Origin of the sequence: Eikenella sp. NML070372, assembly GCF_001648415.1 — a bacterium.
Taxonomy (GTDB): Bacteria; Pseudomonadota; Gammaproteobacteria; order Burkholderiales; family Neisseriaceae; genus Eikenella; species Eikenella exigua.
Window position 1 is genome coordinate 56,959 of record NZ_LXSN01000010.1, and the last position, 49,346, is coordinate 106,304.

Here is a 49,346-nt window from a genome sequence, read left to right on the forward strand (position 1 = left end):
CGAGTACGCGGTTTTCGGCGGTATTTTGGGCACGGTCGCGGTTTTTGCGCACAGCCTGCTCGCGCAAATTCTTCAAAGCAATTTCCATTAAATCGCGCACGATGCTGTCCACATCGCGCCCCACATAGCCCACTTCGGTGAACTTGGTGGCCTCGATTTTGATAAACGGCGCATTGGCCAGCCGTGCCAAACGGCGGGCAATTTCGGTTTTGCCCACACCGGTGGGGCCGATCATCAGGATATTTTTCGGCACGATTTCGCTTTGCAGCGGCTCGGCCACCTGGCTCCTGCGGTAGCGGTTGCGCAAGGCCACGGCCACAGCCTTTTTGGCCTGCTGTTGGCCGATGATGTGTTTGTCCAGCTCATGGACGATTTCTTGCGGGGTCATCACGGAAGTGCTCATAAAACGGCTCCCAAATAGCTTGCAAATATAGGGCGGATTAACCTATCTTTCACTTATAGCATTGTCTCAACTTGTAGCGAAAGGCAATCTAATCCGTCATCACGAATAGCAGGCAAATGGCACCGCCAAGGCGAAAATCAAGGGCAGCCGGCTGGTTTGCCCGAAGGTTTGGATTTCAGGTAGCCTGCTGGCGAGGCATCCATCAGGGAAAAGGCTACCTGAAAAACGGCGCAACCCTGCGCCCAAAGCAAGCCGCTTGCGGCATACCGTCCGCCCGATACCACGGTAAAACGGTATTTTTTCAACAAATACTTGCGCCCGCATAGCAAATTACCCTAAAATCCGCTGTTTTCTTATCGATCAAATTTCCCGAAGGAAGAAGGAATAATAATATGGTAGTTATCCGTTTTTCGCGCGGCGGCTCCAAGCATTCTCCGTTTTTCAACATCGTGGTAGCCGATTCACGCAACCGTCGTGACGGCCGCTTTATCGAGCGCGTTGGCTTCTACAACCCCGTAGCCAACGAAAAACAGGAGCGCGTGCGCCTGAACACCGAACGCCTGAACTACTGGGTAAGCCAAGGCGCGCAAGTAAGCGACGCCGTTGCCCGCTTGGTAAAAGAGCAGCAGAAAGCCGCTTAATTCTGGAATACCAGCCATGAGCCGCAGCCAAGACAACTGGGTAGCCATGGGCTATGTGAAAGGCGCTTTCGGTATCAAAGGCTGGGTAAAAGTAGCCGCCGATACCGAATATGCCGACAGCCTGCTGGACTACTCTGTATGGCAGCTGAGCAAAGATGGCGTTTCCAGCAGTTATACACTGGAAAACGGTCAGATGGCCGGCGATGAATTGCAGGTAAAATTCGCCGAAATAAGCGACCGCGATGCCGCACAGCTGTTGCGCGGCTACACCATCGAAATCAAACGCAGCGATTTTGAGCCCGCTCAAGAAGGCGAATACTACTGGGCAGACTTGGTCGGCTTGACGGTACACAACCGGCAACACGAACTCATCGGCACAGTAAGCAGCCTGATGGAAACCGGTGCACACGATATTTTGGTGGTAGATGGTGAGCATGGCCGCAAACTGATTCCGTTTGTCGATCACTACATCGACAGTGTGGATTTGGAACAAGGCAGCATCATTGCCGATTGGGGCTTGGATTACTGATGTATATCCAAGCCGTTACCCTGTTTGGCGAGATGTTCCGCAGCATCACCGACTACGGCGTAACCGGCCGCGCCCTGCAACGCGGCTTATGGCATTTCAACAGCATCAACCCGCGCCAGTTTGCCGACAACAAATTGGGCTACATCGATGACAGACCTTTTGGCGGCGGCCCCGGCATGATTATGATGGCCGAACCGCTACAATCGGCAATCGATGCCGCCAAAGCGCAGCATAACGGTAAAGTGATTTACCTCAGCCCGCAAGGCAGCCAATTGACGCATCAAAAAGCAGCCGAACTGGCTAAACTGGATGGTTTGATTTTGGTATGCGGTCGCTACGAAGGCATAGACGAGCGCCTGTTAAGCAGCGCCATTGATGAAGAAATCAGCATTGGCGACTTTGTGGTATCCGGTGGCGAATTGCCGGCTATGATGCTGATGGATGCGGCATTGAGGCTAATCCCTGGCGTGCTGGGCGATGCCGATTCGGCCGAACAGGATTCTTTTGCCAACGGCCTCTTAGACTGCCCACACTACACCCGCCCGATAGAATTTCATGGCATGGCCGTGCCCGCTGTATTGCGCAGTGGCAACCACGCCCTGATTGCGGAATGGCGCTTAGAACAAGCGTTGCGCCGCACCCTGCAGCGCCGACCAGACCTTTTGACCGGCCGCGCATTAACCCCAGAGGAATCTAGGCTCCTGCAAAAAATTCAGCAGGAGGAACGAGATATCCCATCATAAACTTAAGGACTATAGCAATGAACTTGATTCAACAGCTCGAACAGGAAGAAATCGCCCGTTTGAACAAAACCATCCCCGAATTCGCTCCCGGCGACACCGTATCCGTTTCTGTGCGCGTAACCGAGGGTAACCGTACCCGTCTGCAAGCCTACGAAGGCGTGGTAATTTCCCGCCGCAACCGTGGCCTGAACAGCAACTTCATCGTGCGCAAAATCTCTAGCGGTGAAGGCGTAGAACGTACTTTCCAGCTGTATTCTCCCAACGTGGAAAAAATCGAAGTGAAACGCCGCGGCCACGTTCGCCGTGCCAAACTGTACTACCTGCGCGGCCTCACCGGTAAAGCTGCCCGCATCAAAGAAAAACTGTCTGGCCGCAAACTGGAGGATTAATCTTTGCTGTTATCGAAAACCTGCCCTCTGCGGCAGGTTTTTGTTTGTGGATTGATTCCCGAGCCGCTTTATCTCATATATGGGAAACCATAGAAGAACACCTGAGCACAAAGCCAAATATCGAGCAAATAAAGGCTACCTGAAATTCTAGCTTCGTAGAGACCCACAAACTTACTCTTGATAAAATTCATTACATTCTATTTTATCAAAATACACCACGCCTATTTTCAGGTAGCCTCTATCCCACCCGCCACCTTCCACCAACACCGCTATGTCTGCCTTTATCCGCCTGCGCCTGCACATCCTCGCCCTGCTCGCCTTGGCTGCCGTTATAGCCGGGCAGTTCGGCAGCTTATTCTGGCCGGCCGAACTATTCAGCCATTTCCTGCCCCACTACGCTGCTATCTTCATTCTCGCCACAATTTGGCCGCGCCCGAAGTGGCGTGCGCTGTGGCTCGTGTGTGCTGCCGCATCGCTGCTGTGGTTGGCTCAGCCCTTCGCCCTGCCCGATGCCCCGTCCGGCGGCACGCGGCTGGTTTGGTACAACGTCCACCTCGACAATCCCGACGCCGAAGCGGAAAGCGCCGCCCTCTTGGCCGAACAGGCCGACCTGCTCGCGCTGGGCGAAATCAACCTCGACAACCCCAGCTGGCAAAGCCTGCGCCAAGCCTATCCGCACGGCTGCCAACACCGCGAACACAGCCCCTTCGCCCTCGCACTGTGGAGCAAACAGCCGCTGGCCGCCTGCGAAGTGCGCATAATTGGCGACTACCCCTATATCCGCGCCCAAACTGCCGACGGCACCGCCCTCTACGCCCTGCACCCTCCACCACCCATCAGCAGCGAACTGGCCGGGGCGCGGCAGCACTACCTGGCCGAAACCGCCCGTGCCCTTGCCGCCGAACCGCGCGCGCTGGCCGTGGGCGACTTCAACAGCAGCCCGTTTTCCCCGCTGTTCCGCCGCTTCCTGCAAGAAAGCGGCAGCCACCCCGCCACCCGCTACTTCACGCCCACTTGGAAACCGTTCTTCCTCAATATCGACCACGCCTTAGCCAAAGGCCTAAACGTTTCCGCCCGCACCCTGCCCTGGCAACACTCCGACCACCGGCCACTCTTGGCGGAATACACCGGCCAATGAAGCAGAAACATAAAAGGCTACCTGAAACTCGCCACTCTGTTTTCAGGTAGCCTTTCCCAATCTGTAGGCTGGATACTCGTAACCGACAAAATGGTTACGCCAAAACCGTCGGATTCAGAAATCCAACCTACGGCTTGCTATTCCCACAAAAATACACGATGAACAAGGCAAAGGATGCAGGCTACCTAAAAAATAATTCGTCTCGGAAACCCACATCATCCCTCAAGGCTAGCCGAAACTGCCATTTCGTTTTCAGGTAGCCTTTCCCGCCCAGCCTTACCGCACATTGTGTGATAAAATAACGCGTTTTAATCGATTGGGCTTTAAATCTCCATGAGCAGCACCCACGACCACTGGTTTGCCAAAGAAACCATCCCCGTCAGCCTCGAAGAGGAAATGCGCAAAAGCTATCTCGATTACGCCATGTCTGTAATCGTCGGCCGCGCGCTGCCCGATGTGCGCGACGGCCTGAAACCCGTGCACCGCCGCGTGCTCTACGCCATGCACGAGTTGAAAAACAATTGGAACTCGTCTTATAAAAAATCCGCCCGTATCGTGGGCGACGTTATCGGTAAATACCACCCGCACGGCGATTCCGCAGTGTACGACACCATCGTGCGCATGGCGCAGCCCTTCTCCATGCGCTATATGCTGGTAGACGGCCAGGGCAACTTCGGCTCGGTAGACGGCGACGGCGCGGCAGCCATGCGTTACACCGAAATCCGCATGGCGAAAATCGCCCACGAAATGCTGGCCGATATTGAAGAAGACACCGTAAACTTCGGCCCGAACTACGACGGCAGCGAACAAGAGCCGTGGGTGATGCCCACCCGCTTCCCCGCCCTGCTGACCAACGGATCGGCCGGTATTGCCGTGGGCATGGCCACCAACATCCCGCCGCACAATTTGGGCGACACGGTGGATGCCTGCCTGCAACTTTTGGCCGACCCCGACACCTCTATCGACGCGCTCATCGACACCATCAAAGCCCCCGACTTCCCCACCGGCGCCACCATTTACGGCCTCGCCGGCGTGCGCGAAGGCTACCGCACCGGCCGCGGCCGCGTGGTGATGCGCGGCAAAACCCATATCGAGCCCATCGGCAAACACGGCGAGCGCGAAGCCATCATCATCGATGAAATCCCCTATCAGGTAAACAAAGCCAAGCTGGTGGAAAAAATCGGCGAGCTGGTGCGCGAGAAAACGCTGGAAGGCATTTCCGATTTGCGCGACGAATCTGACAAATCCGGTATGCGCGTGGTGATCGAACTGAAGCGCAACGAAAACGCCGAAGTCGTGCTCAATCAGCTCTACAAACTCACCCAGCTGCAAGACAGCTTCGGCATCAATATGGTGGCCCTGGTCGACGGCCAACCGCGCCTGTTGAATTTGAAGCAGATTCTGGCCGAATTCCTGCGCCACCGCCGCGAAGTGGTTACCCGCCGCACCTTATTCCGCCTGAAAAAAGCGCGGCACGAAGGCCACATCGCCGAAGGCAAAGCCGTGGCGCTTTCCAATATCGATCCGATGATTCAGCTCATCAAAGAATCCGCCGATGCAGCCGAAGCCAAAGCCAGACTGCTGGCGCGGCCGTGGCAGTCCGGCCTGGTGGGCGACATGCTCAGCCGCACCGATTTGGATTTGAACATGGCGCGCCCAGAAGGGCTACCTGAAAACCTCGGCCTGCGCGAAGACGGCTATTATTTGAGCGACTTGCAAGCCGACGCCATCTTGCGCATGAGCCTGCGCAACCTCACCGGCCTCGACCAAGACACCATCCTCGCCGACTACAAAACCATCATGGCGCAGATTATCGATTTCCTGGATATTTTGGCCAAGCCCGAGCGCATCACCCAAATCATCCACGACGAGCTCATCGAACTCAAAACCAACTTCGGCGACCCGCGCCGCAGCGAAATCAACCCGTTCGGCGGCGACATCGCCGACGAAGACCTGATTCCGCCGCGCGAAATGGTGGTTACCCTCACCCACGGCGGCTACATCAAAACCCAGCCCACCACCGACTACCAAGCCCAGCGGCGCGGCGGTCGTGGCAAGCAGGCCGCCACCACCAAAGACGAAGACTTCATCGAAACCCTGTTTGTGGCCAACACCCACGACTACCTGATGTGCTTTACCAACCACGGCCGCTGCCACTGGATTAAGGTGTACAAACTGCCCGAAGGCGGGCGCAACTCGCGCGGCCGCCCGATCAACAACGTTATCCAGCTGGACGAAAACGAAAAAGTCTCCGCCATCCTGCCCGTGCGCGACTTCCCCGAAGACGAATACGTTTTCTTCGCCACCGCCATGGGCATAGTGAAAAAAGTGCAACTTTCCGCGTTTAAAAACGTGAGCAAAGTCGGCATCAAAGCCATCGCCCTCAAAGAAGGCGACAGCTTGGTGGGTGTGGCACGCACCTCCGGCCGCAACGACATCATGCTCTTCTCCAACCTCGGCAAAGCCATCCGCTTCAATGAATATTGGGAGCGCAGCAGCGACGACGAAGAAACCGGCGACGACAACGACACCGAAATTTCAGATAGCCAGGAAGACGGCAGCGCCGAAAGCGCCCCCATCAGCGGCAAACACGGCGTACGCCCCAGCGGCCGCGGCAGCGGCGGCCTGCGCGGCATGAGACTGCCCGAAAACGGCCGCATCGTCAGCCTCATCACCTTCGCCCCCGAGTGCGAGCAGAGCGAACTGCAAGTGCTCACCGCCACTGCCAACGGCTACGGCAAACGCACCCCGATTGCCAGCTACAGCCGCAAAAACAAAGGCGGCCAAGGCAACATCGCCATCAACACCGGCGAGCGCAACGGCGATTTGGTCGCTGCAACTTTGGTCGGTGAAACCGACGACCTGATGCTGATTACCAGCGGAGGCGTCCTCATCCGCACCAAAGTCGAGCAAATCCGCGAAACCGGCCGCGCCGCCGCCGGCGTGAAGCTGATTAACCTGGACGAAGGCGAAACCCTCGTCAGCCTCGAGCGCGTAGCCGAAGAAGAGGAAGACGAAGCACAAACCGCCGAAACCCAAACCTCAGCCGAAAGCCCGAGCCAAGAACAAGACGAGGCTTAAGCGCCCGCCAAGAAAAGGCTACCTGAAAGCAAAGCGCCAACGAAATTAAAACCGGCTCTGTACTATTTTCAGGTAGCCTTTTGTTTACCCTTATCTGCCCTAAACCATAATCCCGCCAATAGGCAGGCAACCAAGCGGCAAGCCGTAGGCAGCATACCTATACGGCAAGGCCAAGCCCATGCTGCACCCTGCCTATTGGGAACAACCAGAAAGGCTACCTGAAACCATGCGTGCCGTTATCCAAAAAGTCAGCCATGCCCACATCGCCGCCGCCGATGCGCCCGATACACCGTTCAGCCAAATTCCCCACGGCCTGTGCGTGCTGCTTGGCGTAGGCGGCGAAGACAGCGAGGCCGATGCCCGCTATATCACCGATAAAATCGCCCACCTGCGCATCTTTGAAGACGAAGCCGGCAAGCTCAATCTGTCGGTGAAAGACACCGGCGGCGAAGTGCTGCTGGTATCGCAATTCACCCTCTATGGCGATGCCCGCAACGGCCGCCGCCCCTCCTTCACCCAAGCCGCCCGCCCCGAACAGGCCGAAGCGCTGTATCAGCAAGTGGCCGCCCTCTTACGCGGCCACGGCGTGAACGTGGCCGAAGGCCGCTTCCGCACCCACATGCTGGTCAGCCTGTGCAACGACGGGCCGGTAACCATTTTGCTGGATTCGCAAAAAACGTTTTAAAGGCTACCTGAAACCAAAGTGGCAAAAAATTCAAACTCTGCCAATAAAAAACCTGCCCCCAAAGGGCAGGTTTTGCATGAAGCGGTTTTACTGCAAGCTACTGCGCCACGCCTTCGGCCGGCGGCAGTTCGCGCATATCGCGCCAGCCGTCGTTGGTTTTTACCAGCGTGGCCTGCTCCACCCGCTTCAGCGGCAGGCGGTTCTGCCAGGCTTCGCTGCCCTGGCGCACCAGTCGTTTTGCCCAGCCGTCCATCGTGATGCTGCCCTCATACACCACGCGGGATACGGTGAGGCCAGCGGCATTGGTGGCCGGCTCGGTGTAGTACTGCACTTTATCCACATGCTCATGCCCCAGGCAGAACAGCGGCCCATTTAAGCCGGCGCGGGTATGTTTGCGCCCGTTTTCGGTGAGCGCGAACACCAGCGCCACATCGTCATCGCCCTCTTTCAGGCGCTCATATAATCCGGCACTCTCCAAAGCTCGCATCTGCTTGACGGCTGCTTCATTGATGCGTTTATCTTCCGCATCACGGCGCGGCAGCACAATACGCTCCGAGCCCAACAGCGGCGCAGCTCCGTTGGCATCCAAAGCCAACGGCAAGCACACTTCGTTTGCTGCCGCATAACGCGCCAGCACATCCCGAAACTGCCCCTTGCCTGCTTCCTGCGCGCCGCAACCGGCCAGCAAACCGGCAGCCAAGGCCGCCCATATCCAATGTTTCATAAATTCTCCAAAATCAAATATATCCTGGCACAACCCATGCCATGCCATGACAAAAAAACATCCTACCCGTACAATGGCGGGCGTTTCAATCGGCAAGGATTATACACAATAATGACCACCCTCTACGGCATCCTCAACTGCGCCACCGTGAAAAAAGCCCGCGCCTGGCTAGACGAAAAACAAGTGCCCCACGCCTTCGTTAATTTCAAAACCGAAGCCCCTGCGCCCGAACAGCTCGCCCGCTGGCTCGATGCCGTCGGCGCCGACGTTCTCATCAACCGCAAAGGCACCACCTGGCGCAAACTCGGCCAGGCCGAACAAGCTGCCGCCGACAACCGCGAAGGCGCCATCGCCCTGATGCAGGCACAGCCCTCCGTGATCAAACGCCCCGTGCTCGAACACCAAGGCCGCGTCCACATCGGCTTTTCCCCCGAACGTTATTCCGAAATCTTCGCCTGAACCATGAACCAAACCATCTTTATCGCCGACCTCCACCTCTCCGAGCACAGCCCCGAGCTCACCGAACTCTTCCTGCACCAGCTGCACCAATGGCAAAGCACGGCCGATGCCCTCTACATCCTCGGCGACCTGTTCGACGCTTGGGTGGGCGACGACGACCGCACCCCCTTCACCGACCACATCGCCGCCGAATTAAAAGCATTCGCCCAACACAAACCCGTGTATTTCATCCCCGGCAACCGCGATTTCCTGCTCGGCCAAGACTTCGCTAGCCGCAGCGGCATGACCCTGCTGCCCGAGCAGCATCCTATTATCCTCTACGGCCGCCCCTACCTGCTCACCCACGGCGACGAACTCTGCACCGCCGACCTGCCCTATATGCAGTTCCGCGCCCAATCGCGCCAGCCCCAATGGCAGGCTGCCATCCTCGCTAAGCCCCTGGCCGAACGCCGCCTATTGGCGCAGCAAATCCGCCAGATGAGCGAACGTGGCAAAGCCGAAAACGGCAAAAGCGCCGTTTCCGATGTAACCGAAGAAGCAGTATCCGCCCTGATGGCGCAACACCCCGGCGCTGATCTTATCCACGGCCACACTCACCGCCCGGCCACCCACCGGCACACCCTGCCCAACGGCCAAAGTTTCACTCGCTTTGTACTGCAAGACTGGTATGGCAAAGAAGGCGGTTGCCTTGTCGTATCACCCGAAGGTGTGAGCGCACAGCATTTGGCCTTAGATTAGCCAAACCCGCGCAGGAATATTTTCAGGTAGCCTTTCCACCGCTTGGGAAGGCTACCTGAAAATTTAACAGGCTACCTGAAACCCCTATCCGCAATGCCGCAGATTGTTTCAGGTAGCCTGTGTTAATACTGCTGATAGGGATAGGGGTAAAGCCCAACCTGACAAAATTTCAGCCCGCCGTACACCTGCCCACCACAAAATCCTCCAGCCCCATGGCAACCTCGCTTAAATTTCTGTTGCACGGGTTGGAAAAACCCCGCCGCCCGTTTACAATGGCACACTTTCATTTTTCTTTTTGGAGTCTTGCCCCATGTTGCATTTCCCACTCGCCGCCGCGGCCCAGCCCGACCTGATGAGCACCGTGCAGAGTTTCCTCCCGCTGATTTTCCTCTTCGCCATGCTCTACTTCATGATTCTCCGGCCGAAACAGCGTGACGAGAAGCGCCGCCGCGAGATGCTCAGCGAACTGAAAAAAGGCGACAAAGTGATGACCGGCGCCGGCATGCTCGGCAAAGTTTCCAAAATTGGCGAAGAAATCATCGGCCTAGAAGTTGCCCCCGACACCGTGGTCGATTTCCACCGCGACGCCATCATCAAAAAGCTCGACAACTAACCTTTTCCTACGGCGCAGCAGCCGCATTCCGGCCATGCTGCCCGTTTTCCGTTTCTGAAAGCCCGTTATGAACCGTTATCCGCTTTGGAAATACCTGCTGATTGGGCTGGTTATCGTTGTATCCGCCATCTACGCCCTGCCCAACCTCTACGGCGAAACCCCGGCCGTGCAGGTTTCCACCAACCGCCAGTCGATCCACATCGATCAAACCACCGAACAAGCCGTGGAAGAGGCGCTGAAGGCAGCCAACATCCAGCACAACGGCATGTTTATTGCCGACGGCAGCCTGCGCGTGCGCCTGCCCAATGAAGAGTTGCAGAGCAAAGCCCGCGACGTTATCGAGCAGAAATTGGGCGACAACTACATCATCGCCCTCAACCTGATTGCCAACACCCCCGACTGGATGACCAAGCTTGGCGCCAACCCGATGTTCCTCGGTCTCGACCTGCGCGGCGGTGTGCACTTCACCATGCGCGTGGACATGCACGCAGCAGTGGACAAAACCTTCGACCGTATCTCCGGCGATTTCCGCCGCCAGCTGCGCAAAGATAAAATCCGCACCGGCAATATGCGCCGCAGCGGCGATACGCTGATTGTGCCTTTCCAAGATGCAGCTACCCTGCAGGCCGCCCTGCCCAAACTGAAAGAAACTGCTCCGGATGCGGAATTGAGGGCTGACGGCAACAACTTGGTGGTGAGCCTGCCCGAGGCCACCCAAACGCAAATCCGCGATGCCGCCGTGAAGCAGAACATCAACACCCTGCACAACCGCGTGAACGAATTGGGCGTGGCCGAACCGATTATCCAGCAAGCCGGCCCCGACCGCATCGTGGTGCAGCTGCCCGGCGTGCAAGACACCGCCAAAGCCAAAGACATCATCGGCCGCACCGCCACGCTGGAAGTGCGCATGGTGGCCGACGACCCCGCGCTGCTGCAACAGGCGGAAGCCGGCACCGTACCGGCCGGCTATGAATTGCTGCCCACCGCCGAAGGCGGCCAGCTGTTGGTGAGCAAGCAGGTGGAATTCACCGGCGACAACATCAACGATGCCCAAGCCGGCTTCACCCACGACAACCGCCCGTCGGTAAACCTGAAGCTCGATAACGCCGGCACCAGCATCTTCGCCGACCTGACCCGCAACAACGTCGGCCGCCGCACCGCCATGATCCTTATCGACCAGGGCAAAGCCGAAATCGTTACCGCGCCGACCATCAACGAGCCGATTCCCGGCGGCAATGTGCAGATTTCAGGTAGCATGAACGTGGCCGAAGCCAACGACACCGCACTCCTGCTGCGCGCCGGCTCGCTGGCCGCGCCGATGGAAATCATCGAAGAGCGCACCATCGGCCCGTCTATGGGTAAGGAAAACATCCAAAAAGGCTTCCACTCCACGCTGTGGGGCTTCCTGGTTGTGGCTGCCTTTATGGTGGTGTACTACCGCCTGTTCGGCGTTTTCTCCGTGCTGGCACTCACCGCCAACCTGTTGTTCCTGATTGCGATTTTGTCTCTCTTGCAAGCCACGCTCACCCTGCCCGGCATTGCGGCCATTGCGCTCACGCTCGGCATGGCCATCGATTCCAACGTGCTGATCAACGAGCGTATCCGCGAAGAGCTGCGCGACGGCATGAGCCCGCAGCAGGCCATCAGCGAAGGCTACCGCCACGCTTGGGACACCATCGTCGATTCCAACATCACCTCGCTGATTGCCGGTATTGCCCTCTTGGTGTTCGGTTCCGGCGCGGTGCGCGGTTTTGCCGTGGTGCATTGTATTGGCATCCTCACTTCCATGTTCTCATCCGTGGTGGTTTCCCGTACCTTCGTCAACCTATGGTATGGCCGCCGCCGCAAACTGAATAATTTGTCCATCGGCATTACCCTGCCTACCGCCAAGGAGCACTAAGATGGATTTCTTCCACCGTTTGAAACACGATATCCCGTTCATGAGCTACGGCAAAATCACCACCCTGATTTCGCTGATTACGTTCATCGCCGCCGTGGTCTTCCTCGTCACCAAAGGGCTCAACTACTCGGTTGAGTTCACCGGCGGCACCGTTATCGAAGTGCAATACGCCAAAGAAGGCGCCGACCCGAACCAAGTGCGCACCCGCCTGAACGAGCTCAAAATGGGCGAAGCCCAAGTGCAAAACCTGGGCACCAACAAGCAGCTGATGATCCGCCTGCCCAACCGCCAAGACATGACCTCTGCCCAGCTCTCCAACAACGTATTGGAACTGCTGCGCAAAGACCATGCCGATGCCAGCCTGCGCAAGGTTGAATTCATCGGCCCGCAGGTGGGCGAAGAGCTGGTTACCCACGGCCTGTTGGCCTTGGGCATGGTGGTGGTCGGCATCATCATCTACCTCTCCGTGCGCTTCGAATGGCGCTTCGCCGTATCCGCCATCATCGCCAATATGCACGACGTGGTGGTGATTCTCGGCTGCTTTGCCCTGTTTCAATGGGAGTTTTCGCTCACCGTGCTGGCCGGCATCCTGGCCGTTCTCGGCTATTCGGTGAACGAATCGGTGGTGGTGTTCGACCGTATCCGCGAAAATATCCACAAACCCGCCATGCGCGGCAAAACCATCCCGCAGATTATCAATAACGCCATTACCGCCACCATGAGCCGTACCATCATCACCCACGGTTCCACCGAAGCCATGGTGGTATCCATGCTGGTATTCGGCGGTGCCGCCCTGCACGGCTTTGCCATCGCGCTCACTATCGGCATCGTGTTCGGCATCTATTCCTCTGTACTGGTAGCCAGCCCGCTACTCCTCTTCTTTGGCCTCACTCGCGAAAACATCCACAAACCGCAGAAGCAGAGAGAAGAAGCTGTAGTGTAAGCAGCTGCTCATATCCACAACAGGCATCAAAACGGCATAGGCTACCTGAAGCCCCAGTAGATTTCCAGGTAGCCTTTGCTACAAATAGCATCTGGTAGCGACAGCATATGGCTCATCCAAAGCAGCAAACCACTAGAGATACCGCAATAACGCCAACGCAATACTAAAGGCTACCTGAGAATACAACGCAGCGTAGTTTCTGCGAAACTAAAAATTCAGGTAGCCTTTGAAAATGCAGCCAATATCTTGCTGCTTATCTGAATTGCGAAGCCGTTACCGCCTCCTGCACACATTTTGCTTCAGTGCCCAACCAGCCGGCCGCCAAACCACAGCCATTTTGCTCCAGCCAAAAGTAACCGCCGCCGGCCACCACGGCTATCACTAAACGGATACCCAAGTTCGAGCCGAAGGTATCCACCACAAACATCATCAGTGCAGCCCAAGCCCAAACTAAGCCCCACTGCAACGCCCATACTGTATCTGCATTAGGCATCTGCCACTGCATAAACCCGTTTGCTGCAATGGCAATAACGGTAAAGAAAAAGCCTTCCAGCAAAACGCTTGGCTCACGCTCGCCCATCCAAAGACACCAAAATCCCAATATAAACGCCATCAACATTTTTGTTTTCCCTTTCCAGCGGTGTTGCTTCCAAAAGTAATATTTATCGGTTCCCCCAACAATCCGCCATGCAGGCAAACCATCGGATTGAGTTATCTGTTTATTTTACCCTTATATACAAATTCCTGACAATTCCTAAATTCCATTATCCATCGGCTTACAAACCTAGTTGTACCATTGCGTGCAAACACACCAATCCCACTGCCGACACTTGCTGAAAATGCGGCTAAATGCTTCATTTTGATACACAACAAACAGCAATCCTTAACCCATTTCATCTATAATACAACCACCCACCATTGAGACCGCACACCATGAGCATCTACGCCCTTAAACCCAAATTCCAAAACCTGCTGCGCCCGCTGGTGCGGTGGTTGTATCAGAAAGGGGGAACGGCCAATCAGGTAACCGTGTTTGCCTGTGCGATATCGATTGCGCTCGGGCTGCTGCTGGCTTGCTTGGCGTACCTTCCCGCGTTATTTTGGCTTATGCCCGTGTGGCTGTTTCTGCGCATGGCGTTAAACGCGGTGGACGGCATGCTGGCACGCGAGTTTGGCCAACAATCAGCCTTGGGCGGCTACCTGAACGAGATTACCGATGTCGCCGCCGATGCCGCACTGTATCTGCCTTTTGCCTTTATCGCCCCTTTCGGTGGCGTGCAGATTGCCCTGTTTATTTGGCTTGCAGCTATGACAGAATTTTGCGGTGTGCTGGGGCAGGTGCACGGCAACGGGCGGCGTCACGACGGCTCGTTCGGCAAGAGCGACCGTGCGTTCTTTATCGGCGCACTGGCGGTATGGTATGCGGCAGTAGGCAGTTTTCATATCGCTTTCTACGCCCTGATGTGGCTGGCCTGCGCGGCACTGGTTTACACCTGCTATAAGCGCATTATCAACGGATTAAAGGCTACCTGAAAAAACCGATCATGAAAAAAGTATTCAATGCTTGGACTGTGGCTTCCTACTGATTATCGCCATCTACACTTATCGCTTCGCCGGGAAAACCGGTTGGCACAGCAAAGGGCTGTGGTTGGGCGCTGCCATCTGCGTGGGCTTGGTCTTCTTAGATGCCTATTTGGAAGCCGTGCGGGAAAGCGGGCAATACAGCCAATTTGAACGCTGCGTTACCAAAATATGGGTTTGGTTTGCCGTGGCTTTTTTCAGCATCGCCGCACTCACCTTTGCCGGGGCAACCGTTTGGTTGCTGGTGATGGCCGTGCAGTCCATCCCGCGTTCGATTCCGGCCGCCGTGCTGATGTTTATGCTATCCTTCGCACCCGCCTTGTTTGTGATTGTGATGCTGAAACATATTCAAAGGAATTTGGATTATTGATTTTTCAGGTAGCCTCCCAACAAAATTAATATCGGTCAACATTTATCCCCACACATCAACCCCTATGCAAAAATCCTTCCCCATCATCCCCCTCCTGCTTACCATTTTCATTGCCGCACTCATCATCTGGTCGGGCATCAATCCGTCCGACCGTGCCGTTTGGTATGCCGAAATCATCCCCGTGTCCGCTGTATTTATCGCGCTCATTGCCACTTATCGCCACTTCCGTTTCAGCAATCTGGCCTATGTGTTCATGAGCTTCTGGCTGATTATGCACGCCATCGGCGCACACTACACCTTCGCCGACGTGCCCTTCGATTGGGCCAACCGCCTGCTCGCTCCGCTTTTGGGCGAAGGGCGAAATCATTTCGACCGCATCGGCCACTACATCATCGGCTTCTATGCCTACCCGATGGCCGAATGGCTGCTGCGCCGCAAGCTTTGCCGTGTGCCGATTGCCTTGTTCTTTTCCCTGTTCTTCATCATGAGCGTAGCCGCGGCTTACGAAATCATCGAATGGCAGTATGCCGTGATTGACGGCGGCCAGGCCGGCATAGAAGTACTCGGCTCGCAAGGCGATATTTGGGACGCGCAAAAAGACATGCTCTCCGACACGTTGGGCGCGCTCACTTCCTTATTCATTTTCCTGTTTACCCGCCCAGATAAACGTTTGGGCAGCCAATCTTAACTGTTAAAGGCTACCTGAAAACGCATCAAACTGATTTTCAGGTAGCCTCTTTAAAATGTATTTCACCAAGGAGTACACATATGCAGGAACAGCAAAAACACTTCGCCACCCAAGACGGCACCGAACTTTTCTACCGCTACCGCCCCGCCGCCGACAGTTCGGCCGATAAAGCCATCGTCCTGTTCCACCGCGGCCACGAGCATTCCGGCCGGATGATGTTTGTTACCGACGAACTCGGTTTCGACGATTTTGCCTATTTCGCATGGGACGCGCGCGGCCATGGCCACAGCCCAGGCGAACGCGGCGACAGCCCCAGTATCGGCACTTCCGTTGCCGATGTAGACGATTTTATCCGCCACATCCAAAGCGAATACGGCATCAAGCCCGAAAACATCTGCGTGATCGCGCAAAGCGTCGGCGCGGTATTGGTGTCCACTTGGCTGCACGACTACGCGCCGAAAATCCGTTGCGCCGTATTGGCATCGCCCGCATTCAAAGTCAAACTCTACGTCCCTTTTGCCCGCACCGGCCTGAAAATCATGCAGAAATTGCGCGGCAATTTCTTTGTAAACAGCTACGTCAAAGCGCACTACCTGACCCACAACCAAGAACGCCAAACCAGCTACGACAACGATTCGCTGATTACCCGCGCCATTTCCGTGCGCATTCTGCTCGGTTTGTACGAAGCCGCCGAACGCGTCGTCGCCGACGCGCAAGCGATTACCACGCCCGTGCAGCTTTTGATTTCCGGCAGCGACTGGGTGGTTTGGCACAAACCGCAACACGATTTCTACAACCGCTTGGGCAGCCGCATCAAAGAACGCCATATCCTGCCCGGCTTCTATCACGACACATTGGGCGAACAAAACCGCGAAATCGCCTTTGTCGAAATGCGCCGCTTTATCCGCGAACGTTTCGACAATCCACCCCTGACGGTCGATCTGACTCAAGAACACCTGCACGGCGACAGCCGCCGTGAAGCCGACGAGCTGGCCACTCCTTTGCCTGTCTGGTCGCCGCGCGGCGCATTCTGGGCGGCTTACCGCACTTCCCTCGACCTCGGCGCGCGCTGGAGCGAAGGTTTGAAAATCGGCAAGGAAACCGGCTACGACTCCGGCAGCACACTCGATTATGTGTACCGCAACCAGCCGCAGGGCAGCAATGCCTTTGGTGTGGCGGTGGACAAACACTATCTCAACGCCATCGGCTGGCGCGGTATCCGCCAACGCAAAATCAATATCGGCAAAGCGATTCAGACGGCATCCGCCAAGCTGCGCGAAGCGGGCAAACCGGTACACGTTCTCGATATTGCCTCGGGGCACGGCCGTTATGTGCTCGACGCGCTGACTGCCGACACGCTGCCCGACTCCGTGCGCCTGCGCGATTACAGCCCGATTAACGTCGAAGCCGGCCGCAAGCTGATTGCCGAACGCGGCCTGCAAGACATGGTTACCTTCGACGAAGTCAATGCCTACGACCGTGCCAATTATCAGGATTTGCAGCCCCGTCCTACGCTGGGCATCGTCTCCGGCCTGCACGAATTGTTTGCCGACAACGATTTGATTTTGAACTCGCTCTACGGCTTCGGCGATGCGATTGAAACGGGCGGCTACCTGATTTACACCGGACAGCCGTGGCATCCGCAGCTCGAAATGATTGCGCGCGCGCTGACCAGCCACAAAGCGGGCAGCCCCAACTGGGTAATGCGCCGCCGCAGCCAACAGGAAATGGATCAGCTGGTTGAGAAAGCTGGTTTTGAAAAAGTCCGCCAATGGATAGACGAATACGGTATTTTCACCGTGAGCCTGGCGGTGAAAAAATAAAATAAGAAAAGGCCGCCTGAAAATCAGACGGCCTTTTATCGAGAAATCTTAGTTACCGGCATTTACAGGTGAGCAGTTTTTCACCACGAAACGGCCGCCAGGAGCGGTTAAGCCCACCACGTCGGAAGTGGTGTGGGTGTTTTTGTCGATATAACCGGCAGACAGAGAGTAACCGCGACGGTTGCTGAAGGTAGTACCGGTGCTGTCGGACTGTCTTCTGTTATAAGTCAGGTTCACCTGCGTACCGGCGGCATTCACCGCAGCGCTTACCGGCTTGCCTTGGCGGTTGAACTCATACAGCACGTTCAACTGTTTACCGTTATCGCAAGAATAAGAAACCATGCCGGCGGGCGCAGCCACAGCACTCAGGGAAACGGCAGCCAAAGCAGCCGCGGTAACAACAGATAACAATTTCATAATCGTATGACTCCTATTGAGCATCAAGAAATTTTTCAGGTAGCCTCAAGCTGCCTGTTCTGCTCTAAAGCAAATAATCTGCCAAACAGCGGGAGGTATTGTAGTCTTCCGGCAAGAATATTCAACCAATGCAATAATAAAATTATATCATACCTCTAAGTATGACAAATTAACTTAATTTCTGCTGCATTGTTGGCATGCCTTGTATTGAAAGCGGATTTCATCTGATTTACATTGAATATTTACAATCCTCTCCATGAAACCCACCCTGAAAACCTCACTGTTCAAGCTTGTTTTGGTCGGCGTGCTGTTCTACACCAGCTATGGCTTGTCCAACCATTACGCGGCATCGCTAGCCTATGTGCCGGAAATCGCTTTTGCATGGGAACATGGCATTCCGTTTTGGGCGTGGACGATTGTGCCGTATTGGTCGTTGAATCTGATGTACGCAGCAGCATTTTTCCTTTGCCGAGATGCGTATGCACAAAACCGCTACGTCGCACGGCTGGTGGCGGTGCAAATCATTGCCACCACTTGCTTCATGCTGTTTCCGCTGCATTTCAGCTGGCCGAAGCTGCCTACCGACGGGTTGTCGGGTTGGCTGCTTGACTCGTTGGTAGCATTTGATTTGCCGTACAACCAAGCGCCATCGCTGCATATTGCATTGGCGGTGATCGTTGGTGCGTTTTATTCGCGCTTCCCCAAAATCCGGTTGCCGCTTTTGCTGTGGCAAAGCCTGATTGCCTTGTCGGTGCTGACGACTTACCAACACCATTTTATCGACGTGCCAACCGGCGCGCTGCTGGGCTGGCTGGTGTTGTGGGCCATACCGCAACGCGGCGTATCGCCTTTCAAGAGACGAGATTTGTTTGTAGTACAGCCAGCTGAGCAAACAGGCTACCTGAAAACGGCATCTTGCAAAGTAAGGCTGAGTTCCGATAAAGCTAAAACTTCCCCTGAAACACGTTCCCGTGAAATCAAAATCGCCATGCTGTATCTGGCGGGCGCGGTATTGTCGGCTCTGCCCGCTTTATTCGGCGGCGCGTGGTTGTGGACTTTGTGGGTTAGTGTGTCGTTATCGGTGGTCGCTTTCGCCTATCTGACCGGCAACGCGGCGGTGCTCCAAAAACAGGCAGACGGCAAGCTGTCGGCGGCGGCAACGGTTTTGCTGCTGCCTTATCTGGCTGGCGTGCGGTTGAACATGGCGTACTGGCTACGCGGCAAAGCGAAGGCGGCGCGCGTGCGTGATGATGTGTTGATTGGCAGCGTATTAGGGGTTTCAGACGACCTCCCCGCTGTATTGGATGTGTGCGCCGAATATCCCCGCCCTCGTTATCGCGGCGCATACCGCGCTCTGCCATTATTAGATATGGTTGCACCATCTGAAAACGATTTGATGCAGGCGGTTTCGCTACTGGAAGAATTGCGTCGGCAACACGGTAAGGTTCTGACCTGTTGCGCGCTGGGCTACGGACGCAGCGCGGCGGTGGTGCTTACTTGGCTGCTGGGTTACGGCGGCTGTCGGGATTTGGCGCAGGCAACGGCGGAGCTGAAACAGGCTCGCCCGCAGATGGTGTTGCCGCCGGAAACGGCAAAGGCAGTAGAAGCGGCGGCAGGCTACCTGAAAAACTTCTGCGCAGATCAAAAGGAAACCCCATGAACACGACACCAGCAACTGACAGCCTGATTACCACCCACCTACTCGCCACCGCCCGCTATACCGCTGTGTTCAATGCCTTGCTGCTGGCTTTATCGGCACAACAGGGCAGTGCGTGGTCAGCGGTGCAGCTTGTCTTGGCTGCGGCGCTGTTGTACTACCACACCCGCATCGAATTCGACCGCCGCGTATTCCAAGATTTTGCCAACGGCCGCTACACGCCCGAAGCCCTCGACCAAGCCTTGCGGCAAACCGGCTTGCGCCGCATTTCAGACGACCCCTCCATGCCACAGCGTGTATCGGGCGCACTCGCCTTGTGGCGCAAAAGTTTGTATCTAACCGCTGCACAATCAGCAATTTTCCTGATCCAACTTCTCTAATGCCATTGATGCCATGAAAAATTTCATTAAAAAACAACTTGCCTGGCTCACCGACCAAGCATTGTGCCTGTCGGTATCCTTCCTCACCGGCGTCCAACCCAAAAGCTCGCGTGAATTGGCGTTCAACCCACACCAGAAAGTGTATTACGCCAATCACGGCAGCCACGGCGATTTCTTGTTGGTGTGGATTTCCCTGCCGCGCCGCTGGCGGCTTTCGACGCGCCCCATTGCCGGCTCGGATTACTGGCTGACCAACAAACTCAAACGCTTCATCATCCAAAACGTCTTCAACGCGCTCTTGATTCCGCGCCACAGCGACAATCCGCAGTTGATTACCGAGCAGATGAACCACGCGCTTCAAGCGGGCAATTCGCTGATTATCTTCCCAGAAGGCACACGCAATACGGACGAAAACAAAATCTTGCTCCCATTCAAATCAGGTATTTACCATCTGGCCAAAAGCAAACCGGATACCGAATTTGTGCCGGTATGGATAGACAACATCAACCGCGTCCTGCCCAAAGGCAAAGTGCTGCCCGTGCCGCTGTTGTGCGAAGTCCACATCGGCGAACCGCTGACCCTACGCGAAGATGAAGACAAAGAAGCCTTCCTCGCCCGCAGCCGTGAAGCCCTGCTGGCTTTGAAACCGTCTGAAAACGAGTGTAACGAGTTTCGCCAAAACAAAGGAGAAACATCATGAGCTTTGCCAACACATCCAGCCAAATCATTACCGAACAAACCGCCGCCCATCTCACCCCGCAGGCAGGCTATATCTTTGCCGGCGTATTTGTCGTATTGATTTTTGCCAGCGTCATCGGGCAGTGGCTCAAACGCAAAAACGGCGTGGGCAATGCCACCATCGCCAACCTCAACGCCCGTATCTACGCCTGGTGGCTGATGACACTGGTGCTGCTGGCCGCCTTCTGGTTCGGTAAAGCCGGTACGGCGGTGTTGTTTTTCCTGATTTCGTTTGCCGCCCTGCGCGAATTCATGACTCTCGTTTATCGCCGCCGCAGCGATTATTACAGCATGGTAACCTGCTTCTACCTGCTGCTGCCGGTGCAATATTATTTTGTTTATGACGGCTGGTACGGCATGTTCAGCATTTTCATCCCCGTGTACGGCTTTTTGGTGTTGCCGATTATCGCCAGCCTGAGCGGCCAAACCGCCCATTTCCTCGAACGCGCCGCCAAAACACAATGGATGGCGATGATCTGCATCTTCTGCCTCTCCCACGTGCCCGCCCTGATGTTCCTCAACTTAGACGGCTTCGATAGCAGCAGCAATATCCTGTTGCTGATTTTCCTGATCGGCGTGGTACAGGCTTCAGACGTGTTGCAATACGTTTGGGGCAAGCTGGTGGGCGGTGCCAAAATCATGCCCTCGCTTTCTCCGTCTAAAACCATATCCGGCACGGTGGGCGGCATTTTGTCTGCCACCGCGCTTGCCGCATTGATGTCGCCGATTACCCCGTTTAGCCACGGCCAGGCTGCCGCCATCGGGTTCACTATCTGCCTAATGGGTTTCTTCGGTGGGCTGGTGATGTCGGCCATCAAGCGCGACTACGGCGTCAAAGACTGGGGCAATATGATACGCGGCCACGGCGGTATGCTCGACCGTGTGGATTCCATCTGCTTTGCCGCGCCGGTGTTCTTCCATATTGTGCGATATTACTGGAACGGCTGAGGAAAAGGCTACCTGAAACCCCATGCTGAATTTTCAGATAGGCTCTCTTATCCATAGAGCAGACTTCTGAAGCCACATGGTTAGACTGTCTCCGTGGTTTTGTCGGATACGGGTACCAGCCTACGGCTGCTTTTCGAAAAGCCAATCCAGCATAGTGTGGATAGTGAATTCAAGTATTGTTTAAAGCACGTTAATTTACACGAGACAAAATACAAAGCCTTACCAATTGTTTGTTATCATATTTCTTATCAAACAAAAAAAGCAATTTAGCATACTTACATTGAATAAAAAGTGGGAACACTATGTGATTACAGCCATTGTGGTTTTGTTTATGTCAGGCTTTATGTCTTTTGCCATGAACGCCTTTTTTAACGGAATAGGCACAAGCTTTGGGCAACGTTGGTTCGTATCGTGGTCTGTGACCTATACTCTGGCCGTTCCCGCGGCTTTTCTTATCCCCGAGTAGCGGTGAAGTTTGCGTTTAGTCTGATTAAGTTTGAAAAATAACCACCAGCTGATTTAGACTCAGGCTACCTGAAAACATAAACAATATATGGGAATAACTAAAGGCTACCTGAAACGTTCCAGTAGTTTTTCTCCAAGTGCGCAACCCATGCTTACTCTTTATGCTGCAAGGCGGCTTTCACAAACGAAGTGAACAGCGGATGCCCTTTGCGCGGAGTGGAAGTGAATTCGGGGTGGAACTGGCTGGCGAAGAACCAAGGGTGCGCGCCCTGCGGCAACTCGATGGTCTCCACCAAACGTTCACGCCCGCCGGATACGCCGCTGATGACCAGCCCGGCCTTTTCCAGCGCCAGTACGAAATGGTTGTTTACTTCATAGCGGTGGCGGTGGCGTTCTTTGATACTGGTGCTGCCGTAGATGGCGGCGGCCAGGCTGCCGGCGGTGAGCTCCACTTCCTGCGCGCCCAAGCGCATGGTACCGCCCAAATCGGCGTGTTCATCGCGTTTTTCCACGGCGCCATCGGCGGTTTGCCATTCATCAATCAGCGCCACCACGGGATAGGGCGTTTTCAAATCAAATTCGGTGGAGTTGGCCCCTTCCATGCCGGCCATGTGGCGGGCAAACTCGATGAGTGCAATCTGCATACCGAGGCAGATACCCAAATAGGGCACTTTGTTTTCGCGGGCATAGCGGGCGGCGGCGATTTTGCCTTCCACGCCACGCACGCCGAAGCCGCCGGGCACAAGGATGGCATCGAAATTTTTCAGGCAGTCCGTGCCTTCGGTTTCGATGTTTTCGCTGTCGATATAGGTGATGCATACCTTGGTTTCGGTGTGGATGCCGGCGTGTTTTAGGGCTTCGCTGAGCGATTTGTAGGATTCGGTCAGATCCACATATTTGCCCACCATGGCGATGTGTACGGTGTGCTTCGGATGCTCGATGGCATGCACGATTTTGCGCCATTCGGTTAGGTCGGCCTGCTGGATATTGAGCTGGAGCTGCTCGCAGATGGCATCGTCGATGCCCTGGCCGTGCAGCATTTCGGGGATTTTGTAGATGCTGTCGGCATCGTAGCAGCCGATTACGGCACGCTCTTCCACGTTGCAGAACAAGGCGATTTTGCGCCGCTCTTCTTCGGGCAGCGGCCTGTCCATGCGGCAAATGAGCACGTCGGGCTGGATGCCGATTTCGCGCAATTCTTTCACCGAATGCTGAGTGGGCTTGGTTTTGATTTCGCCGGCAGCGGCGATGTAGGGAACGTAGCTTAAGTGTACAAACAGCGTGTTAGCGCGGCCGAGCTGGCTGCGCATCTGGCGGATGGCTTCCAAAAACGGCAGCGATTCGATGTCGCCCACCGTGCCGCCGATTTCCACGATGGCCACGTCTTTATTGGCCGCACCTTCGTGGATGCGGCGTTTGATTTCGTCGGTGATATGCGGAATCACCTGCACCGTACCGCCCAAGTAGTCGCCGCGCCGCTCTTTGGCAATCACGTTTTCATACACCTGCCCGGCGCTGAAGCTGTTGGCGCGGGTGAGCTTGGCGTCGATGAAACGTTCGTAGTGACCGAGGTCGAGGTCGGTTTCCGCGCCGTCTTCGGTCACGAACACCTCGCCGTGCTGGAAAGGGCTCATCGTGCCGGGATCCACGTTGATATACGGGTCCAGCTTGAGCATGGTTACATTCAGCCCGCGCGATTCGAGAATGGCGGCAATAGAAGCGGCGGCGATACCTTTCCCTAAGGAAGATACCACGCCGCCGGTTACGAAAATAAATTTGGTCATAATGCAATGCCCGATTTGGAAAGTGTAATTTTACCCCGTTTCTCGCAAAAGCAAAAGCGCGGGGATTTTCGGTTTTCAGGTAGCCTTTACTCGGGCAGGCTACCTGAAAACCGCACACCAACAAAGTGCAAAGCCTGATCCGCCGCCCTTTCAAAGCCCTGAATGCTATGCGATAATACGCCCGAATTTCAACTAAAAAATTTCCGCACCATGCAAGGCAATATTTTCGTTATTTCCGCCGCCTCCGGCACAGGCAAAACCACGCTGATCGCCCGGCTGCTGCAGCACCATTCCGACATCCGCGTGTCCGTTTCCCACACCACCCGCGCCCCGCGCCGCGGCGAGGAAAACGGCAAACACTACCACTTCGTCAGCGTACCCGAATTCGAGCGCATGATAGAAGAAGGCCGATTCGTGGAGTACGCCAAAGTGTACGGCAACTACTACGGCACCAGCACCCAAAGCCTGGAAAGCCTCACCCGCCAAGGCACCGACGTTATCCTCGAAATCGACACCCAAGGCGCGGAGCAAATCCGCCGCCAGCTGCCGCAGGCCTACAGCATCTTCATCGCCCCGCCCTCCTTAGGCACTTTGGAACAGCGCCTGCGCCAGCGCGCCGCCGATGCCCCGCAGGTGATTGCTGTGCGGCTGGCCGAAGCGCGCAACGAAATCGAACAGGCACGCCTGTTCGACTACCTAGTGATCAACGACGACCTCACTGCCGCCGAAGCTGCCCTGCTGCACATTATCAAATCCCAGCGTTTTCATTTGGAAAACCAAACGCCCTTCCTCACCAAACTGCTTGGCGGTAGCGAAAACGCCTGAGCCAATTCCGAATTAATCTTTTCAGGCAGCTTCACCCTGCCAATAGGCCGCCTGAAAACATTTACCCCATTTAATTCACAACATATTTAAGGAACACATCATGGCACGTATTACTGTAGAAGATTGCATCAGCCGTATCCCCAACCACTTCAACCTCACCCTGGCCGCCGCCTACCGCGCCCGCCAGCTGGCCAACGGCTCCATGCCGCTGGTGGACGACATCCGCAACAACAAACCAACTGTAACCGCCCTGCGCGAAATCGCTGCCGGCCAAATCGGCGAAGAAATTCTTTCCCGCAGCAAGTAACCATGATTGCCCCCAGCGCCGATTATGCCGCCCCCGTTGCTGCCTGGCGTGAACACCTGTTTGCCCAAACAGGCTACCTGAAAAAAATGGAACGCTGGGCCTTGCTCGAAGCCGCCTGCGTTTACATTTACGACACCGCCGCCAAGCAGGGGCAGCCCGAGCGGCTCGAACGCGCCTTCCGCCTCACCGCCGCACTGGCCGAAGAAAAACAGCGCGTGCACGCCCTGTGCGCGGTGCTGGTACAAATTGCCATGGAAGACCTCGGCACACAGGCCGACCCTGCCTTTTTGCAGCCCGCATTCGGCGAAGTGTGCATCGAAATCATCGCCCACATCCACACCAGCCCAGAAGCCGGCCAAGAAGCCCAGCTCACCCAGTGCCGCCGGCAAATCAACGAGGTTTACCACCTCATCATCGAACGCAGCCGCCAATCCCTACTGCACGCCGCAGGCTACCTGAAAACCGAAGAACAAAGCCTGCTCAACCGCGCCTGCGATTTCGGCATCCGCGCCCACCAAAACCAATTCCGCAATAGTGGCGTGCCCTACATTACCCACCCTATGGCCGTGACTCAACAGCTGGCCGAATGGCACATCGATGCCCAAGGCCTGTGCGCTGGTGTGCTGCACGACGTGCTCGAAGACACTGGTACGAGCAAAGAAGAGCTTGCCGCCGAATTCGGCCAAGCCATCGCCGACATGGTGGACGGCCTTTCCAAGCTGGAAAAGCTCGAATACGACAGCCAGGCCGAGCATCAGGCCGAGAGCTTCCGCAAGCTCATCATGGCGATGACCAAAGACATCCGTGTCATCATCATCAAACTCTCCGACCGTCTGCACAATATGCGCACGCTCGATGCCAAAAAGCCCGACAGCCGCCGCCGCATCGCCCATGAAACGCTGGAAATCTACGCCCAGCTCGCCAACCGCATAGGCCTCAACCAAGCCTACCGCGAACTGCAAGATCTCTCCTTCAAATATCTGCTGCCCAACCGCTACGCCGTGCTCGAACGCGCCCGCCAAGCCAGCCGTCGCAACCGCCGCGACGTGGTGGGCAAAGTATTGAGCGCCTTCAGCCAGCGGCTGGTAAGTGCCAATATCGAAGCCAAAATCCGTGGCCGTGAAAAAAACCTCTACAGCATCTACAAGAAAATGCAGGACAAAAAACTGCATTTTTCCGAAGTGATGGATATTTACGGTTTCCGCGTCATCGTAAACAACATCCCCGCCTGCTACGCTGCCCTCGGCGCGCTGCACAGCCTCTATAAACCCAAGCCTGGCCATATCAAAGACTACATCGCCATCCCCAAGGCCAATGGTTACCAAAGCCTGCATACCACCCTGGTCGGCCCATTCGGCCTGCCCATCGAAGTGCAAATTCGAACCCGCGATATGGACAAAGTGGCCGAAGAAGGCGTGGCCAGCCACCTGCTCTACAAGAATCCCGAAACCGACCCTGCCGCCCAACGTACCCACCAATGGTTGCAAAATATTCTCGACTTCCAAGCCCAAGGCGACAGCGCCATCGAATTCCTTGAACACGTTAAAGTGGATTTGTTCCCGCGTGAAGTGTATGTGTTTACCCCAAAGGGCAAAATCCTCGTGCTGCCTGAAGGCGCTACAACCGTGGATTTCGCCTATGCCGTGCACACCGACATCGGCCACCGCTGCATTGCCGCCCGCGTCAACAACAACATGGTTTCCCTGCGCACCCGCCTGCGCACTGGCGACAGCGTGGAAATCATCACTTCCAACACCGCCCGTCCCAATCCGGCCTGGCTCAACTTCGTGATTTCCGGCCGCGCCCGCAGCGCCATCCGCAACAAACTCAAAAACATCGACCGCGGCGATGCCGTGCGCTTGGGCGAACAGCTGCTGCAACGCGCCCTCACCGCCTTGCTGCCCCAAGAGCTCCTACTCTCCGAAGATCTCAAGCAAAGCTATCTCGACGATCTCAGCCGCAAAAACACCAGCTTCGAAGACATCCTCTACGACGTGGGCATGGGCAGGCTCGCCCCCGTATCCGTAGCCATGCACATTGCCGAAATCGCCGGCCGCCAGCCCGAAAACAACGGCGTGAAAATCGCCCCTATCAGCGTGGGCAGCAGCGACAGCGGCCGTGTCCAACTTGCTTCCTGCTGCCACCCCATCCCCGGCGACAGTATCAAAGCCCTGCTCGTGAGAGACCACGGCCTCATCATCCACCGCGATACCTGCCCCAATACCCTCAAAGCCCCACCCGAGCAGCAGCTGGATGCCAACTGGGAAGGCATCGAGCAAAAGAAAACCTACCACACCAGCATCACCGTATCCGCCAAACGCGCCCACGGCCTGCTCGCCGCCATGGCACAAGCCGTATCCGGGCATGGTGCCGACATCGAATCGGTCGATACCCTCAGCTCCGCGCAGGAAAACAACGAAGGCTTCATCGAATTCAGCTTCCGCCTCCAAGTATCCAACCTCGGACAGCTCAAGCAAATCATCCATTCCCTGCATACCATTTCGCAGGTACGCAAAGTGCAGCGCCAATGAAAGTGGGATTTTTATTATTGTAGCTGAGGCAAAGCAAGCTAATGCAGTAGCAGCTATAAGAATCCTCTCCTTAGCCCGCACCGCCGTGTTTTAAACCATATCAATAAAAGACACACATCATGGCCAAAAAATTCCCCATTTCCCCCAAACACCCCGAACGCATCTGCTGGGGTTGTGACAAATACTGCCGCACCGAAGATCTGCAATGCGGCAATGGCTGCGAACGTATCCAACATCCCATTGAAACCGACGGCCCCAAATGGTATAAAAGCGGCGACTGGAGCAACCTGTTCAGCGATGAGCAGCAAATCGAACTCGGCTTCAAAGCCGCACCTACTCCCGCCCCTAAAACTACGTCCAAACCCCATATCAAACTGCCCCTCAAACAGCATTAGCCCACACTGTCTTTCAGGTAGCCTTTTGAGAGAGGCTTAAAGGCTGCCTGAAAATCCACACACCGGCCAGCATGAGCACACTAGCACAGCTGCAATCTAAAGTTTCAGGTAGCCTTTTCTCCATCAATCTATCCAGCCAGCAAAAATGCCGCCGGGCTTTCCGGCAGCATTTCCAATACAACTGCAATCGGGCTTATTCGCCTGATTTAGCGTCTTCAATATCTTCAACAATGTCTTTGTGTTGAGCTTACATAAATGACGTTTGGCCCGGTTCTAGAAATTCTCAATCCGTTAATGTGGTTTTGCCTGCCTGCAAAATGAGTGCGGTAATTAATGTGCAAGCGGCTAAACTCGCTGACATCCAATACATTGGGGATACTGTGGCAATCGGTATAAGCTACGCTGTCCGGCCTTATCTGCTCCCAGATAATCGGCAGCAGGGTAGTCGCTAATATTGGCTACGGTAACGGTGTAAACCTTGCCGTTACGCTTTAACAGCCCGAATACCACAACTTTGCCGGCTGCTCCGCGACTGCGTTTGCCTTTGCGGCCGCCTTCCAAATAACTTTCATCTGCTTCTACTTCGCCATCAAATAATTCCAAGTGCTCGCAACTATGAAAAAAAAAAGCAAACTCAAACGGTGAAAGTAGTAGGCAGCAGTGGTTCCATGAAGCTAAAACCGGCAGGCCGCCGAAAATCCAATGCAGGCTACCTGAAAGCAGGCGGCGCCGATTTTCAGGTAGCCTTCCCGCCCACCCCTAGTTTCGCGCTATACTCGCTGCAGGCCATATCGTCTTCATATCCCTGTTCCAAGGAGCCATTCATGCACATCGTTTTCCTCGACCGCGACACCCTCCCCGCCCGTCCGCTCTCTTTCAACTTCCCCCACTCCCTGCACGAATTTCCTGCCACCACGCCCGAGCAAACCAACGCCCACCTCGGCGGTGCGCAAATCGCCATCACCAACAAAGTTGCCATCCGCGCCGAACACCTCGCTGCCAACCCCCAGCTCAAACTCATCGCTGTGGCCGCCACCGGCTACGACCACATCGATCTGGCCGCTGCCAAAGCCGCCGGCGTTACCGTATGCAACGTGCGCAACTACAGCAGCGAAAGCGTGGCCCAACACGCCTTCATGATGCTGCTCGCCCTTATCCGCCACTTGCCCACCTGTATGCGCGACATCGCCGCCGGTGCCTGGCAGCAAGCCCCCCAATTCGTCCATTTCAACGCCCCCATGCACGACCTCGGCGGCAAAACCCTCGCCATCTTCGGCCGCGGCAACATCGGCCGCACCCTCGCCAGTTACGCACAAGCCTTCGGCATGAAAGTCATCTGGGGCGAACACAAACATGCAGCCGCCGTGCGCGAAGGCTACACCCCGTTTCAGGTAGCCTTGCAACAGGCCGATGCCGTTTCCCTGCATTGCCCGCTCAACGAGCATACCCGCCACATGATCGGCGAGGCCGAGCTGCACCTGATGAAACCCACCGCCATCCTCATCAACACCGGCCGCGGCGGCCTTGCCGACGAACAAGCCGTATCCGCCGCCCTGCAACAAGGCCGGCTCGGCGGCGCCGGTTTCGACGTGCTCAGCCAAGAGCCGCCGCGCCAAGGCAACCCCTTGCTCGCCCCGTTGCCCAACCTCATTGTTACCCCGCATATCGCCTGGACCAGCCAGGAGGCCCTGCTCAATATGACCGAAATCCTCGAAGCCAACATCACTGCCTTCGCCGAAGGCAGGCCGCAAAACGCGTTGTAGCCCGGCCGGGCAAGATAAAGGCTACCTGAAATTTTCAGGTAGCCTCTACCCTCCAAGCTACTCCGTATCCGCTCCCCATAAAAAACAGAGCCGCCGTTCCTGGCAGCCCTGTTGGGTTGGCGTTTGTTATTTCCCTTTGCGCTGCAGTTGCCGCTGCAATTTGTGCGCGAGCATAAAAGCGATGTCGGCAGATTGGGAGGAAAGCACAGTGAAGTGTCCCATCTTGCGGCTGGGGCGGGCATCTTTTTTACCGTAGAGATACAGGCACACGTCGGGGCGTTGCAGGAGCGGCAACCAGTTTACCTTGCCTTCGGGCAGCCAGATGTCGCCCAAGAGGTTGGCCATGCTGCAGCAAGAAAGCAGGCGGGTATCGGCAGGCGGCAGGCCGCACATGAGGCGCACTTGCTGTTCGAATTGGTTGCTGGCGCAGGCATCCAAAGTGTAGTGGCCGGAGTTGTGCGGGCGCGGGGCGATTTCGTTCACAATCAGTTTGTGGTCGTTGCCGATCACGAAGATTTCCACAGCCAGCACGCCGACGTAATTCATGGCTTCGGCCAGCTGGCAGGCCATTTCCTGTGCCTGTTTCTGCACTTCGTCGGACAGGCGGGCAGGCACAATAGAGTAGGCGAGGATGCCGTCTTCGTGGCGGTTTTCGGCAGGCGGGAAGCATTCCACCTGCTGGCTGTTGAGTCGGCACACGATCACGGAAATCTCGGAATGCAGGTTAAGCATTTTTTCCAACACGCAAGGCACACTGCCGAGCCGTTTGAAAGCGGCGCGGGCTTCTTTTGGGCTGGACACGCGCACCTGGCCTTTGCCGTCATAGCCGAACATGGCAGTTTTGAAGATGCCGGGCAGGAGCGGCTCGATGGCTTCGTCGGTGAGGTCGGCTTCTTGGGTAACAGGCAGATAAGGCGCGGTTTGGAGGCCGGCTTTGGCTATCCAAGCTTTTTCTTGAATGCGGTTTTGGGCGATTTCCACGCTATCGCCGCTGGGACAAACGCGGGTTTCTAAGGCCAAGGCACGCATGGCTTGGGCGTTTACGTTTTCAAATTCGGTGGTAATGGCGGCGCAGGTGGAAAGGTCGGCCAGTGCACCGAGGTCGTCATACGGGGCGCAGATGTGTTTGTCGGCCAGCACAGCAGCAGGGGAGTTGGGATCGGGATCGAGCACGGTAACGCTGTAGCCCATTTGTTTGGCGGCCACGGTAAACATCCGGCCCAACTGGCCTCCGCCCAAAATGCCCAGCATGGCGGGCGGTAAAATCGGCGTTGTTTTCGCTTTGGTCATGTTCCACTTTCTACACCCGAAGGGGCGCGCTGTCCGCCGGGCTGAAACAAACGCCAGCCTCTGTTTGGTTGTGGTTCCGGCGGCGGCTGGCGGTCTGTTTGCTTGCAGCAAACACGTTACTTTGATGTAGTGTATTGTACTCAAATCTCGGCACAAAGCCTAGTGCGCTCAGGTTGCGCAGTAGGCAATTCATTGATTTTCCCACATTGCCCAAATAGGCTACCTGAAAATATATAAACTATCTTACCCCATTGTTTCGCAGAATCTCGCCTGCCTTCGGCAACCTCGTTTTCAGGTAGCCTTCCGTTTCATTCCGCCCTTTTCCGCTATAATCGCGTCATCTTTAATTCAATCAAACAACGGATACGCACCATGCAAACCGCCCTTTCGCAAATCCCGCTTCACGGCTTCACTATTGCCAACCACCGCCCATTCGTTTTGTTCGGCGGCATGAACGTGCTGGAAAGCCGCGATTTGGCCATGGAAATTGCCGCCACTTATGTGGAAATCTGCCGCAAGCTAGATATTCCCTATGTATTCAAAGCCAGTTTCGACAAGGCCAACCGCTCCAGCCTGCATTCTTGCCGCGGACCGGGTTTGGAAAAGGGTTTGCAATGGTTGGCCGATATTAAATCGGCCTACGGCGTGCCAGTGATTACCGACATCCACGAACCTTACCAAGCCGCGCCAGCGGCGGAGGTGGCCGATATTTTGCAGCTGCCGGCCTTTTTGAGCCGCCAAACCGATCTGGTGCACGCCATGGCGCGCACCAGTGCGATTATCAACGTGAAAAAGGCGCAATTCCTCGCCCCGCATGAAATGCGACACATCATCAACAAGTGCCTGGAGGCGGGCAATGATAAAATCATCTTGTGCGAGCGCGGCTCTGCCTTCGGCTACAACAACTTGGTGGTGGATATGCTCGGCTTTGACACCATGAAGCAGATGAACGTGCCGGTGTTTTTCGACGTTACCCACAGCCTGCAGCAGCCTGGCGCACGCAGCGATTCGGCCGGCGGGCGGCGAGAGCAGATTGTTACCTTGGCGCGCGCCGGCATGGCGGTGGGGCTGGCCGGGCTGTTTTTGGAAGCACACCCCGATCCCGAGCAGGCCAAGTGCGACGGCCCCTGCGCCCTGCGCTTAAGCCAGCTCGAGCCTTTCTTGAGCCAGCTCAAACAGATTGATAATCTGGTAAAAGGTTTTGCCGAGCTGGATACGCATTAAATCCACTGCAAGGAGTATCATCATGACTACACAACCCGATCCCACCTACCCCGTGCCCACTGCTGACACACCCACGCCTGAGCAGCGCAACTATATGTATGCGATTTACGGCCTGTATGCGCTGGGTATAGTCGGCTTTACCTTGCCCACTTTCGTCGGCGCCATTGTGGCTTATGTGAAGCGCGACGATATGCGCGGTACGATTTATTTCGACCACATCCAATTTCTGCTGCGAACGTTTTGGGGCAGCTTAATCGGCTTTGTGGTGGGCTTCCTGCTTACCATTACCTTTATCGGCGTGATTCTCGGCGTGCCGCTGGTGGTGGTGATTTGCTTTTGGTATCTCTTCCGCGTAGTGGTCGGCGTCGTGCGTTTAATTGACAATCAACCCGTTACGCCGGACGGCTGGCTGATGTAACCCCAAAGGCTACCTGAAACGGCGGTTCCCGTTTTTCAGGTAGCCTCTTCCCATCTAAAAGGAATTCCCATGCAAACTTGGCACGAAGCCATCGGTGCGGAAAAGCAGCAACCCTATTTCCAGCACATCATCCATAGCGTGCACAACGAGCGCGCAGCCGGGCAGATTGTGTACCCGCCTGCCGCCGACGTGTTCAACGCCTTCCGCGCCACCGAGTTCGGCAGGGTGCGCGTGGTCATCCTCGGGCAAGACCCGTATCATGGCGCCAACCAAGCGCACGGACTGGCCTTTTCTGTGCGCGAAGGCGTGGCCGTGCCGCCATCCCTGGTAAATATTTACAAAGAGTTGGCACAAGATATCCCTAGCTTTCAAATTCCCAAACACGGCTATCTGCAAAACTGGGCAGAGCAGGGTGTGCTGCTGCTCAACACCGTGCTCACTGTGCGTGCCGGCCAAGCTCATTCCCACGCCGCGCTGGGCTGGGAAACCTTCACCGACCACGTGATTGCCGTGCTCAACGAAGGACGCGAACACTTGGTATTCATGCTGTGGGGCAGCCATGCCCAGAAAAAAGGCGCGATTATCGACCGCGCCCGCCATCTGGTGCTCACCGCGCCGCACCCCTCGCCGCTCTCCGCCCACCGCGGCTTCTTCGGCTGCCGCCATTTCTCACAGGCCAATGCCTATTTGCAACAGCACGGTCTGTCGCCGATTGATTGGCAAATCTGAGCTGCTAACGTGCTGTGCCTGATGCTGTTTGCCGCCGCCCTGCGCCCGGCTTTGGCAGCATGGCGGGCACACCGCCAGGCGGCATGGGTTGGGCTGTTGATCATGGCGCTGCGCTGGAGCCTATGTGCTGCACCGGCCAGCAGGATGCTGGGCAGTTTGAGCTACCACTTGCTGGGTATTGGCCTACTGGCCTTGATGGTGGACATTCCGGCAGCGTTCTGCCTGGCCGTATTGCTGTTGTTGTCCTATATCTTGGCTGTGGCAAGGCGTGGGCGATTTAAGTGTGGCGGGGCTAACGGTTTTGGCCGGCATTGTGCCGCCGCTGGTCGGCGTGGCGCTGGCGCGGCAAATCGTGCAGCGGCTGCCGCGCAACCTGTTTATCTACATCTTCCTCAACGGCTTTTTCGCCGCCGCGGCCGGCATCCTACTCAGCGCGGACGCAAATGGAGTGTTGCTGTATCTGGCCGGAACTTTTCCCACTGCCGTCCTGCTGGATTCCGTACTGCCGGTGTTCTTTCTGATTGCCTGAGGCGAAGCCTTCCTTACCGGCCTGCTGTCTGCCATCTTCATCGCCCTCAAGCCGCATCTGATCACCACCTTCTTCAATGTCGACTACCTGAGCCAAAATGCGCGGCAAATCTGGAAATAGGCCGTTGCAAAGGCTACCTGAAAACCGGTTTTTCAGGCACAATACGACCTGTTCGGCATCTTGCACTGCCGGCCTTTTATTTGAACTTCATTGAAGCCCACGTTTTCAGGTAGCCTCCGGTCGGGTTTCCCGGCCACTGCCTACTCCTGAAACACTTTTTGTGGCATTTTGCTGTGCCGGTTTGCGCACAATTTTCAAGCGTATCACCGGCCTGCTTTAACTTCGTTACCGCCCCTACTTTCAGGTAGCCTTCAGCCTTTGCCGGCCAAATTCATCCAAACCGCCGCCAAAGCCCATCCCCATTCCCCGCAGCCGCCCACCGCACAGCTGCCACACGGAGCAAATATGAACAACCCCTTCACCAATCTCGGCCTTTCGGCCGAAATCACCACCGCCCTGGCCGACCAGGGTTACGAGCAGCCCACCGCCATCCAAACCGCCGCCATCCCCAAAGTGCTGGCCGGTCACGATCTGCTGGCCGCCGCCCAAACCGGCACCGGCAAAACCGCCGCCTTCATGCTGCCCAGCCTAGAACGCCTGCGCCGCTACGCCACCACCAGCACCTCGCCCGCCATGCATCCGGTGCGCATGCTGGTACTCACCCCTACCCGCGAACTGGCCGACCAAATCGACCAAAACACCGCCGCCTACATCAAAAACCTGCCGCTGCGCCACACCGTGCTGTTCGGCGGCATGAATATGGACAAACAAACTGCCGACCTGCGCGCCGGCTGCGAAATCGTGGTGGCCACCGTGGGACGCCTACTGGATCACGTACAGCAAAAAAATATCCGGCTGGATAAAGTGGAAATCGTGGTGCTCGACGAAGCCGACCGCATGCTCGACATGGGCTTCATCGACGACATCCGCCGCATCATGCAGCTGCTGCCCAAACAGCGCCAAACCCTGCTGTTTTCCGCCACATTCTCCCCTCCCATCCACAAGCTGGCGCAAGATCTCATGTACCAACCGGAACAGGTGCAAACTGCCCCGCAAAATACCACCAGCGCAAGCGTTGAACAGCATATTATCGCCATCGACACCGCACAAAAGCGCAATCTGCTGGAGCGGCTGATTGTGGATTTGCACATCAATCAGGTAATCGTGTTCTGCAAAACCAAGCAGAGCGTTGATCAGGTAGCCCGCGACCTGAAACGGCGCGGCCTCAGCGTGGCGCCGATTCACGGCGACAAATCGCAGCAGACCCGCTTGGAAACGCTCAATGCCTTCAAGGCCGGCGAACTGCGCGTGCTGGTGGCCACCGACGTGGCCGCGCGCGGGTTGGATATTGTCGAGCTGCCATTCGTGATCAACTATGAAATGCCCACCCAGGCCGAAGACTATGTGCACCGCATCGGCCGTACCGGCCGCGCCGGCGCCGAGGGCGTGGCCATCTCGCTGATGGATGAAGACGAACAGAAAATGTTTGAAGCCATTAAAGAACTCATTGGCAAAGAACTGCCGGTGGAACGGATTGAGGGCTTCGAGCCGCGCTGGTGGCAACATCAGCAGGAAGGCAGCCGCCCCGCCGCCGAGCACTCCTCGCGCGAAACACGTGAGCCGCGTGAAACACGCCACAGCCGACGAGGCCGCAACTCAGACAGCCGCAGCAAATCCTTCTCACGCAGCAGCTACTTCGACAGCCCCGCACAGGAATGCGGCCGCATCCCCGACCGCCGCAGCCGCCCTGTGTGCGCATTGGTACAACCAAACTACGGTGTTGATAGCTGAGCGTCCTGCCTGCGCCGAATGAACCTGCCTTATCCGACGGAACTAAAGGACTGTTCCATACCCTGTGTGCAAGCAACAAAAGTGACGGAATTTGTCAGTTTACTCCGATCAGTCGGGGTACACTTCGAAAGCTATCTGGAAAACAAATGGATACCGGTTATCAGGTAGCCATGAACCACACATTAAGTAACGTATTTTTCAGGGGTCCCTATTCCCCCGCCACAACTAATTATGAATATTCAAGACCAAAGCAACGAAAGCCTCGCCCTACCACCACACTCCATAGAAGCCGAACAGTCGGTATTGGGCGGACTGATGGTGGATTCCTCCGCCTGGGACCGCATTGCCGGCACCATCTCGGAAGAAGACTTCTACCGCTACGAACACCGCCTAATTTTCCACGCCATCGCCCACCTAGCTGAACGCAACCGCCCCGCCGACACCATCACCGTGGAAGAAGTATTGCAGCGTGAAGAAGTGTTGGAGGAAGCCGGCGGCTTTGGCTATCTGGTAGATTTAGCACAAAATACTGCCTCTGCCATCAACATCTCCCGCTATGCCGAAATCGTACGTAGCCGCTCCATCATGCGCCAACTGGCACAAGCTGGCACAGAGATTGCTAGGAATGCTTACAATCCGCAAGGCAAGGACGTCAAACAAATGTTAGACGAGGCAGAAGCCAAAATCTTTAAAATCGCGGAAAGCACCAGCAGAGTGCAACACGAGTTCTTAGAGATGCCTGCCATGCTGAAAGAAGCAGTCGCCAAAATCGACAAGGCTTACTCGAGGGAAAATAAAGACGATGTAACCGGCATTCCAACCGGATTCATTGATCTAGATAAAAAAATAGCCGGTTTGCACGGCGGCGATCTCATTATCGTCGCTGGGAGACCAGCAATGGGGAAAACCGCTTTTTCATTGAATATCGCGGAAAACGTCGCTATCAGTACGCACCTGCCCGTTGCCATCTTCTCAATGGAAATGGGCGGTGTGCAGCTGGTAATGCGTATGCTTGGTTCGGTTGGGAGGCTGGATCAGAGCTTACTCAAAACCGGTCAATTGCAAGACGAACATTGGAGCAAGCTCAATGACGCTCTGCACAAACTGTCAGACGCTCCCATCTTTATCGACGAAACTCCTGCCTTAAATTCGTTGGAAGTCCGTGCCCGCGTACGCCGACTGGCTAGAAGAAAAGGCAAATTAGGGCTGGTGGTTATCGACTACTTACAGCTGATGAACGGCACCGGCCACAATAACAATAACCGTGCAGCAGAATTGGGAGAAATTTCTCGTTCACTTAAGTCACTGGCCAGAGAATTGGATATTCCAATTATCGCCCTCTCCCAACTGTCACGTACTGTTGAATCCAGAACCGACAAACGCCCCATGATGTCCGACTTGCGTGAGTCCGGTGCCATCGAGCAGGATGCCGACCTGATTATGTTCATGTATCGCGACGAATACTATCACCCCGATACCGATAAAAAAGGAGTAGCCGAATGTATCATTGGCAAACACCGTAACGGCCCCACTGGCAAAATTCCGCTGATATTTACCGGCGAATTCAGCAAATTTGACAATGCTGTACATACTGGGCATACTTACTTCACTGAAGAATAAGAATAATCCTAATCAATCCACCTATTTTTGGGTGCCCCATTCCCCGTTTTAGAGTGATGGCTATGAAAACACAACAACATATCCAGGGTTTTACCTTGATAGAACTAATGATTACCCTAACCCTTATTGGGATTATGGCCACGCTCGCCATGCCAAGCATGAGTGATTTTATTTCAAATCAAAGAATTGCTGGGCATATTGACCGTGTTGTTACTACCTTTAGATTTGCCAGAACAGAAGCTGTTCGGCGTAACGCACCCGTGCTTATATGCGGAGGAATTAAGTTAAAGTCTGACGCAAAACCTGATAATGGCTGTGATAAGGGAGGTAGCTCCCTATTAGCATTTGTTGATAGCAACAAAGATGACGACTATCAAAGTAGTATCACCAATCCTAACAGCGATATTGATTTACGCTCTGTCTTGATCGATCAAGGCAATGTCAATATCACTTATTTGGATATTGGTTTTAATAAGCTATCTACCTCAAACACTAAATACCGGTTTATATTCTTACCCAATGGTTCTTTTGGTACTGGAATAAAAAGCGGATCCAGTGTACCTTACACCTATGCCTCGCACTACATTAGAATTTCAGCCAGTGATGGCAAACGAGTACGGATGGCTCTCATTGCACCTAGTGGAAGAGTTGTCTCGTGCAATACATCCATGACGCCTGCTGTATTTGATAGGATTCAGGCAGCTGATTACAAAAACTTCTGTGCTCTCTCATAATCATAATTTTAGGACCCTTATAAACCATGGCTCATACAAAGAAATTTCCCATGCTAAAACTACAATCAATGCGCGGAAGTACCTTGCTTGAAGTATTGATATCTGTTTTTATTATGGCTTTCGGCATCATGGCTTTAATGCTTGCACAACTAAAATCTGTTGGTAATGTCCGCGAGGCAGAAATGCAAACTCGTGTTGCCCAGGCAGTACAAAACCTATCTGCAGGTATGCTGAGCAATCCAGATGTCATTACCAATTTAGGTAGTGCTAGTAACGTCAATGCCAAATTACAATATTCAAACTATAAAACCGCTTCTTGGGTCAATGTTGACAGCAATCCTCCGACCGCTAATGTTATATGTGGGTTAGGTTCTGCCAACTCAACCGTGACAAATAGCGAGTTTACTACTTGTATTACGAATGCGTTTGTGAATGAGTTAAAGATTGCATTACCAAATGCCGGCAATATTGCCTACAAAATAGACAGTACAAGCGGAGCAACCCCCACGACCACCATATCCGTCAAATGGTCAGAAGCTAATGATGATGCAGCGGGGGCAAATAGTGATAATTATACCTTCCAATATAGTGCCGTCGTAGGAGATTAACATGAGGAAAAAACAACTTTCTCCAATTTTCCCCCTTCTTCCGCAGAACACAGAGTATGGTTTTACTCTAATTGAATTCATGGTGGCCAGCTCGCTTGCCTTGGTTGTATTGCTGGCTATTGGTATTACTTACGGCACCACCAGCAGAATGAAAAGAACATCAGAAAACCGCCTAGCCGCACAACAAGATTTACGCAACGTATCAGAGTTAGTCTTACGTGATGCTCAAATGGCAGGTGCCTTCGGTTGTTTTAACATGGGTAACTTAGTCCCAAAAGAACTCCCCACTTCTCCTGGCTCAAGTGATGGGTTTCAATCTCCTGCTAAATTTCAACTTAAATTGGGTGACCCAAATTATAACGGCATTAGCACCATGAGCAATACTGATGCAAGCGCCGCATTTTCTCGCCATAACTTTATTCCCAAACCAAGATCAAAAGTTCTCGTTTTTACGTACGGGTTACATCCCACTCCTCTTGATAGCACAGGAACAAAAACAACTGGTGCTTCTGAAGAGTTAAGATCTGTGGTACGAGCAAGCGGACATGTTGCTTTATCTTCTTGTTCACGAATGTATATTGATAAACACAGAGGCAACAACATTAAAATTAACAGCAATGAAGTAGATGTATCTGATTTTGGTACAGGCCCGCGTACATCAAACTCAAATAATAGTGCTGTTTTTTATATCCCACAAACTACACTATCTCAGGTATATAGTGCTGCCTACGTTGTTGGTCGTATAAATGGGGTTAATGACACCGATGCTCTTTACCGTTTTACCTTAGATAAAAATGGGCAGTGGAGTAACCCTCAGTTAATGGCTGCAAATATACAGAGCATGCAATATTCTGCCATATATTCTGGCTGTGACGATACTAGTACTAAGGTTACTTTTTCTGAAAATAGAGACCAGCTAAAATCAACAGCAAATATTACGCGTGTATCCACCTTACCCACCATTATTGAGGTACAATTACGGCTTAATAATAGCCCATCAACTTACGGTGTCGTGAATCAATATTTAATTCGTGCAAACGTCCGTGGAGGTAATATATGTGCCAACCTATTCTAAAACAAAAAGGTTATACTTTATTTGTTGTTCTAATTATGATGCTGGTAATTGCAATAGTTGTAATTGCTAGTATGCAATCTACTAATACTGAAATGCGTATCAGCTCAAACGAAGCGGATCGGAAGTTTGCTCTCTCACTAGCCGAACAAGCTTTACGTAGTGGTGAATCTCGTATTTTAGAAGTAGGGAATGCCGAATTTGATAAACAGGAACCTTCTAATAGTTGCTCAAATGGGATTTGTGGTGGTAAAGCATCTGAGTCCACGCCAGTATGGAAACGTTCGGATGATAGTGTAGATCTGAATACCAACGGGAAAGGTAGGTACTGTATTTCTGGGAATAGCAATAAAAATAATGCTTGTTATATGGTTGAGCGTTTGGGTGGCACTCATCAGGATCAAAATGCATCGAAAAGTATTTTCCGGGTTACAGCTAGAGCATGGGGCGCAAACTCTAATACAGTTGTGACTTTGCAATCTTATGTAGAGTACATCAGCTCATAACAGGTCAAGAATATGAAAGCCCAAACTGGATTTACCCTCCTAGAGCTATTAACAGTGGTTGCAATTATTGCTATATTGACAATCATTGCCCTGCCTTCCTATCAAGCTTATGTTGAACGAACTGATTTAGCAGTTGCAAAAAATGAGTTATTAGATATTGCAGCGCAAATGCGACAAAATAAAATACTCAATAATGGTAACTACTCTACTGCTGGGCTAGCTAGCTTGATTAACTCTAAAAATAGCAACCCCACAGGCAAATATACGTTTACTTCAGGGTTTGGGAGTGGTTCATCTATTAACAGTTACTATGTATACCTCCAACCTAGACCTAGCAACTACAGAAAGTCCCTTTACATTACAGCATCTGGTACTATCTACGAATGCAAAACTGTAAGTGAGGCACAAAGCAAATCATCTTCTTGTACAATGATTAACAAATAGATTTTATTTTATATAACTAAGCCGGTTACTTGATATCTAAGCAGCCGGCTTCTTATTCTTATCTATCTTAACTGTGCACCAACAGTTTCAGCAGCAGCAATCAACCTCTGTACGATCTCTTCAACCATATCATCTGTCAAGGTACGTTCAGTATCCTGCAAAATCACTTTTACTGCCATACTTTTCATGTTTTCAGGTAGCCCTACTCCGCGATACACGTCAAATATGGCCACTGCCTGAATGAATGGACTCTTCACAGCCAAAAGTGCTGTCAAGAGATCGTCATACGATACTGTCTCCGACACCACAAACGCCAAATCCCTGCGAACTGGGTGGAGTTTCGATACCGCCTGATAGCGCGTTTTTTCGCATTCCAACACGGCGGCCATGTCGATTTCAAATACCAGCGGTGCTTGTTGCGGCAAGTCGTATTTTTGCAGCCATTTTGGATGCAATTCGCCAACGAAACCGATGACTTGCCCGTCTGAAACGATATTGGCAGCGCGGCCAGGATGCAGAGCGGGATGTTCGGTTTTGACAAACTCAACTACTTTGTTTTTCAACAGATTTTCTACATCAGCCTTGATGTCGTAAAAATCCGCGTTTCGCGTTTTCTCGCCCCATTGTTCGGGCATCGCCGCGCCGTACCACAAGCCGCCGATACGTTCGTCTTGTACAAACTGGCCGTCTGAATCCTTGCTGAACACGCGGGCGATTTCGAACACACGCACGCGGTTTTGCTTGCGGTTCAGATTGTTTTGCAAAATTTCCACCAAGCCGCCGATAAGCGTGGAACGCATCACGGCATACTGCGCCGCCAGCGGGTTTTGCAGGCGGATGGGGTTAGCGTTGGCGGCAAAGTCGTGTTCCCACTGCTCGTCAACGAAGGCATAGCTGACCACTTCGCGGTAGCCGCGCGCCGCCATTTCGTTATAAACGGCAAAACGCGGACGGCGGGTTTCGGGCAGCGCCAGCATTTTCAGACGACCTGACGTGTAATCGTCGGGGATGTTTTCATAACCGTAAACGCGGCCGATTTCTTCAATCAAATCGGCCTCGATTTCGATGTCGAAACGGAAGCTCGGCGCGGTAACGCGGAAGCCTTCCGCCGTTTTTTCAGGCTGCAGGCCCAAGTGCTGCAAAATGGTTTCCACCTGTTCGGCGGGAATGTCCACGCCCAACACGGTTTTCAGACGGCCTAACCGCAATTCGACCTGCTTCGCTTCAGGTAATTCGCCCTGCGCTTCCACCATTTCGCCTGCCGCACCGCCGCAGATTTGCAAAACCAATTCGGTAGCGCGCTCGATGGCATCAGCCTGCAAACGGTAATCCACGCCGCGCTCAAAGCGGAACGACGAGTCCGAACCAAAACCGTACTGGCGCGATTTACCGGCGATGATTTCAGGCGCAAACCAAGCCGCTTCCAGCACAATATTTTGTGTGTCGTCTGAAACCGCACTTGCCGCGCCGCCCATCAGACCTGCCAAGCTCAACGCGCCTTTTTCATCGGCTACTACCAGCGTGTTTTCAGACAGGGAGACGGTTTTCTCGTTCAGGCATTCCAGCGTTTCATCTTCGCGCGCGCGGCGGATGTGCAGGCTGCCTGAAAGTTTGTCGGCATCGAAAACATGCATCGGCTGACCGATTTCCAGCATCACATAATTGCCAATGTCCACCAGCGCGGAAATACTGCGGATACCGCTGCGCTCCAAACGCTGCTTCATCCAATCCAGCGTAGCGGCGCGCGCGTTCACGTTTTCAATCACGCGGCTGATGAAGCGGCCGCAATCGGCAGGCGCATCAATCTGCACGGGCTGTTTGCGGCTACCCGTGATTGGCGCGGCATGGATTGCAGGCTGCTTGAACGCGCAACCCGTCAGCGCGGACACTTCGCGCGCAATGCCTTTGATGCTCAGACAGTCGGCACGGTTCGGCGTGATTTTCAGCGTGAATACCGTATCGTCCAAATCCAGATATTCACGGATGTTTGCGCCGACAGGAGCGTCTTGCGGCAGAATGTGCAGGCCGTCCACACCGTTTTCAGGTAGCCCCAACTCTTTGGCGGAACACAACATCCCGTTCGACACCACGCCGCGCATCTTGGTCGGCTTGATTTTGAAATTGCCCGGCAACACCGCGCCCGGCAACGAACACGGCACTTTGATGCCCGCTTTCACATTCGGCGCACCGCACACAATCTGCACCAACTCACCCGTGCCCGCATCGACTTGGGTAACATTCAAACGATCGGCATCAGGATGTTTTTCAACGGATTTCACTTCGGCAATTACCACGCCCGTAAACGCAGGCGCGGCAGTCTCGGCTTCTTCCACTTCCAAGCCGGACATAGTTAACAAATGTTCCAGCTTATCGGCGGAAAGTTCGGTATCGGCTTGGGTTTTCAGCCATGAGTAGGAGAATTGCATGTTATGTTCTCTGACTATTTACAATATTTAAATCTTGATTTGGAAATTCAACTTAAAGAAAAATCTGTCGCCTTCTTCATAAACGCGGGCAAAATTATGCCTAGACGTACTCGGCGTATCAAATTTGGTATTGAAGAACAAATAGTCTTCAAATTCATTTTTGCTATAGATATGATAACAAACTATTTCCCCATCATTTTTAACTACTAAATATCCTCCGGTAGCATCATATTTCCCCTGCCACACAGTTGTCGCCACCATCCCCAAAGCCGAATCATTCAGGAAGCGTTTTATTTTATAAGCATAAAATTGGTGCTTATGCTGTTGATCGTAGCCATTGGGGTTAATGGAGCAAACTATTTGTGCCAAATCGCCGACAGAAGCGGCTTTTCCCGAGTAATAGGCCTTTATCATTTCAACCAATATTTCAGGCATCTTGCTGTCTATGAGCATCAGGTTGTTTCTGAATATCGGATTGTCCACACGGGAAAACTTCAAATCAAAACCCAATTCCCTAATCTTGGCAATTCTCTTTTGTACTTTGCCTTTTTTGTCATTGATACTATTGACCGACTCAGTAAATTCATTATCCCAATTTGGAATTTCAAATGTGAAATTGGTTGCCTGGCTGGCATTGAACAAAGTTGCTTTGCTGCCCAACTCGGATTTAATGCTGAAACCCAGCAACGGGCAAAACCCGGTGCGCACATCGTGCACGACAATATGAATATCGCTCTTAGACTGGGATTTTTCACTTACCTTGGTACACCCTATCCGATGCAAAAAATCTTCGATTTCGGGAATTGAAAAGCTACCTTTTTTTTCATTTCCAGATCCTGTTTTAATCCTCTTCAAAAGGAATGCCGCTTTTTCTTTAAAATCATCAACCGATATTTGAAAAGAATCTGTTCCTGCCAGTTCTATTACAACATTTTGCTTGCTATCCGAATATGAAAACTTTTGACTTTGCTCTTCCCGAAGGATAGATAAGATAGGCAAAATCAAATTCTTGATTTTATTTAACCTGCTATCCCCCAATGCCAACTCCCCATCAGCGAGAAGCTTCAATAAAACATAAGGTTCGCTCCATTCCCCGCGATTGCCTGAAAATCCCGTCATAATTTGATTTCCTCCAACTTGCAGATTATCTTTTCCGCCACCGCCTGAATCGCCGGCACGGCAACCGAATTGCCAAACTGTTTGTATGCGGAAGCATCCGCGACGGGGATTTTGAATTCTTCAGGAAATCCTTGCAGCCTTGCCCATTCGCGCGGGGTCATTTTTCTGATTCCCTCGCGGTTTACCTCGCCTTTGATATTGGTGGTCGGAGTAAAATCGGTAATGCGTTTGTCAATTACCAAATTCCTCTCCCTCCCCATACCGCCGACGACAATCGCATTGGCAATCCCGTCATCGGGAATAATTTCATATCCGAACCCATTACCCTTTTCTTCATGTCTTTGTTTGTGTTTTCTTAAAGTATTAATGTATTGAGTAGACAAATAATATTTTGTCGGCACGGTATCTTTTTCCCGTATATCCTTAAAGGCTACCTGAATTCCTGTCGGTTCGGGATATTCGAAATCTTTGATATTGGGATCTCCCCAAAAGCCCACAATAAAAATCCTTTCGCGGTTTTGCGGCACCCCGAAATCCTTTGCATTGACAATTTTCGGCTCGGGTACAAAATATCCCAAATCGTCCCTCAACGTATTCAATATCGTCTGCAACGTCCTGCCTCGGTCGTGGTTGGTCAATCCTTTTACGTTTTCCAAAAAGAATGCCTTGGGACGGTGCCTGCGGATAATTTCCGCTACATCGAAAAACAATGTACCGCGCGTATCTTCAAACCCTCCGCGCCGACCGGCAATCGAAAAGGCTTGACAGGGGAAACCCGCACACAGCACATCAAATTGCTTCGGAATGTATTGTTTGGTTTCTTCCAAAGTAATATCGCCAAACGGCACTTCTCCGAAATTGGCTTCGTACGTCAGTTTGGCTTTCTCGTCCCACTCGCTCGAGAACACGCATTCCCCACCCAAGTTCTGCATGGCGATGCGGAAGCCCCCGATACCTGCAAACAAGTCGATAAAGGTAAATTTGGGTTTCAATGCCGTCTGAAAAGTATCGTTGTTTTCAAAAAGGCGGTATTGCGCTGCTTTTTCTTTTAACCGTTCGTCCTGCCCATTGCCCTTAATCTTGTTTTTGTAAATCAATTCGTCTTGCTTGGATGATTTCTTTGACTTTTTCGGCATGGCAGCCTGCATTTTTAACGACATCGTTACTCCAAAAACGTAAAACCGTCCAGCCATCGGCTTTCAGACGACCTGTTACTTCCATATCCCGTCGGATATTTCGCTCTATCTTAGTAATCCAAAACTCACGATTTCCCTTTATTTCCGCTTTTTTCCGTTCCCAATCTTTACCGTGCCAAAACTCGCCATCGACAAACACGACCACTTTGTATTTTTTAAATGAAAAATCAGGTTTTCCAAAAATGCTTCCGCTATTTTTCCGATATCTGAGCCCCAAAGCCCACATCGCTTTTGCCAACACAAGCTCGGGTTTTGTCCCTTTACTTTTGTTGGACTGCATACATTTTTTGCGTTGCTCGGGGGTTAATCTGTCCATTTCGGGCTACCTGAAAATGTGCAGGCTGCTTTTTCATTTTTAGGCAGCCTGCACAATCATTTCGAAAACTGCTTCAAAAAGTTCAAATCATTATCAAAAAACAGCCGCAAATCGTTCACGTTGTAACGCAACATGGCAAAGCGGTCGAGGCCGATGCCGAAGGCGAAACCGGTATATTTTTCGTGGTCGATATTCACGTTTTTCAACACATTGGGATGCACCATGCCGCAGCCGCCGACTTCCAGCCATTTGCCGTTTTCGCCCATGATGTCGATTTCTGCGGACGGTTCGGTAAACGGGAAGAAAGACGGACGGAAACGTACCTGCAAATCATCGCGTTCGAAAAAGCGGCGGATAAAATCGGTGAATACGGCTTTCAAATCGGCGAAGGTTACGCCCTCTTCTACCCACAAACCTTCAGTTTGGTGGAACATAGGCGAGTGGGTCGCATCGCTGTCCACGCGGTAAACGCGGCCGGGGGCGATAATGCGGATGGGTGGCTCTTTTTTGTCGAGCATGTGGCGGATTTGAATCGGTGAAGTGTGCGTGCGCAGAACATCGCCGTTTTCAACGTAGAACGTATCCTGCATGGCGCGGGCCGGATGGTTTGCGGGAATGTTCAAAGCTTGGAAGTTGTGGAAATCGTCTTCGATTTCCGGGCCGTCTGCCACTTCAAAACCCATGCCGTGAAAGAGTTCGACCACGCGCTGCAAGGTCAGGGTTACGGGATGCAGACCGCCATTTTCCTGCGCGCGTCCGGGCAGGGTAATATCGAGTGCTTCGGCGGCAAGCTGGGCTTGCAGTTTGACTTCGGCCAACTCGGCGCGTTTGGCATCGTAGGCGACTTGGAAACGCTGCTTACATTCGTTGATGAACGCGCCGACGGTTTTTTTCTCTTCGGGCGGCAGGCTGCCGAGCTGTTTGAGCAGGGCGTTGAGTTCGCCGGTTTTGCCGAGATACTGGGCTTTAACGAGCTCGAGGGCTTGCTGGTCGGCGATGTTTTGGATGGCGGCAATGCCGGCGGCGGCAATTTGTTCTGCGTTTTGCATATTTTATTGTGAAATGATGATAGGAATGAGGCGACACACCTGCAGGCTACCTGAAAAATCCGGCAGTAGAACCGAAGGTGAAGAAGGCGGCATTTTAGCCGAAAATGGGCTGTTTTTATAGCAGACCAGCAAAGCGGACGGCGGACAAAAAACTAGGCTTTGCCCTGCATATTGTGGTGTTCGATTTTGAAACCGCCGTTACGGTAGGCAGCAAAACGACGGCGGGCAGCGGCAAGCTGGGTTTCGCTGCGGCCGACGATTTCCAGCACACGTTCCGGCGTATTCGGCGCATCGCTCCACAAGTCTGCCGATAAATTCAGCACCACCAGGCTGCTGTCCGCTGCGGGCAGAGCTTCATCTTCGGCCAGCAATATCGGCGGTTCTGTCGGGCACGGGTTTTCTTCTGGCAGCCAGATTTCATGCGGCAAGAAGCTTTCGGCCTCGAATGCCCACAGTTGGCGGTCAAGGGTTGCCAGCTGTTCCGCACTACTGCCCCAAACTAGCACGCGGCAGCCGGCTTCAACTGCGCGTTTAGCCAAACGGCAGGCGAAGATTTCCAAATCGGCAACGTGGGTGTAGAAGGTAACGGTGGGCATGGAGGCTACCTGAAAAATGGTTTTACGGAATGTTTTGATTTTCAGGTAGCCTGTTCATTGCCAGCAATGATTTGTGGTACTAGGAGTATTGCCTTGCGGTTAGGCTACCTGAAATTTGATTATAGGCGAGAGGCTACCTGAAGTGATGTTTCGGCGCAGCCGAAGCTGAGTTTCTGCGAAACTAAAACGGCTTTTCAAATATTTCGCACTTTCAGGTAGCCTGTTGGCACTCAGTGTTGGTCAAGCCAGCGTTCAGCATCGAGTGCGGCTTGGCAGCCGGAGGCCGCGCTGGTGATAGCTTGGCGGTAGGTGTGATCTTTCACGTCGCCCGCCGCCCAGATGCCTTCGATGTTGGTTGCGCCGACGTTGTTGCCACTGCCACCTTTGGTTTTCAGGTAGCCCGCATCGTCCATTTCAAGCTGGCCTTTGAAGATGTCGGTATTGGGTTTGTGCCCGATGGCGATAAATACGCCTTTGACGGCGATGTCTTCGCTGTGGCCGTCGTTGAATTTCAACCGCGCGCCGGTTACGCCGCTGTCGTCGCCCAATACTTCTTCCAATACGGCTTCGGTTTTCAGGATGATTTTGCCCTCTTCCATGCGGCGCATCAGTTTGTCCACCATGATTTTTTCGGCACGGAAGCTGTCGCGGCGGTGTATCAGGGTTACGGTGTTGGCGATATTGGCCAGGTAGAGTGCTTCTTCCACGGCGGTGTTGCCGCCGCCGACAACGGCTACGTCTTGTTTTTTGTAGAAGAAGCCGTCGCAGGTGGCGCAGGCGGACACGCCGCGTCCGGCAAAGGTTTCCTCGCTCGGCAGACCGAGGTATTTGGCCGATGCGCCGGTGGCGACGATGAGCGCGTCGCAGGTATATTCGCCCGCATCACCAATGAGTTTGAACGGGCGTTGCTGCAGTTGCGCGGTGTGGATATGGTCGAAAACGATTTCTGTGCCGAAGCGTTCGGCGTGGGCGAGAAAGCGTGCCATCAGTTCGGGGCCCTGCACGCCGTCGGCATCGGCAGGCCAGTTGTCCACTTCGGTGGTGGTCATAAGTTGGCCGCCTTGTTCCAAACCAGTAATGATGATGGGATTGAGATTGGCGCGGGCGGCGTAAACGGCGGCGGTGTAACCAGCGGGGCCAGAACCGAGGATGATGAGTTTATGGTGTTTGGGCATATTCTTCTCCAAATAAAATAGTATTTATTGTACCCGCTTTCGGGCATAAAAACACCGCCGGCAAAATGGCTGGCGGTGCATAGTGTTTGGTGCTTATCAGGGATTGGTAGCAGATTTGTTGGTAGCTGGCCGGGCGGCGGCAGGTTTGCTGGCAGACGGTTTGACTGCAGGAGTAGCTGGTTTGGCAGCAGCCGGTTGCTGCTGTTGCTGCTGAGTAGCCGGACGGGTGGCAGGAGCACGGACAGCCTGACCATTGCCTATGGTAATTTCTGAAGAAATCTTCTGATAAATGCCGTTACCGATACCACGTACATTCTTAATGTCTTCGGGAGATTTGAACGGGCCATTGGCTGTGCGATATTCCACAATTGCAGCAGCCTTAGCCGGACCGATGCCATTCAAGGTTTGAAGCTCTTGCGCGGTGGCTGTATTAATATTAACTTGTGCTAATGCCCAAGAAAAACTTAACAGGGTAAAAACGACGAAAAGAAACTTCTTCATACAGAACTCCTTATACAATTAATCGGGCGAAATACTGCTCCTTAAAGATACAGTATTCACGCTATGATAGCCTGACATTACTTATCACACAAGCATCTTTACCCATAAGTAACAAATAATTGCATTTTACCTTATGCGAAGTTGGTTCGCTCTTCCTTCTTTTCCAACTCACACTGTACCGCTATCCCGGATTTCCATTCCTTTCATCATACTCCCACAAAGCACAACACCCGCCATCAGGCGGGTGTCGTAAATAGGTGTTTGGCAGTGTCCTACTTTCGCACG

Annotated in this window: 52 protein-coding genes and 1 pseudogene (1 of these 53 running past the window's edge); 37 read left to right on the forward strand and 16 right to left on the reverse strand. The window is 53.8% G+C overall.

Translation table 11 applies throughout. The features are described from left to right. Nucleotides 1-403: the beginning of an ATP-dependent protease ATPase subunit HslU gene (hslU, locus tag A7P97_RS09105; protein WP_197474145.1), read on the reverse strand. The gene continues 935 nt to the left of window position 1, outside the view; the window shows 403 of its 1,338 coding nt (coding positions 1-403); its start codon is at nt 401-403; its stop codon lies off the left edge, out of view. A gap of 99 nt (nt 404-502) precedes the next feature. Further along, on the reverse strand, nt 503-727 hold the full coding sequence (locus A7P97_RS10270) for a hypothetical protein (RefSeq protein ID WP_156497508.1): 225 nt from the start codon (nt 725-727) through the stop codon (nt 503-505). Nucleotides 728-795: 68 nt separating this feature from the next. Between A7P97_RS10270 and rpsP the strand changes: the two genes are divergently transcribed. From rpsP to dtd, 7 genes are all read left to right on the forward strand, one after another. Then, nucleotides 796-1,044: a 30S ribosomal protein S16 gene (gene rpsP / locus A7P97_RS09110; RefSeq protein ID WP_023887900.1), complete on the forward strand. Its 249-nt coding sequence runs from the start codon at nt 796-798 to the stop codon at nt 1,042-1,044. A 16-nt stretch (nt 1,045-1,060) separates the two neighbouring features. Then, nucleotides 1,061-1,573 carry a ribosome maturation factor RimM gene (gene rimM / locus A7P97_RS09115; RefSeq protein ID WP_067529568.1) on the forward strand — a complete coding sequence of 171 codons (513 nt, stop codon included), beginning with the start codon at nt 1,061-1,063 and terminating at the stop codon, nt 1,571-1,573. After that, nucleotides 1,573-2,316: a tRNA (guanosine(37)-N1)-methyltransferase TrmD gene (trmD, locus tag A7P97_RS09120; protein WP_067529570.1), complete on the forward strand. Its 744-nt coding sequence runs from the start codon at nt 1,573-1,575 to the stop codon at nt 2,314-2,316. Before rimM ends, trmD begins: the two co-directional genes overlap by 1 nt. A 17-nt stretch (nt 2,317-2,333) precedes the next feature. Next, a complete protein-coding gene (gene rplS, locus A7P97_RS09125) occupies nt 2,334-2,705 on the forward strand; it encodes a 50S ribosomal protein L19 (protein ID WP_003824892.1) in 372 nt (123 codons plus the stop codon). 271 nt (nt 2,706-2,976) lie between these two features. Beyond that, nucleotides 2,977-3,843, forward strand: a complete 867-nt coding sequence (locus tag A7P97_RS09130) for an endonuclease/exonuclease/phosphatase family protein (RefSeq protein ID WP_067529572.1) — start codon at nt 2,977-2,979, stop codon at nt 3,841-3,843. A gap of 333 nt (nt 3,844-4,176) precedes the next feature. Next, on the forward strand, nt 4,177-6,924 hold the full coding sequence (gyrA, locus tag A7P97_RS09135) for a DNA gyrase subunit A (RefSeq protein ID WP_067529574.1): 2,748 nt from the start codon (nt 4,177-4,179) through the stop codon (nt 6,922-6,924). A 226-nt stretch (nt 6,925-7,150) separates the two neighbouring features. Beyond that, on the forward strand, nt 7,151-7,609 hold the full coding sequence (gene dtd / locus A7P97_RS09140) for a D-aminoacyl-tRNA deacylase (protein ID WP_067529639.1): 459 nt from the start codon (nt 7,151-7,153) through the stop codon (nt 7,607-7,609). A gap of 97 nt (nt 7,610-7,706) precedes the next feature. On the opposite strand, the gene A7P97_RS09145 is transcribed toward dtd, so the two are convergent. Further along, nucleotides 7,707-8,333 carry a hypothetical protein gene (locus tag A7P97_RS09145; RefSeq protein ID WP_067529576.1) on the reverse strand — a complete coding sequence of 209 codons (627 nt, stop codon included), beginning with the start codon at nt 8,331-8,333 and terminating at the stop codon, nt 7,707-7,709. A gap of 111 nt (nt 8,334-8,444) precedes the next feature. Between A7P97_RS09145 and A7P97_RS09150 the strand changes: the two genes are divergently transcribed. The 5 genes from A7P97_RS09150 (at nt 8,445) to secF (ending at nt 12,986) form a co-directional block, all read left to right on the forward strand. Then, complete coding sequence (locus A7P97_RS09150; RefSeq protein ID WP_067529578.1) at nt 8,445-8,792, forward strand: arsenate reductase; 348 nt, start codon at nt 8,445-8,447, stop codon at nt 8,790-8,792. Nucleotides 8,793-8,795: 3 nt separating this feature from the next. Then, on the forward strand, nt 8,796-9,530 hold the full coding sequence (locus A7P97_RS09155) for a UDP-2,3-diacylglucosamine diphosphatase (protein ID WP_067529580.1): 735 nt from the start codon (nt 8,796-8,798) through the stop codon (nt 9,528-9,530). 310 nt (nt 9,531-9,840) lie between these two features. Then, entirely contained in the window at nt 9,841-10,143 is a 303-nt protein-coding gene (gene yajC, locus A7P97_RS09160; protein WP_067529582.1) for a preprotein translocase subunit YajC, read from the forward strand. A gap of 67 nt (nt 10,144-10,210) precedes the next feature. Then, complete coding sequence (gene secD / locus A7P97_RS09165) at nt 10,211-12,043, forward strand: protein translocase subunit SecD (protein WP_067529584.1); 1,833 nt, start codon at nt 10,211-10,213, stop codon at nt 12,041-12,043. A gap of 1 nt (nt 12,044) precedes the next feature. Then, the gene (secF, locus tag A7P97_RS09170; RefSeq protein ID WP_067596354.1) at nt 12,045-12,986 is read left to right on the forward strand and encodes a protein translocase subunit SecF; all 942 of its coding nucleotides are present in this window, start codon (nt 12,045-12,047) and stop codon (nt 12,984-12,986) included. Between the two features lie 253 nt (nt 12,987-13,239). Here the strand turns inward: secF and A7P97_RS09175 are convergent, their stop codons facing one another. After that, nucleotides 13,240-13,605 carry a diacylglyceryl transferase gene (locus tag A7P97_RS09175; RefSeq protein ID WP_067529587.1) on the reverse strand — a complete coding sequence of 122 codons (366 nt, stop codon included), beginning with the start codon at nt 13,603-13,605 and terminating at the stop codon, nt 13,240-13,242. 314 nt (nt 13,606-13,919) lie between these two features. Between A7P97_RS09175 and A7P97_RS09180 the strand changes: the two genes are divergently transcribed. The 4 genes from A7P97_RS09180 (at nt 13,920) to A7P97_RS09195 (ending at nt 17,448) form a co-directional block, all read left to right on the forward strand. Then, nucleotides 13,920-14,519 carry a CDP-alcohol phosphatidyltransferase family protein gene (locus A7P97_RS09180; protein WP_067529589.1) on the forward strand — a complete coding sequence of 200 codons (600 nt, stop codon included), beginning with the start codon at nt 13,920-13,922 and terminating at the stop codon, nt 14,517-14,519. A gap of 31 nt (nt 14,520-14,550) precedes the next feature. Beyond that, nucleotides 14,551-14,937, forward strand: a complete 387-nt coding sequence (locus A7P97_RS09185) for a hypothetical protein (RefSeq protein WP_067529591.1) — start codon at nt 14,551-14,553, stop codon at nt 14,935-14,937. 64 nt (nt 14,938-15,001) lie between these two features. Continuing rightward, on the forward strand, nt 15,002-15,625 hold the full coding sequence (locus A7P97_RS09190; RefSeq protein WP_067529593.1) for a DUF2238 domain-containing protein: 624 nt from the start codon (nt 15,002-15,004) through the stop codon (nt 15,623-15,625). Between the two features lie 80 nt (nt 15,626-15,705). Then, nucleotides 15,706-17,448, forward strand: a complete 1,743-nt coding sequence (locus A7P97_RS09195) for a bifunctional alpha/beta hydrolase/class I SAM-dependent methyltransferase (protein WP_067529595.1) — start codon at nt 15,706-15,708, stop codon at nt 17,446-17,448. Between the two features lie 48 nt (nt 17,449-17,496). Here the strand turns inward: A7P97_RS09195 and A7P97_RS09200 are convergent, their stop codons facing one another. Further along, nucleotides 17,497-17,865, reverse strand: a complete 369-nt coding sequence (locus tag A7P97_RS09200; RefSeq protein ID WP_067529596.1) for an adhesin — start codon at nt 17,863-17,865, stop codon at nt 17,497-17,499. Nucleotides 17,866-18,121: 256 nt separating this feature from the next. Between A7P97_RS09200 and A7P97_RS09205 the strand changes: the two genes are divergently transcribed. The 5 genes from A7P97_RS09205 to A7P97_RS11100 all read left to right on the forward strand — a co-directional run bounded on the left by A7P97_RS09205 (nt 18,122) and on the right by A7P97_RS11100 (nt 22,054). Further along, the gene (locus A7P97_RS09205; protein ID WP_067529597.1) at nt 18,122-19,525 is read left to right on the forward strand and encodes a phosphatase PAP2/dual specificity phosphatase family protein; all 1,404 of its coding nucleotides are present in this window, start codon (nt 18,122-18,124) and stop codon (nt 19,523-19,525) included. Further along, nucleotides 19,522-19,902, forward strand: coding sequence for a hypothetical protein (locus A7P97_RS09210; protein ID WP_067529598.1), 381 nt, complete (start codon nt 19,522-19,524; stop codon nt 19,900-19,902). Before A7P97_RS09205 ends, A7P97_RS09210 begins: the two co-directional genes overlap by 4 nt. Nucleotides 19,903-19,915: 13 nt before the next feature. Further along, the gene (locus A7P97_RS09215) at nt 19,916-20,602 is read left to right on the forward strand and encodes a 1-acyl-sn-glycerol-3-phosphate acyltransferase (RefSeq protein ID WP_067529600.1); all 687 of its coding nucleotides are present in this window, start codon (nt 19,916-19,918) and stop codon (nt 20,600-20,602) included. Beyond that, nucleotides 20,599-21,588, forward strand: a complete 990-nt coding sequence (locus A7P97_RS09220; protein ID WP_067529602.1) for a phosphatidate cytidylyltransferase — start codon at nt 20,599-20,601, stop codon at nt 21,586-21,588. Before A7P97_RS09215 ends, A7P97_RS09220 begins: the two co-directional genes overlap by 4 nt. Before the next feature lie 331 nt (nt 21,589-21,919). Next, complete coding sequence (locus tag A7P97_RS11100; RefSeq protein ID WP_369799505.1) at nt 21,920-22,054, forward strand: DUF2798 domain-containing protein; 135 nt, start codon at nt 21,920-21,922, stop codon at nt 22,052-22,054. Between the two features lie 151 nt (nt 22,055-22,205). Here the strand turns inward: A7P97_RS11100 and A7P97_RS09230 are convergent, their stop codons facing one another. Continuing rightward, nucleotides 22,206-23,837 carry a CTP synthase gene (locus A7P97_RS09230; RefSeq protein WP_067529605.1) on the reverse strand — a complete coding sequence of 544 codons (1,632 nt, stop codon included), beginning with the start codon at nt 23,835-23,837 and terminating at the stop codon, nt 22,206-22,208. 210 nt (nt 23,838-24,047) lie between these two features. Here A7P97_RS09230 and gmk point away from each other — a divergent pair, with 210 nt between their 5' ends. The 4 genes from gmk to A7P97_RS09250 all read left to right on the forward strand — a co-directional run bounded on the left by gmk (nt 24,048) and on the right by A7P97_RS09250 (nt 27,895). Next, nucleotides 24,048-24,662 carry a guanylate kinase gene (gmk, locus tag A7P97_RS09235; RefSeq protein WP_231865698.1) on the forward strand — a complete coding sequence of 205 codons (615 nt, stop codon included), beginning with the start codon at nt 24,048-24,050 and terminating at the stop codon, nt 24,660-24,662. Between the two features lie 100 nt (nt 24,663-24,762). Further along, on the forward strand, nt 24,763-24,969 hold the full coding sequence (gene rpoZ / locus A7P97_RS09240; protein WP_067442656.1) for a DNA-directed RNA polymerase subunit omega: 207 nt from the start codon (nt 24,763-24,765) through the stop codon (nt 24,967-24,969). 2 nt (nt 24,970-24,971) lie between these two features. After that, nucleotides 24,972-27,500 carry a bifunctional (p)ppGpp synthetase/guanosine-3',5'-bis(diphosphate) 3'-pyrophosphohydrolase gene (locus A7P97_RS09245; protein ID WP_156497509.1) on the forward strand — a complete coding sequence of 843 codons (2,529 nt, stop codon included), beginning with the start codon at nt 24,972-24,974 and terminating at the stop codon, nt 27,498-27,500. A 119-nt stretch (nt 27,501-27,619) separates the two neighbouring features. Then, complete coding sequence (locus A7P97_RS09250) at nt 27,620-27,895, forward strand: DUF3079 domain-containing protein (RefSeq protein ID WP_067442654.1); 276 nt, start codon at nt 27,620-27,622, stop codon at nt 27,893-27,895. A 240-nt stretch (nt 27,896-28,135) separates the two neighbouring features. On the opposite strand, the pseudogene A7P97_RS09870 reads toward A7P97_RS09250, so the two are convergent. After that, a pseudogene (locus A7P97_RS09870) lies at nt 28,136-28,560 on the reverse strand (transposase); the annotation flags it as partial. Between the two features lie 159 nt (nt 28,561-28,719). Between A7P97_RS09870 and A7P97_RS09255 the strand changes: the two are divergent. Continuing rightward, the gene (locus A7P97_RS09255; RefSeq protein ID WP_067529608.1) at nt 28,720-29,658 is read left to right on the forward strand and encodes a D-2-hydroxyacid dehydrogenase; all 939 of its coding nucleotides are present in this window, start codon (nt 28,720-28,722) and stop codon (nt 29,656-29,658) included. A gap of 126 nt (nt 29,659-29,784) precedes the next feature. Here A7P97_RS09255 and A7P97_RS09260 read toward each other — a convergent pair whose 3' ends face one another. Next, entirely contained in the window at nt 29,785-30,948 is a 1,164-nt protein-coding gene (locus A7P97_RS09260) for a 5-(carboxyamino)imidazole ribonucleotide synthase (RefSeq protein ID WP_082887663.1), read from the reverse strand. Between the two features lie 372 nt (nt 30,949-31,320). Here A7P97_RS09260 and kdsA point away from each other — a divergent pair, with 372 nt between their 5' ends. The 11 genes from kdsA to A7P97_RS09885 all read left to right on the forward strand — a co-directional run bounded on the left by kdsA (nt 31,321) and on the right by A7P97_RS09885 (nt 40,683). Beyond that, nucleotides 31,321-32,172: a 3-deoxy-8-phosphooctulonate synthase gene (gene kdsA / locus A7P97_RS09265; protein ID WP_067529609.1), complete on the forward strand. Its 852-nt coding sequence runs from the start codon at nt 31,321-31,323 to the stop codon at nt 32,170-32,172. A 22-nt stretch (nt 32,173-32,194) separates the two neighbouring features. Further along, entirely contained in the window at nt 32,195-32,590 is a 396-nt protein-coding gene (locus A7P97_RS09270) for a hypothetical protein (protein WP_197474146.1), read from the forward strand. A gap of 63 nt (nt 32,591-32,653) precedes the next feature. After that, nucleotides 32,654-33,319: a uracil-DNA glycosylase gene (gene ung, locus A7P97_RS09275; RefSeq protein WP_369799506.1), complete on the forward strand. Its 666-nt coding sequence runs from the start codon at nt 32,654-32,656 to the stop codon at nt 33,317-33,319. A gap of 268 nt (nt 33,320-33,587) precedes the next feature. Then, nucleotides 33,588-33,848 (forward strand): hypothetical protein, encoded by a 261-nt coding sequence (locus A7P97_RS10275; RefSeq protein WP_125080017.1) that lies wholly within the window; start codon nt 33,588-33,590, stop codon nt 33,846-33,848. A 465-nt stretch (nt 33,849-34,313) separates the two neighbouring features. Next, entirely contained in the window at nt 34,314-35,699 is a 1,386-nt protein-coding gene (locus tag A7P97_RS09285; protein WP_067596356.1) for a DEAD/DEAH box helicase, read from the forward strand. A 231-nt stretch (nt 35,700-35,930) separates the two neighbouring features. Then, the gene (gene dnaB / locus A7P97_RS09290; RefSeq protein WP_067529613.1) at nt 35,931-37,319 is read left to right on the forward strand and encodes a replicative DNA helicase; all 1,389 of its coding nucleotides are present in this window, start codon (nt 35,931-35,933) and stop codon (nt 37,317-37,319) included. A 62-nt stretch (nt 37,320-37,381) separates the two neighbouring features. Further along, the gene (locus A7P97_RS09875; protein WP_231863633.1) at nt 37,382-38,053 is read left to right on the forward strand and encodes a GspH/FimT family pseudopilin; all 672 of its coding nucleotides are present in this window, start codon (nt 37,382-37,384) and stop codon (nt 38,051-38,053) included. 50 nt (nt 38,054-38,103) lie between these two features. Then, the gene (locus A7P97_RS09295) at nt 38,104-38,661 is read left to right on the forward strand and encodes a hypothetical protein (RefSeq protein ID WP_067529615.1); all 558 of its coding nucleotides are present in this window, start codon (nt 38,104-38,106) and stop codon (nt 38,659-38,661) included. Between the two features lies 1 nt (nt 38,662). Beyond that, nucleotides 38,663-39,736 carry a PilW family protein gene (locus A7P97_RS10280; protein ID WP_125080016.1) on the forward strand — a complete coding sequence of 358 codons (1,074 nt, stop codon included), beginning with the start codon at nt 38,663-38,665 and terminating at the stop codon, nt 39,734-39,736. Beyond that, on the forward strand, nt 39,718-40,239 hold the full coding sequence (locus A7P97_RS09880) for a PilX N-terminal domain-containing pilus assembly protein (RefSeq protein ID WP_082887664.1): 522 nt from the start codon (nt 39,718-39,720) through the stop codon (nt 40,237-40,239). The genes A7P97_RS10280 and A7P97_RS09880 overlap by 19 nt, the downstream gene beginning before the upstream one ends. Before the next feature lie 12 nt (nt 40,240-40,251). After that, nucleotides 40,252-40,683: a type IV pilin protein gene (locus A7P97_RS09885; protein ID WP_082880719.1), complete on the forward strand. Its 432-nt coding sequence runs from the start codon at nt 40,252-40,254 to the stop codon at nt 40,681-40,683. Between the two features lie 62 nt (nt 40,684-40,745). Here the strand turns inward: A7P97_RS09885 and pheT are convergent, their stop codons facing one another. The 8 genes from pheT to A7P97_RS09335 all read right to left on the reverse strand — a co-directional run bounded on the left by pheT (nt 40,746) and on the right by A7P97_RS09335 (nt 49,061). Beyond that, on the reverse strand, nt 40,746-43,109 hold the full coding sequence (gene pheT, locus A7P97_RS09300) for a phenylalanine--tRNA ligase subunit beta (RefSeq protein ID WP_067529617.1): 2,364 nt from the start codon (nt 43,107-43,109) through the stop codon (nt 40,746-40,748). Nucleotides 43,110-43,136: 27 nt separating this feature from the next. Further along, nucleotides 43,137-44,228: an HpaII family restriction endonuclease gene (locus A7P97_RS09305; protein ID WP_067529619.1), complete on the reverse strand. Its 1,092-nt coding sequence runs from the start codon at nt 44,226-44,228 to the stop codon at nt 43,137-43,139. After that, a complete protein-coding gene (locus A7P97_RS09310) occupies nt 44,225-45,325 on the reverse strand; it encodes a DNA cytosine methyltransferase (protein WP_067529621.1) in 1,101 nt (366 codons plus the stop codon). Before A7P97_RS09310 ends, A7P97_RS09305 begins: the two co-directional genes overlap by 4 nt. After that, nucleotides 45,303-45,740, reverse strand: a complete 438-nt coding sequence (locus A7P97_RS09315) for a very short patch repair endonuclease (protein ID WP_067529622.1) — start codon at nt 45,738-45,740, stop codon at nt 45,303-45,305. Before A7P97_RS09315 ends, A7P97_RS09310 begins: the two co-directional genes overlap by 23 nt. Before the next feature lie 56 nt (nt 45,741-45,796). Then, complete coding sequence (gene pheS / locus A7P97_RS09320) at nt 45,797-46,789, reverse strand: phenylalanine--tRNA ligase subunit alpha (protein WP_067596355.1); 993 nt, start codon at nt 46,787-46,789, stop codon at nt 45,797-45,799. 152 nt (nt 46,790-46,941) lie between these two features. Beyond that, nucleotides 46,942-47,385 (reverse strand): DNA polymerase III subunit chi, encoded by a 444-nt coding sequence (locus tag A7P97_RS09325; protein ID WP_067529627.1) that lies wholly within the window; start codon nt 47,383-47,385, stop codon nt 46,942-46,944. Between the two features lie 230 nt (nt 47,386-47,615). Continuing rightward, nucleotides 47,616-48,560 carry a thioredoxin-disulfide reductase gene (gene trxB / locus A7P97_RS09330; RefSeq protein WP_067529629.1) on the reverse strand — a complete coding sequence of 315 codons (945 nt, stop codon included), beginning with the start codon at nt 48,558-48,560 and terminating at the stop codon, nt 47,616-47,618. Between the two features lie 96 nt (nt 48,561-48,656). Further along, nucleotides 48,657-49,061, reverse strand: coding sequence for a ComEA family DNA-binding protein (locus tag A7P97_RS09335; protein WP_067529631.1), 405 nt, complete (start codon nt 49,059-49,061; stop codon nt 48,657-48,659). Nucleotides 49,062-49,346 lie beyond the last annotated feature (285 nt).

What these genes read in the sequence shown, in the direction of transcription:
- rpoZ (WP_067442656.1), top strand. Translation starts at nt 24,763, where the DNA reads ATGGCACGTATTACTGTAGAAGATTGCATCAGCCGTATCCCCAACCAC.
- secD (WP_067529584.1), top strand. Translation starts at nt 10,211, where the DNA reads ATGAACCGTTATCCGCTTTGGAAATACCTGCTGATTGGGCTGGTTATC.
- A7P97_RS09190 (WP_067529593.1), top strand. Translation starts at nt 15,002, where the DNA reads ATGCAAAAATCCTTCCCCATCATCCCCCTCCTGCTTACCATTTTCATT.
- A7P97_RS09295 (WP_067529615.1), top strand. Translation starts at nt 38,104, where the DNA reads ATGCTAAAACTACAATCAATGCGCGGAAGTACCTTGCTTGAAGTATTG.
- A7P97_RS09260 (WP_082887663.1), bottom strand. Translation starts at nt 30,948, where the DNA reads ATGACCAAAGCGAAAACAACGCCGATTTTACCGCCCGCCATGCTGGGC.
- A7P97_RS10270 (WP_156497508.1), bottom strand. Translation starts at nt 727, where the DNA reads ATGCGGGCGCAAGTATTTGTTGAAAAAATACCGTTTTACCGTGGTATC.
- A7P97_RS09130 (WP_067529572.1), top strand. Translation starts at nt 2,977, where the DNA reads ATGTCTGCCTTTATCCGCCTGCGCCTGCACATCCTCGCCCTGCTCGCC.
- A7P97_RS09210 (WP_067529598.1), top strand. Translation starts at nt 19,522, where the DNA reads ATGAACACGACACCAGCAACTGACAGCCTGATTACCACCCACCTACTC.
- secF (WP_067596354.1), top strand. Translation starts at nt 12,045, where the DNA reads ATGGATTTCTTCCACCGTTTGAAACACGATATCCCGTTCATGAGCTAC.
- pheT (WP_067529617.1), bottom strand. Translation starts at nt 43,109, where the DNA reads ATGCAATTCTCCTACTCATGGCTGAAAACCCAAGCCGATACCGAACTT.
- A7P97_RS09195 (WP_067529595.1), top strand. Translation starts at nt 15,706, where the DNA reads ATGCAGGAACAGCAAAAACACTTCGCCACCCAAGACGGCACCGAACTT.
- A7P97_RS09230 (WP_067529605.1), bottom strand. Translation starts at nt 23,837, where the DNA reads ATGACCAAATTTATTTTCGTAACCGGCGGCGTGGTATCTTCCTTAGGG.
- A7P97_RS09325 (WP_067529627.1), bottom strand. Translation starts at nt 47,385, where the DNA reads ATGCCCACCGTTACCTTCTACACCCACGTTGCCGATTTGGAAATCTTC.
- A7P97_RS09255 (WP_067529608.1), top strand. Translation starts at nt 28,720, where the DNA reads ATGCACATCGTTTTCCTCGACCGCGACACCCTCCCCGCCCGTCCGCTC.
- yajC (WP_067529582.1), top strand. Translation starts at nt 9,841, where the DNA reads ATGTTGCATTTCCCACTCGCCGCCGCGGCCCAGCCCGACCTGATGAGC.
- A7P97_RS09335 (WP_067529631.1), bottom strand. Translation starts at nt 49,061, where the DNA reads ATGAAGAAGTTTCTTTTCGTCGTTTTTACCCTGTTAAGTTTTTCTTGG.
- rpsP (WP_023887900.1), top strand. Translation starts at nt 796, where the DNA reads ATGGTAGTTATCCGTTTTTCGCGCGGCGGCTCCAAGCATTCTCCGTTT.
- A7P97_RS09150 (WP_067529578.1), top strand. Translation starts at nt 8,445, where the DNA reads ATGACCACCCTCTACGGCATCCTCAACTGCGCCACCGTGAAAAAAGCC.
- A7P97_RS09315 (WP_067529622.1), bottom strand. Translation starts at nt 45,740, where the DNA reads ATGGACAGATTAACCCCCGAGCAACGCAAAAAATGTATGCAGTCCAAC.
- rplS (WP_003824892.1), top strand. Translation starts at nt 2,334, where the DNA reads ATGAACTTGATTCAACAGCTCGAACAGGAAGAAATCGCCCGTTTGAAC.
- A7P97_RS09245 (WP_156497509.1), top strand. Translation starts at nt 24,972, where the DNA reads ATGATTGCCCCCAGCGCCGATTATGCCGCCCCCGTTGCTGCCTGGCGT.
- A7P97_RS09220 (WP_067529602.1), top strand. Translation starts at nt 20,599, where the DNA reads ATGAGCTTTGCCAACACATCCAGCCAAATCATTACCGAACAAACCGCC.
- rimM (WP_067529568.1), top strand. Translation starts at nt 1,061, where the DNA reads ATGAGCCGCAGCCAAGACAACTGGGTAGCCATGGGCTATGTGAAAGGC.
- A7P97_RS09205 (WP_067529597.1), top strand. Translation starts at nt 18,122, where the DNA reads ATGAAACCCACCCTGAAAACCTCACTGTTCAAGCTTGTTTTGGTCGGC.
- A7P97_RS09175 (WP_067529587.1), bottom strand. Translation starts at nt 13,605, where the DNA reads ATGTTGATGGCGTTTATATTGGGATTTTGGTGTCTTTGGATGGGCGAG.
- A7P97_RS10280 (WP_125080016.1), top strand. Translation starts at nt 38,663, where the DNA reads ATGAGGAAAAAACAACTTTCTCCAATTTTCCCCCTTCTTCCGCAGAAC.
- A7P97_RS11100 (WP_369799505.1), top strand. Translation starts at nt 21,920, where the DNA reads ATGTCAGGCTTTATGTCTTTTGCCATGAACGCCTTTTTTAACGGAATA.
- A7P97_RS09155 (WP_067529580.1), top strand. Translation starts at nt 8,796, where the DNA reads ATGAACCAAACCATCTTTATCGCCGACCTCCACCTCTCCGAGCACAGC.
- A7P97_RS09285 (WP_067596356.1), top strand. Translation starts at nt 34,314, where the DNA reads ATGAACAACCCCTTCACCAATCTCGGCCTTTCGGCCGAAATCACCACC.
- A7P97_RS09270 (WP_197474146.1), top strand. Translation starts at nt 32,195, where the DNA reads ATGACTACACAACCCGATCCCACCTACCCCGTGCCCACTGCTGACACA.
- pheS (WP_067596355.1), bottom strand. Translation starts at nt 46,789, where the DNA reads ATGCAAAACGCAGAACAAATTGCCGCCGCCGGCATTGCCGCCATCCAA.
- A7P97_RS09875 (WP_231863633.1), top strand. Translation starts at nt 37,382, where the DNA reads ATGAAAACACAACAACATATCCAGGGTTTTACCTTGATAGAACTAATG.
- trxB (WP_067529629.1), bottom strand. Translation starts at nt 48,560, where the DNA reads ATGCCCAAACACCATAAACTCATCATCCTCGGTTCTGGCCCCGCTGGT.
- gmk (WP_231865698.1), top strand. Translation starts at nt 24,048, where the DNA reads ATGCAAGGCAATATTTTCGTTATTTCCGCCGCCTCCGGCACAGGCAAA.
- kdsA (WP_067529609.1), top strand. Translation starts at nt 31,321, where the DNA reads ATGCAAACCGCCCTTTCGCAAATCCCGCTTCACGGCTTCACTATTGCC.
- A7P97_RS09885 (WP_082880719.1), top strand. Translation starts at nt 40,252, where the DNA reads ATGAAAGCCCAAACTGGATTTACCCTCCTAGAGCTATTAACAGTGGTT.
- A7P97_RS09180 (WP_067529589.1), top strand. Translation starts at nt 13,920, where the DNA reads ATGAGCATCTACGCCCTTAAACCCAAATTCCAAAACCTGCTGCGCCCG.
- gyrA (WP_067529574.1), top strand. Translation starts at nt 4,177, where the DNA reads ATGAGCAGCACCCACGACCACTGGTTTGCCAAAGAAACCATCCCCGTC.
- A7P97_RS09145 (WP_067529576.1), bottom strand. Translation starts at nt 8,333, where the DNA reads ATGAAACATTGGATATGGGCGGCCTTGGCTGCCGGTTTGCTGGCCGGT.
- A7P97_RS09215 (WP_067529600.1), top strand. Translation starts at nt 19,916, where the DNA reads ATGAAAAATTTCATTAAAAAACAACTTGCCTGGCTCACCGACCAAGCA.
- A7P97_RS09200 (WP_067529596.1), bottom strand. Translation starts at nt 17,865, where the DNA reads ATGAAATTGTTATCTGTTGTTACCGCGGCTGCTTTGGCTGCCGTTTCC.
- trmD (WP_067529570.1), top strand. Translation starts at nt 1,573, where the DNA reads ATGTATATCCAAGCCGTTACCCTGTTTGGCGAGATGTTCCGCAGCATC.
- dnaB (WP_067529613.1), top strand. Translation starts at nt 35,931, where the DNA reads ATGAATATTCAAGACCAAAGCAACGAAAGCCTCGCCCTACCACCACAC.
- dtd (WP_067529639.1), top strand. Translation starts at nt 7,151, where the DNA reads ATGCGTGCCGTTATCCAAAAAGTCAGCCATGCCCACATCGCCGCCGCC.
- A7P97_RS09880 (WP_082887664.1), top strand. Translation starts at nt 39,718, where the DNA reads ATGTGCCAACCTATTCTAAAACAAAAAGGTTATACTTTATTTGTTGTT.
- A7P97_RS09250 (WP_067442654.1), top strand. Translation starts at nt 27,620, where the DNA reads ATGGCCAAAAAATTCCCCATTTCCCCCAAACACCCCGAACGCATCTGC.
- A7P97_RS09305 (WP_067529619.1), bottom strand. Translation starts at nt 44,228, where the DNA reads ATGACGGGATTTTCAGGCAATCGCGGGGAATGGAGCGAACCTTATGTT.